This is a genomic window from Siphonobacter sp. BAB-5405 (genome assembly GCF_002872335.1).
Taxonomy (GTDB): Bacteria; Bacteroidota; Bacteroidia; order Cytophagales; family Spirosomataceae; genus Siphonobacter.
The window spans coordinates 115,344-173,014 of the sequence record NZ_NJAG01000003.1 but is presented as its reverse complement, the minus strand read 5'-3'; the positions used below and the strand labels follow the sequence as shown (position 1 = coordinate 173,014).

At 49.3% G+C, this 57,671-nt stretch carries 43 protein-coding genes (2 of these 43 cut by a window edge); 27 read left to right on the top strand and 16 right to left on the bottom strand.

What is annotated here, in order from left to right:
- On the top strand, positions 1–337 hold the 3' end of the coding sequence (locus BWI97_RS03370) for an acyl-CoA reductase (RefSeq protein WP_102200034.1). The gene continues 683 nt to the left of window position 1, outside the view; the window shows 337 of its 1,020 coding nt (coding positions 684–1,020); the start codon falls outside the window, past its left edge; its stop codon occupies positions 335–337.
- Between the two features lie 67 nt (positions 338–404).
- Here BWI97_RS03370 and BWI97_RS03365 read toward each other — a convergent pair whose 3' ends face one another.
- A complete protein-coding gene (locus BWI97_RS03365) occupies positions 405–2,966 on the bottom strand; it encodes a DUF5686 and carboxypeptidase regulatory-like domain-containing protein (protein ID WP_158242673.1) in 2,562 nt (853 codons plus the stop codon).
- A 286-nt stretch (positions 2,967–3,252) separates the two neighbouring features.
- Entirely contained in the window at positions 3,253–4,065 is an 813-nt protein-coding gene (locus BWI97_RS03360; protein ID WP_255402746.1) for an esterase family protein, read from the bottom strand.
- A 234-nt stretch (positions 4,066–4,299) separates the two neighbouring features.
- Here BWI97_RS03360 and BWI97_RS03355 point away from each other — a divergent pair, with 234 nt between their 5' ends.
- The 6 genes from BWI97_RS03355 (at position 4,300) to BWI97_RS03330 (ending at position 10,678) form a co-directional block, all read left to right on the top strand.
- On the top strand, positions 4,300–5,004 hold the full coding sequence (locus BWI97_RS03355) for an esterase family protein (RefSeq protein WP_102200031.1): 705 nt from the start codon (positions 4,300–4,302) through the stop codon (positions 5,002–5,004).
- Positions 5,005–5,050: 46 nt separating this feature from the next.
- Positions 5,051–6,007: a RimK family alpha-L-glutamate ligase gene (locus BWI97_RS03350; RefSeq protein WP_233207742.1), complete on the top strand. Its 957-nt coding sequence runs from the start codon at positions 5,051–5,053 to the stop codon at positions 6,005–6,007.
- Between the two features lie 200 nt (positions 6,008–6,207).
- The gene (locus BWI97_RS03345; RefSeq protein WP_094809058.1) at positions 6,208–7,308 is read left to right on the top strand and encodes a carboxylate-amine ligase; all 1,101 of its coding nucleotides are present in this window, start codon (positions 6,208–6,210) and stop codon (positions 7,306–7,308) included.
- Positions 7,309–7,415: 107 nt separating this feature from the next.
- Positions 7,416–8,228 carry a type 1 glutamine amidotransferase gene (locus tag BWI97_RS03340; RefSeq protein ID WP_102200030.1) on the top strand — a complete coding sequence of 271 codons (813 nt, stop codon included), beginning with the start codon at positions 7,416–7,418 and terminating at the stop codon, positions 8,226–8,228.
- Positions 8,229–8,257: 29 nt separating this feature from the next.
- On the top strand, positions 8,258–9,451 hold the full coding sequence (locus BWI97_RS03335) for a hypothetical protein (protein WP_094809038.1): 1,194 nt from the start codon (positions 8,258–8,260) through the stop codon (positions 9,449–9,451).
- Positions 9,452–9,475: 24 nt separating this feature from the next.
- Positions 9,476–10,678, top strand: coding sequence for an aspartate aminotransferase family protein (locus tag BWI97_RS03330; RefSeq protein ID WP_102200029.1), 1,203 nt, complete (start codon positions 9,476–9,478; stop codon positions 10,676–10,678).
- A gap of 129 nt (positions 10,679–10,807) precedes the next feature.
- On the opposite strand, the gene trxA is transcribed toward BWI97_RS03330, so the two are convergent.
- Both trxA and BWI97_RS03320 read right to left on the bottom strand, forming a co-directional pair.
- Positions 10,808–11,131, bottom strand: coding sequence for a thioredoxin (trxA, locus tag BWI97_RS03325; RefSeq protein WP_102200028.1), 324 nt, complete (start codon positions 11,129–11,131; stop codon positions 10,808–10,810).
- A gap of 209 nt (positions 11,132–11,340) precedes the next feature.
- The gene (locus tag BWI97_RS03320) at positions 11,341–12,015 is read right to left on the bottom strand and encodes a DUF2461 domain-containing protein (protein WP_199181981.1); all 675 of its coding nucleotides are present in this window, start codon (positions 12,013–12,015) and stop codon (positions 11,341–11,343) included.
- 338 nt (positions 12,016–12,353) lie between these two features.
- On the opposite strand from BWI97_RS03320, the gene trpS reads away from it, so the two are divergent.
- The 6 genes from trpS to BWI97_RS03290 all read left to right on the top strand — a co-directional run bounded on the left by trpS (position 12,354) and on the right by BWI97_RS03290 (position 18,044).
- Positions 12,354–13,322 (top strand): tryptophan--tRNA ligase, encoded by a 969-nt coding sequence (gene trpS, locus BWI97_RS03315; RefSeq protein WP_102200027.1) that lies wholly within the window; start codon positions 12,354–12,356, stop codon positions 13,320–13,322.
- Between the two features lie 93 nt (positions 13,323–13,415).
- Positions 13,416–13,964 (top strand): phosphatase PAP2 family protein, encoded by a 549-nt coding sequence (locus BWI97_RS03310; RefSeq protein ID WP_102200026.1) that lies wholly within the window; start codon positions 13,416–13,418, stop codon positions 13,962–13,964.
- On the top strand, positions 13,961–14,380 hold the full coding sequence (locus BWI97_RS03305; RefSeq protein WP_233207741.1) for a DUF2147 domain-containing protein: 420 nt from the start codon (positions 13,961–13,963) through the stop codon (positions 14,378–14,380). Before BWI97_RS03310 ends, BWI97_RS03305 begins: the two co-directional genes overlap by 4 nt.
- 111 nt (positions 14,381–14,491) lie before the next feature.
- Positions 14,492–15,433, top strand: a complete 942-nt coding sequence (locus BWI97_RS03300) for a ribose-phosphate pyrophosphokinase (protein ID WP_094809042.1) — start codon at positions 14,492–14,494, stop codon at positions 15,431–15,433.
- A 42-nt stretch (positions 15,434–15,475) separates the two neighbouring features.
- Positions 15,476–16,030 (top strand): 50S ribosomal protein L25/general stress protein Ctc, encoded by a 555-nt coding sequence (locus tag BWI97_RS03295; RefSeq protein ID WP_094809043.1) that lies wholly within the window; start codon positions 15,476–15,478, stop codon positions 16,028–16,030.
- A gap of 142 nt (positions 16,031–16,172) precedes the next feature.
- Positions 16,173–18,044 carry a CocE/NonD family hydrolase gene (locus tag BWI97_RS03290; protein WP_102200025.1) on the top strand — a complete coding sequence of 624 codons (1,872 nt, stop codon included), beginning with the start codon at positions 16,173–16,175 and terminating at the stop codon, positions 18,042–18,044.
- A 63-nt stretch (positions 18,045–18,107) separates the two neighbouring features.
- Here the strand turns inward: BWI97_RS03290 and BWI97_RS03285 are convergent, their stop codons facing one another.
- The 3 genes from BWI97_RS03285 to BWI97_RS03275 form a co-directional block, all read right to left on the bottom strand.
- Complete coding sequence (locus BWI97_RS03285; RefSeq protein WP_102200024.1) at positions 18,108–19,688, bottom strand: RagB/SusD family nutrient uptake outer membrane protein; 1,581 nt, start codon at positions 19,686–19,688, stop codon at positions 18,108–18,110.
- An 11-nt stretch (positions 19,689–19,699) separates the two neighbouring features.
- Positions 19,700–23,194, bottom strand: a complete 3,495-nt coding sequence (locus BWI97_RS03280) for a TonB-dependent receptor (protein WP_102200023.1) — start codon at positions 23,192–23,194, stop codon at positions 19,700–19,702.
- 591 nt (positions 23,195–23,785) lie between these two features.
- Complete coding sequence (locus tag BWI97_RS03275; protein WP_141217357.1) at positions 23,786–24,049, bottom strand: hypothetical protein; 264 nt, start codon at positions 24,047–24,049, stop codon at positions 23,786–23,788.
- A gap of 212 nt (positions 24,050–24,261) precedes the next feature.
- Between BWI97_RS03275 and BWI97_RS03270 the strand changes: the two genes are divergently transcribed.
- Positions 24,262–26,745, top strand: a complete 2,484-nt coding sequence (locus BWI97_RS03270; RefSeq protein ID WP_102200022.1) for a PIG-L family deacetylase — start codon at positions 24,262–24,264, stop codon at positions 26,743–26,745.
- A gap of 215 nt (positions 26,746–26,960) precedes the next feature.
- Here the strand turns inward: BWI97_RS03270 and BWI97_RS03265 are convergent, their stop codons facing one another.
- Complete coding sequence (locus tag BWI97_RS03265) at positions 26,961–27,782, bottom strand: universal stress protein (protein ID WP_102200021.1); 822 nt, start codon at positions 27,780–27,782, stop codon at positions 26,961–26,963.
- A 610-nt stretch (positions 27,783–28,392) separates the two neighbouring features.
- Complete coding sequence (locus BWI97_RS03260; RefSeq protein ID WP_094809050.1) at positions 28,393–30,660, bottom strand: aconitate hydratase; 2,268 nt, start codon at positions 30,658–30,660, stop codon at positions 28,393–28,395.
- Positions 30,661–30,941: 281 nt separating this feature from the next.
- Here BWI97_RS03260 and topA point away from each other — a divergent pair, with 281 nt between their 5' ends.
- The 3 genes from topA (at position 30,942) to BWI97_RS03245 (ending at position 36,079) form a co-directional block, all read left to right on the top strand.
- Positions 30,942–33,449, top strand: a complete 2,508-nt coding sequence (gene topA, locus BWI97_RS03255; RefSeq protein WP_094809051.1) for a type I DNA topoisomerase — start codon at positions 30,942–30,944, stop codon at positions 33,447–33,449.
- Positions 33,450–33,663: 214 nt separating this feature from the next.
- A complete protein-coding gene (locus BWI97_RS03250) occupies positions 33,664–34,347 on the top strand; it encodes an NAD-dependent deacylase (protein WP_094809052.1) in 684 nt (227 codons plus the stop codon).
- A gap of 112 nt (positions 34,348–34,459) precedes the next feature.
- Positions 34,460–36,079: a S8 family peptidase gene (locus BWI97_RS03245; protein WP_102200020.1), complete on the top strand. Its 1,620-nt coding sequence runs from the start codon at positions 34,460–34,462 to the stop codon at positions 36,077–36,079.
- A gap of 613 nt (positions 36,080–36,692) precedes the next feature.
- Here the strand turns inward: BWI97_RS03245 and BWI97_RS03240 are convergent.
- From BWI97_RS03240 to BWI97_RS03225, 4 genes are read right to left on the bottom strand one after another with little or no spacing between them, the layout of a single operon-like run.
- Positions 36,693–37,295 (bottom strand): TetR/AcrR family transcriptional regulator, encoded by a 603-nt coding sequence (locus BWI97_RS03240; protein ID WP_094817042.1) that lies wholly within the window; start codon positions 37,293–37,295, stop codon positions 36,693–36,695.
- A 51-nt stretch (positions 37,296–37,346) separates the two neighbouring features.
- Positions 37,347–38,132, bottom strand: coding sequence for an N-acetylmuramoyl-L-alanine amidase-like domain-containing protein (locus tag BWI97_RS03235; RefSeq protein ID WP_158242672.1), 786 nt, complete (start codon positions 38,130–38,132; stop codon positions 37,347–37,349).
- 39 nt (positions 38,133–38,171) lie between these two features.
- On the bottom strand, positions 38,172–39,500 hold the full coding sequence (locus tag BWI97_RS03230; RefSeq protein ID WP_233207740.1) for an MFS transporter: 1,329 nt from the start codon (positions 39,498–39,500) through the stop codon (positions 38,172–38,174).
- Positions 39,501–39,516: 16 nt separating this feature from the next.
- Positions 39,517–41,244, bottom strand: coding sequence for an alpha-amylase family protein (locus tag BWI97_RS03225; RefSeq protein WP_102200018.1), 1,728 nt, complete (start codon positions 41,242–41,244; stop codon positions 39,517–39,519).
- 225 nt (positions 41,245–41,469) lie between these two features.
- Between BWI97_RS03225 and BWI97_RS03220 the strand changes: the two genes are divergently transcribed.
- The 6 genes from BWI97_RS03220 (at position 41,470) to BWI97_RS03195 (ending at position 49,036) form a co-directional block, all read left to right on the top strand.
- A complete protein-coding gene (locus BWI97_RS03220; protein WP_102200017.1) occupies positions 41,470–43,365 on the top strand; it encodes an alpha-amylase family glycosyl hydrolase in 1,896 nt (631 codons plus the stop codon).
- A gap of 19 nt (positions 43,366–43,384) precedes the next feature.
- A complete protein-coding gene (pgmB, locus tag BWI97_RS03215) occupies positions 43,385–44,047 on the top strand; it encodes a beta-phosphoglucomutase (protein ID WP_102200016.1) in 663 nt (220 codons plus the stop codon).
- Between the two features lie 114 nt (positions 44,048–44,161).
- Positions 44,162–46,489 carry a family 65 glycosyl hydrolase domain-containing protein gene (locus tag BWI97_RS03210; RefSeq protein WP_102200015.1) on the top strand — a complete coding sequence of 776 codons (2,328 nt, stop codon included), beginning with the start codon at positions 44,162–44,164 and terminating at the stop codon, positions 46,487–46,489.
- 56 nt (positions 46,490–46,545) lie between these two features.
- On the top strand, positions 46,546–47,022 hold the full coding sequence (locus BWI97_RS03205; RefSeq protein ID WP_102200014.1) for a Dps family protein: 477 nt from the start codon (positions 46,546–46,548) through the stop codon (positions 47,020–47,022).
- Between the two features lie 87 nt (positions 47,023–47,109).
- Positions 47,110–48,162, top strand: coding sequence for an AMP-binding protein (locus BWI97_RS03200; protein WP_102200013.1), 1,053 nt, complete (start codon positions 47,110–47,112; stop codon positions 48,160–48,162).
- A gap of 82 nt (positions 48,163–48,244) precedes the next feature.
- Positions 48,245–49,036 carry a hypothetical protein gene (locus BWI97_RS03195; protein ID WP_102200012.1) on the top strand — a complete coding sequence of 264 codons (792 nt, stop codon included), beginning with the start codon at positions 48,245–48,247 and terminating at the stop codon, positions 49,034–49,036.
- 39 nt (positions 49,037–49,075) lie between these two features.
- Here the strand turns inward: BWI97_RS03195 and BWI97_RS03190 are convergent, their stop codons facing one another.
- Positions 49,076–50,056, bottom strand: coding sequence for a helix-turn-helix transcriptional regulator (locus tag BWI97_RS03190; RefSeq protein WP_102200011.1), 981 nt, complete (start codon positions 50,054–50,056; stop codon positions 49,076–49,078).
- A 194-nt stretch (positions 50,057–50,250) separates the two neighbouring features.
- Between BWI97_RS03190 and BWI97_RS03180 the strand changes: the two genes are divergently transcribed.
- The 4 genes from BWI97_RS03180 to BWI97_RS03170 are packed head-to-tail and all read left to right on the top strand — an operon-like array spanning position 50,251 to position 55,536.
- Positions 50,251–53,085, top strand: coding sequence for a PD40 domain-containing protein (locus BWI97_RS03180; RefSeq protein WP_146010862.1), 2,835 nt, complete (start codon positions 50,251–50,253; stop codon positions 53,083–53,085).
- 36 nt (positions 53,086–53,121) lie between these two features.
- Positions 53,122–54,624, top strand: coding sequence for a S10 family peptidase (locus BWI97_RS03175; protein WP_102200008.1), 1,503 nt, complete (start codon positions 53,122–53,124; stop codon positions 54,622–54,624).
- Between the two features lie 13 nt (positions 54,625–54,637).
- Positions 54,638–54,838, top strand: a complete 201-nt coding sequence (locus tag BWI97_RS27350; protein WP_146010861.1) for a hypothetical protein — start codon at positions 54,638–54,640, stop codon at positions 54,836–54,838.
- A 2-nt stretch (positions 54,839–54,840) separates the two neighbouring features.
- A complete protein-coding gene (locus BWI97_RS03170; protein WP_102200007.1) occupies positions 54,841–55,536 on the top strand; it encodes a hypothetical protein in 696 nt (231 codons plus the stop codon).
- 124 nt (positions 55,537–55,660) lie between these two features.
- Here the strand turns inward: BWI97_RS03170 and BWI97_RS03165 are convergent, their stop codons facing one another.
- The gene (locus tag BWI97_RS03165) at positions 55,661–57,130 is read right to left on the bottom strand and encodes an MBOAT family protein (RefSeq protein ID WP_102200006.1); all 1,470 of its coding nucleotides are present in this window, start codon (positions 57,128–57,130) and stop codon (positions 55,661–55,663) included.
- Positions 57,111–57,671, bottom strand: the 3' portion of a protein-coding gene (locus BWI97_RS28230) for a GDSL-type esterase/lipase family protein (protein WP_233207744.1). Its footprint extends 96 nt past the window's final position; the window shows 561 of its 657 coding nt (coding positions 97–657); its start codon lies off the right edge, out of view — the gene reads right to left on this strand; it ends in the stop codon at positions 57,111–57,113. Before BWI97_RS28230 ends, BWI97_RS03165 begins: the two co-directional genes overlap by 20 nt.

The window sequence follows — 57,671 nt, the reverse complement described above, 5'->3', positions numbered from 1 at the left end:
CTCGCTGGAAACCGTCAGCAACAACCATAAGTACGTTCATAATTACGACTACAATCGTTCCATTTACCTGGTGAACCGCGTGCCCTTCCTTGATAACGGCTTTTTGTCCGTTACCGCAAGTGATACCCTGGTTTCTCCTATTTCAGTCTTGTTTTACGAACGCTACGGTACCCTTGGAGAGGTTGAGGCCAAACTTGCGGAGCAATCGGAGAAGATTCAGTGCGTGGTCGGTACTACGATTCCAGCTAGTATTCCCTTCGGTCAAACCCAATCGCCCGAACTTTGGGATTACGCCGACGGCGTGGATACCCTTCAGTTTTTGATTGAGCTGCCCTAACCTACTCAATCATTACTTCCATCCAGTTCGACGCTTCCGAAAACGGCCTGTTTTCGGAAGCGTTTTTTTATAAGTTGGTTCGCACCCGAAACGCCAGTCCCTTGTACTGCCCATTTTGAAAGGTACCCAGCACTTCCGCTCCAAACACCTTCAGAATGCCCCCAAACCCGTAACCAATTTCTATATGATTGACTTCTTTAGTGTTGAGAAAGTGGACCTGTAGGCTTTCCTTGATGCCGTATAACCGGAGGGGTGTAATTTGCGTGAGCAGAAACTTCCGGAATTCGTACAGCCCATGAGCTTCCAGGTAACGGTTAGCCGTGCTGAATCGGTAAAAAGGAAGATTACGGAAGTTGTTGAGGCCCGGATTCTGAAAGATGATCTCATTTCCGTTGAAATGGCGGTAATCGGTAAAGTACAGCGGTTTATTCAGAAACGCACCCGCCTGCACAGCGTATGAGAAGGAATTTCGCAGAATGCTAAGCTCATCCCGTATCCCCAATTCGATCTGATTAAATGATTGCCCGCCCGTCCAGCCGTGTCGATACGCTCCGGTGAGCTCGGGTGAGCGGTTGGAAAGTGTATACCGTCGTCCATTCATAATGGCTGCTTTGGCCAGAGGTCGGTACGAAAAGTCCATCGTTAGTACAGTGGCCTGATGACGAGGAAAAGCCGTTTGGTTGGCCAACGCTCTATTTTCAGGATCGTTGGAAGTAAAGGCAACATCCGGCCGGTCTACCCAGCCTCGGGAAACGTTATTCGTCAGGGCATTCCGCTCCTGCCAACTCAACGCCGCCGACACGGAGAGCCGGTTCCCCAATTTCTGCGTTCCGGCTAGCGTTAGGTACGACTTTTCGTAAAGCTTCATGTAATTCCGTTCCTGAAAAAGCGTATAAAAGGTATTCAGGGATTCCGGGATGGGGTCCGCCGGATTGAACTGAAACACATTGCGGCCTCCACTGAGTCGTACCGATGTATTTTCAACGGTGTACCCCAGGGAAAGTCCCCCGTTGAGTCGCTGGCGGGCAAACGAATACCGCCCCGCCAACGAAGCATTCCAACTTTTGACCTTCGAGAGCCGTTCCACGTAACTGAGTCTGGTTTTCAGTACGTATCCTTCCACGGCATTGAAAAATTCACCTTTGGTCAGATCAAACACGGGCGACTCAAAGGTTAGTACCCGTGGATACCACTCCAGCTCCTTTCGTTGCCCATACCGATACGTATGGCCGGTGAGTAACTGCATGAATTTAAACCTGGGCAGGTTTCGAATGGAATCTTTCCGAATTTTCACTTCGTTGGCTTTGTACAGGCTATCGGCTCGCTGGTAGCCCTGCGTTTCCAGGTTCGTCAGGGGCACTTGCCGCTCCCCTTCCCAGAAAGTTGAAGGTCGTTTGCGGGCCAGGGTATCAATTTCGAACGACCAGTTCCGCGTGACGGTAACGTCTTCCCCCGCCTTTTTCCGCTCCTTCCGGTCTTCTTTTTCCAGTTGGTTCACCATTTTTCGCAACTGCTTACGAGTCGCCTGCGTGGGTGCGGGTGTGTTGGCTTTACGCAGGGTTGCCGCTATTTCCTTATCAATTTTCTCATCGACTACTTCCGGAATCTGGTGATACCTGGGGTTCAGCTTGACCTGATAATTACGAACCGACGTAATGTAGCGGGTTTCGCCTTTTGCTCCGAGAATATTGATTTTGGCGGTCGTCTCCAGCTGTACGGGCATCCAGACGCCCTCAAAAGGTGAGAATAATTGCCGGATGCCGTACTGCGTCCCGGTTTCGTCCTGAAAGTTAAAGTCCAGACTATGAATACTCCAGCTCCCTTCGATCAGATTCAGCGTACCATCCAATACGTTGAGGCCTTTGCTGCGGGGCGTTACTTTAATTTTGTTGACGACCAATCCCCGATCATTAAAGAAACCCAGGTATTCGAAGCGGTACATTCCAAACGCTTTCGGCGACAGAGGAGAGACGATTTCGCCCAGCATCGGATTATAAAAGCTCAGACGGGCAAAATTGATGGCTGGATTGCTGCCCGGTGGTAAATTCGAGCGAATGGATACTACTTTTTCGGTCACCTGGTTGGGCTGGCGAAAGTTCAGGTCATTGATTGATTCCAGAATATACGTGGTCCCTACCTGCAGGTTGGCTTTCTTGAGGGCATCCTCAAATAGAAAAGGAACTTTCTCAATCCGGAAATTTCCTTTCACGTACGTGCGAGCCGACCAGGTATCTACTTCCAGCTGATGGAAACGAGCCGTAGCGATGGCCTTCCGCATGATCGTATAAGCGGGGTCTTCCTTGCTCTTCCCAATTCGTACTTCGGCTAACTTAATCGCGATTTCCTGCAAAGCTACGTTCAGGTTCTGCCAGTCGGCGGAGACCTCTACTTTTCGGGTTTCGGTCTGGTGATTGAGGTACTGAAACTGTAGTTCGTACGCACCCGGTTTCAGGGCAATTTCGTACTTCCCCTCTCCGTTTGACATGGTTCCCGTCGAAGTACCTTTTACCTGAATGGAAGCATAGGGAAGTATTTCGCCACTTTTACTGGTAATCGTTCCCCGGATACCCTGAGCCCGGGCATGACTGAAAAGAAAGCAGGTAAAAATAAGGAAGAGAAGTTTTTTCACCGGAAAACGGTTTAATGGTCTTTCGTCAATATGCAAAAAACAACGAAAGGGTTGCATGGACTCGGATTCAGGCAGGCACAAAATCCTGGGAAAATGAAAAACCCACTCCCCTCCTGCCCGGTCCTATCACCAACCCTCATTGCCTTACACTTCGCCATCAAAAGTTACTGATTTCCAATGGATTTCAAAACAATACCACTATCAATCAACGTAATTATATCAAAATTAAACGTTACTAAAACGTTATAAAAACCAATAAATTAAAACTGAATGCAATTGCTACGTATCAGAATTGATCGTTGAAAGCCCATTGTAAAAAGGCTGGCATTACGGCTCCCCACGTTTCCGGATTATGCTGTCCGCCCTCTACTTCCAGATAAGTAAAATCCGTTTCCCGTATATATCCCTTCCTTTCCAGTTCATACATTAGATCATACGTATCGTCAATGGCATCAATGATACCATTGTTATTTCGATCGTCCTTTTCATCATCGGTTCCCGCTTCAAACCAGAATTTTAGAGCGGGTTTCCCAATCGTGTTTCGGATCTGAACGTGCATGATCCGGTCATTGGCATCATCGTAGCCTTCGTCATACGCCCGACTTCGCCACCAGAGTGCTCCCGAGAAAACGCCCACCTTCGAGAATACGTCCGCATGATTCCAGCACACATCCAGGGCCGAAAGTCCACCCAGTGAGAAACCCGCATACACCCGGCTTTCCCGCTCTTTGCGTACGCGAAAGTGCTTTTCAACGTACGGCACCAGTTCATGGAGTACAAATTGGGTATGAGCCCCTGCCCGATCACCCCTCCCCTTGTAATCAGGCTGGTGAGCGGTTCCGTATTCCGAAAGCCGTCGTTCATTCGCATGGATACCCACGATTAGCAAACCAGGCACCTGATTTTGCTGGTATAACTTTTCTAGGGTTTCCTGAAGTCGCAACCGTTCAAAATCCTGGCCGTCATTGAGGTACAGGGTGGCGTACGACTGGGTAGACGATTCATAGTCCGGGGGAAGCAAAAACATCAGGGAAACTGGTCGCTCCAGGGAATGGGAAGTTAGCGTTACCGCATGACTCGTGACAGTGAATGAATACAAGGGCGTAGAATTAAAATCAGTCGACGTGCTTTTCTACTGGAAATCAGTATACGGCGGGTAAAAATGGGTAAGTTACGAGTTATTTCAGGACCGAACAAGTGCAGTAAACCAAATTAAATTTTACTCAAATTTGATTTACTTCTTTATTGAAGGCAAAACAAGCTTAAAAACCCATTAATTATTTGGATTCTTTAAAAATCGAAATAATCTTGTAGGCTCTAACTTCATCAGCTAGTGAACGAACAGTACATTAAGTATTACTCGCATTCTCTCCATCGGGATATTGAGTTATTGGTGTTTGGACATTGGGGCTATCCGGTTTTAGTATTTCCGACCAGCCAGCATCGTTACTATGAAGCGAAAGATGTGCAATTGGTAGAATCCGCCCGCTCGCTCATTGAAGCCGGTAAAATCAAGTTATACTGCGTCGATACGATTGATTCGGATTCCTGGTACGCCCGGCATTTACACCCTTCGGACCGGGTCTATCAGGCTAGTTTGTACGACCGTTTTCTGAACGAAGAACTGATTCCCTGGATGCAACACGAAAACCATACGCCTACCGTCGCCGTGAGTGGATGCAGTTTCGGTGGTTTTCATGCGGCCAACGTGGCGTTTCGCCATCCCGAGAAAGTCTCGCATCTCTTTACGATGGGAGCCGCTTTTGACATTCGAAATTTCATGGACGGCTATTACGATGACAACGTCTATTTCAATAATCCACCCGATTATCTGCCCCATTCCCATGACGCAAACCTGTGGCGGATGCAGATTATTTTGGGTACCTGTATCTCCGATTTTTGCCGGCCTTCTACCGAGCATCTTTCGCAAATTCTGAGTACCAAACAAATTCCACACTGGCTCGACGTGCGGTGGCATGGTACCCACGACTGGCCCATCTGGCGGGAAATGTTTCCCGAATACCTCGCAAGAATTTAAACCCTTTAGCATCCGTACTAACGGACCCCAACCACTCCCTTTTCTTATGAAAAAAATCGGTATTCTCCACGGTATGGAAAACACCTTCCCGGCGGCTTTTGTGGAACGAGTTAATCTGATCGCCCCCGAAGGAATTAAGGCTGAGCCCGTCAGCGTTGGGAAAGTAGTACAGGGTGAAGCCAGTGAGTATGCCGTGATTATTGATCGGATTTCACAGGATGTCCCATTTTATCGTTCATACCTGAAAAATGTGGCTCTCACGGGTACTATTGTTATCAATAACCCTTTCTGGTGGAGTGCGGACGAGAAGTTTTTTAATAACGCTCTAGCTACCAAAATTGGCGTTCCGGTGCCGAATACGGTATTGCTGCCCTCGAAAGCACGGCCCGATGATACGCAGGAAACCTCATTCCGAAATCTGGCCATGATGCCCTGGGAGGAGATTTACCAGTACATCGGATTTCCGGCCTTTATGAAACCTCACGCGGGCGGTGGCTGGAAAAATGTCTATAAAGTAGATAATCCGGACCAACTCTTCCAGGCCTATGATGAAACGGGTCAGTTGGTCATGCTCCTGCAGGAAGCCATTGATTTCGAATCGTACTATCGTTGTTATTGCATTGGCGGCAAGCACGTCCGGATTATGCCTTATGAGCCCCGTAACCCGCATCACCTCCGCTACGCCGCCGATTTCCCGGAAAACCCGGCGTTAATGAAAACGATGGAAGACTACGTCCTTCGTCTCAACCGGGCATTGGGTTACGACTTCAATACGGTCGAATTTGCCGTGCGGGATGGTATACCTATTGCCATCGACTTCTGCAATCCGGCTCCCGATGCCGATGTGTATTCGGTAGGAGAAACCAACTTTGAGTGGGTGGTAGAAACGGCCGCAGCTTATGCCATCGAACGGGCACTCACTTATGAAGAAGGCAAACTCAATTTAACCTGGGGCGATTTCACCAAAGCCGGCGTAACGAATCAGCCGCTGACGAGTTTTTAGGGGAGGTTTGAGGAGTTTAAGCGGGTTTAAGGTTTGAAATTAGATTTAAAGTTTGAAGCACATTTGATGGTTTGAAACTGCCTGTGTATGAATCTTTTCAAACCTTAAACGTTCATCAAACCATTTCAAACTTTAACCTCCTCAAACCCACTCAAATTTACCCCAGTCCACCTCTGTATCATTCCAATTCCTCAGCCCTTATGCCCGTCTTTACCCTTGGCATTGAAGAAGAGTTTCAAACCATAGATCCCGAGACCCGCGAACTTCGCTCGCACATGAGCAAGATCGTGGACGGTGGAAAAATTATCCTGCAGGAACGGGTCAAGGCAGAAATGCACCAGGCCGTTGTGGAAGTGGGTACGAACATCTGTACCAACATTCAGGAAGCCCGCGAGGAAGTCACGTACTTACGCCGGGAAATCATGGAGCTGGCCGATAAGCAGAATCTGCGGATCGCTGCGGCTGGTACGCACCCTTTCTCTGATTGGGTTGATCAGCTCATTACGCCCAATCCCCGGTACGACCAGCTTATTAGCGAAATGCGGGATGTTGCCCGTTCCAACCTCATTTTTGGCCTGCACGTGCACGTCGGCATACCGAGCCGCAACGAAGGACTGGAAATCATGAATGCCGTCCGGTATTTTCTTCCGCACGTCTATGCCTTAAGTACCAACTCGCCCTTCTGGTGCGGACGTGACACGGGCTTCAAAAGCTACCGTTCCAAGGTATTTGACAAGTTCCCGCGTACGGGTATTCCCGAGTTTTTCAATACCGCCAACGAGTACGACGAGTACATCAACTTACTAGTCAAGACTAATTGCATCGACGACGGCAAGAAAATCTGGTGGGACATTCGCCTGCATCCGCATTTCGATACGGTTGAGTTTCGCATCTGTGACATTCCCATGCGGGTGGATGAAACCATTTGTTTGGCGGCTCTCATGCAGGCTCTGGTGGTGAAAATTTACAAATTGATGCGGCAGAATCTGAACTTCCGGCTTTACCGCAAGGCTCTCATCAGCGAGAACAAATGGCGGGCTGCCCGGTATGGCATCTCGGGAAAACTGATTGATTTCGGCCGTCAGGAAGAAGTACCCTACGAAACGCTCGCTCAGGAACTAATGGAGTTTGTGGACGATGTACTCGATGAACTCGGCAGTCGTAAGGAAGTGGAATACATCAATACGATTTTGAAGATGGGTACGGGAGCAGACCGGCAGCTGGCCGTCTGGGAACGGACGCAAGACCTTAAAAGTGTAGTGGATTACATCGTCGAAGAAACCCGGCACGGGATTCGATAAAAGGCTGTGTTTTTGCGAACGTATACCGATCTTTACCTTTTATTTTTCAGCTTTTTGAACCACAAAAAGCGATAAGCCATTAACTACGAGTAGATTAACTTGGTTTTATGAAGCAGATACGGTTGGCCATTCTGGATTTATATAATGGTGTTCCTAATGAAGGAATGCGATGTATTCAGCAATTAGTACAGGAATTTTCGGAGGAAATTGGCGGCTGCGTCGTGCAAATTTTTGACGTTCGGCAGCAAGGTGAGTTACCCGCTCTGGCCGATTTTGACATTTTCATCTCGACGGGCGGACCTGGAAATCCACTCGAAACGGGTGATTGGGGTACGGCTTATTTCGATCTGATTGATCAGGTTTTTGAACACAACAAAACGCAGACTGCCAAGAAATTTTTACTGCTTATCTGTCACTCGTTTCAGATGGTGAGTCATCACCTGGGCATTGGCACGGTAACGCGTCGTAAATCGACCAGCTTCGGTACGTTTCCGATTCATAAAACGGCCAATGGCTACGACGAGCCGTACCTGGAATTACTCCCCGATCCCTTCTGGGCGGTGGATTCGCGGGATTACCAAATCATCAATGCCAACTTTTCGCGGATTGATGCCATCGGAGCAAAAGTGCTTTGCCGGGAGAAAATTCGTCCCCACGTGCCGCTGGAACGGGCCATTATGGCGGTCCGGTTTTCACGCGAAGTGTTCGGTACGCAGTTTCACCCCGAAGCCGATGCCGTGGGGATGTTACGCTACTTCCAGCAGCCCGAGAAACAGAAACAGGTCATTGATGAGCACGGCTACGAGAAGTACCAGAACATGGTCGATCACCTCAACGATCCGGATAAAATTCTGCTGACGGAATCGGTTATTATTCCGACGTTTTTGCGGGATGCCTACCATAAACTGGCTGCTAACTAATCCCCTACCGCACTCTTTATCCATTCGCTATGATTTCAACGATTCGTCGGAGTTATAATGCCGCTTTTTCGGAAGAAAAGTACCAGGAATTTCTGGATTCGATTCACCAGGACTGGCCCAATCAACTGGAATTCCGTCTAGCCGAAACGCCCGTATTTGTTCCGGCTTCCTTACGCGAAAAGCTCGTTACGGCCTGCGAATCGTTTATTGATACCATCACCGCTCCGGATTTCAAAGCAAAAACCGAGGCGGCCATTCCACCGGATCAGCGGGTTCCCAATGAAAATGAACATACGCATTTTCTGGCGATTGACTTTGCCGTATGCAAAGATGAAAACGGCGAATTAGTACCCCAACTGATTGAATTACAGGGCTTTCCTTCGCTGTTTGCGTTTCAGGGCTATTTACCGGAGAAGTTTAAAGAGCACTTTTCGATCCCGGATTCGCTGATCTGGAATTTCGGCGGGTACGATTTCGAGGCTTATGTAACGAAGCTTAAAGACCTTATTCTGGACGGCGAAGACCCCGCCCACTGCGTGCTGCTGGAAATCTTTCCGGAAAAACAGAAAACCCGCGTGGATTTTGCCGTTACGGAAAAGCTGCTGGGAATCCGGTCAGTTTGCTTTACCAAGATTCAGAAAGAAGGTCGAACGCTTTACTACGACCGGGATGGGGTCAAAACACCGATTCGCCGGATGTACAACCGACTGATTTTTGATGATCTGTTGCACTACCCAGATATGCCGGTATCGTATCAGCTGACGGACGACGTAGATGTAACCTGGGTGGGGCATCCCAACTGGTTTTTCCGGATTTCGAAATACATTCTTCCCCTGCTGAATTCTCCGTACGTACCTCAGGCACGATACGTGAGCGATTTTCAGGGTCAGTTTCCCGAAAATCTGGATGATTACGTACTCAAACCCCTGTTCAGTTTCGCGGGGATGGGCGTCAATCTACATCCAACGGCCGAATTGCTAGCTGCTCTTCCTGATCCGGAACATTACATTCTCCAGAAAAAAGTGAAGTACGAGCCCGTCATTGAGGCTCCCGACGGTGGGGTGAAGTGTGAAATCCGGATGTTGTATGTTTGGCCCGATCAGGCGAAACGGCCCGAGTTACTCACGAGTTTAAGCCGCCTGAGTCGCGGCGAAATGATTGGCGTTCGCTTCAACCAGAATTTTACCTGGGTAGGCGGAACGGCCTGCTTTTTTGAACCCTAACGCGGGTTTTGTGATTACCTTTTTATGCATCAACGACAGCTTTTCTTAAATCACCTGGCCCAAACGTCGGATTTTCCGCTGGCTTTGGAAATCGAAAAAGCCGAAGGAATCTGGTTATACAGTCCCCACGGAAAGGCGTATATGGATTTGATTTCCGGCATCGGTGTTTCCAACGTCGGTCACCGACATCCGAAAGTGGTTCAGGCCATCAAACATCAGGTGGATCATTACCTGCATACGCTGGTTTATGGCGAATATGTACAGGCTCCGCAAGTCTTACTGGCTCAGGCTCTGGTCGAAACGCTAGCCGCTTACCGTACGCCTTCGGGCTACGCGATTGACAATGTGTACCTGACCAATTCGGGTACGGAAGCCGTAGAAGGAGCCATGAAACTGGCGAAGCGGTTCACCGGTCGTACCGAAATTATTTCCTGTTTTAATGCGTATCACGGTTCTACGCAGGGAGCCCTGAGTCTGGCGGGAGCCGACTTTTTCAAACGTCAGTTCCGCCCTTTACTCCCTGATATCCGGCATATTCACCACGGCGTACTGACTGATCTGGCGAACATTACTTCCCGTACCGCAGCCGTTGTTATTGAAGTTATTTCTGCCGAGTCGGGCATTCGCGTTTCTTCGCAGGAATACCTGCAAACCTTACGCGATCGCTGTACCGAAACGGGTACGCTCCTAATTTTCGACGAGATACAAACGGGTTTCGGTCGTACGGGTTCCTTCTGGGCATTCGAGCAATTTGGTGTTGTACCCGACGTTCTGCTGTCAGCCAAAGGAATGGGCGGCGGTATGCCCATTGGAGCATTCATGGCTCCGCAGCCGCTCATGGCCGTCTTTAAGAATAATCCTATTCTGGGACATATTACTACGTTTGGCGGGCATCCCGTCAGTGCGGCGGCTTCACTGGCTACACTTCGAACCATTCAGGAAGAAAACCTGTGTGCATCCGTAGCGGCTAAAGCCGAACTCTTCAAAAAGTATCTGGTACATCCCCGAATCAAGGAAATCCGGAATCAGGGTTTGATGATGGCCGTGGAATTTGCCGATTTCGGCGAACTGAAAGCCATTATCGATCACGGAATCGAAAACGGAGTAATCACCGACTGGTTTTTATTCTGCGACAACTCCATGCGAATCGCTCCTCCCTTGACGATTACGGAAGACGAAATTCGTCAGGCCTGTGATGTGATTCTGCGGGCGATAGAGGCACTCTAAGCAGATCAATTACTAGATAAACGAATGACCCGAAAGCCTGTAAACTTTCGGGTCATTCGTTTATCTACCAACAAAAAAGGTTTGAGAACCAATCGCTCAAACCTTTTTCAAACGAACTCAAACTTTATATTATAATTGAGCAGCCAGTTTCTGAGCCAGTACGGGTTTGGGTACTGCTCCAACTACTTTATCAACGAGTTCTCCGTTTTTGAAAATCATCAGCGTAGGGATGCTACGGATTCCGAATTTAGAGGGCGTCGTGCTGTTAGCGTCTACGTCCATTTTCGCTACTACGGCTTTGCCTTCGTACTCGCCAGCTAATTCTTCCACTACGGGTCCGATCATTTTGCAAGGTCCGCACCATTCAGCCCAGAAATCTACTAAAACGGGTTTATCAGAATTGATAAGTTGCTCAAAATTAGAGTCGGTCGCCTCAATTGTCTTGTGTGCCATTTCCTTAATATATTAAAAATGCTTAGATGATTCGAAGGTTAAAACGGATTCGCTTCGTGAAAGTTCAACCAATGCCTAGAAACTTGCTCCGCTTGTCGCTTTCGTACAGAGATAGAACAAGGCCATTTAAAAATTAATTCACTAGAAGAGAAGATATTCCTTCGGTTTGTTTCCACTCAAAAATCTTTCTTTCGAATTAATTTCAAGCCTTATTCGTCAGTACTTTCTTCAAAAATAAGATTGAGAAAATCCAGATAGGGCTTTAAGATCAAACAGCTTTCTTCCACCTTCTGGGTAAAAGTAGGAGATAGCACTTCCTGATCGGTAAAGGAATGCGAAAAAAATAACTGCGTCCGACGAAGTAGCTCAATTTCAGGGTGATCTTTTGGATAGCCTTTCGGAGCGGTTTTCAGGGAGGTTCCTTCAGGTTCGCCAAAATGGGCTTTAAAAGCGGGAGCCTCAATAATGCCTTTGATTTCTTGGGGATTGTAATCAATTTCCTGACGAAATTTGGCTAACTGCGAAGGCGTTGATTCCCACATGCCTCCACCCAAAAACGATTTACCGGGGGCTATATGCAGGTAATAATCCATCTTGGACGATTTACGTCCACCTTCACCAAAGCTGGCCGCCAGCCAGGTTTTATAGGGTGATTTATCGGGCGAAAAACGTACGTCGCGGGCAATCCGGTAATTGCAGTCCTGTACGCGGATGCCCGCCAGGTTTTCGAACCGACCAATGCGATAAATCAGATCCTGGACGGTTACTTCAAAATTTGATTTAACTCCCTCCCATTGTTTTTTGTGGTCCTGAAACCACTCACGCGTATTGTTTTGAGCTAATTCTTTTAAAAATTTCAGGGTCGAAGCCGGAATCTGGGGCATAATGAAGGAGTGTTTTGGGATTTGAATGGCCTGGTTTGTTTAAAGTTTGATAACGTTTGAAAAGGGGTTGAGGTTCGTAGAGATAGAAATGACCAGCCTTCTCAGCGAGACGACAAACGGACCTGCTACTATCTTAATAACATAGCTCATGCCTACTATAAGCTTATTCAGATCCTCAAAAAACAAATCCAATTGCCTAGCCCTCTACCCCTGGTCTTTCGAAAAAGAACAAACATCCCGGTACTTATTTTTGATTGCGGATCGTAGATTGCAGTTTTGCAGTAAAATTAGAAAGCTCTTTTTACGGGCAAACGTCACAATCAATCCTTTCATTTCTGATGGCTCGCATCCTTACGGGTATCCAAAGTTCCGGACTTCCTCACCTGGGAAATATTCTGGGTGCTATTCTCCCTTCGATTGAACTCTCGCAGGAACCGGCCAATGAATCTTTCTTTTTCATTGCCGATTTACACTCGCTGACTTCACTGAAAGACGGTGAAGCACGTCGCCAATATACGTACGCCATCGCTGCCGCCTGGCTGGCCTGTGGCTTTGATACGGAGAAAAATGTCTTTTTCCGGCAATCACGAATCCCGGAACATACGGAACTAGCTTGGTATCTGGAGTGCTTCACGCCCTACCCGATGCTGGCCAATGCTCACTCGTTTAAAGACAAATCGGAAAACCTCTCCGACGTAAACTCAGGGCTGTTCGTTTATCCGGTCTTACAGGCCGCTGATATCGTCCTGTACGATGCCGAGCTGGTACCCGTGGGTAAAGACCAGCGACAACACCTGGAAATGTCGCGGGATATTGCCTCTTCGTTCAACCATCGCTACGGGGATATTCTCGTTTTACCCGAAGCCCGGATCAGCGAAAAAGTCATGACGATTCCGGGTACGGACGGTCGGAAGATGTCGAAGTCGTACAACAACTATATCAACATTTTTCTGCCCGAAAAAGAGCTTCGCAAATCCGTCATGAGTATCGTAACGGATTCGACGCCACTCGAAGAACCCAAGAAAACGGAAGGCGATACAACGTTCACCTTGTACTCGCTCCTGGCGACGCCCGAAGAAACCGAACAAATGCGTCAAAATTACGCCGGTGGCAACTACGGATACGGTCACGCCAAGCAGGCTTTGTACGAACTAATTCTGAAACGCTTTGCTACCGAACGGGAGCGTTTCTCCTACTACATGCAAAACCCCGAAGAGCTGGAAAAAGCTCTAAGTATGGGGGAAGAAAAAGCCAAGGTTATTGCCCAGCAAACCATCAAGCGGGTTCGGGAGGTACTGGGTTTTTAAACCCTAGTACTTCCAGGCATCCCTTCTTCGTTCACTTCCCGAAGGCAACGCCGCTTTCGGGAAGTTTGTTTATCCGTCTGATCAACGCCCCTTATGCTTAACCAACTCGATACGGAATTATTTCTGGCCCTTAACGGAGCCCACGCCACCTGGCTCGATCACGCCATGTACTGGATTTCCGATCAGGAGTTCTGGTATCCCTTCTACGCGTTGATTTTAGCCTGGCTTTTCTGGCGGTTCAAAAAGAAAGCCATCGGCGTGGTACTCGCCTGCGTAGCGACCATTGCCCTAGGAGATCAGTTTACCAGCAGCGTACTCAAGCCCTGGGTGGCCCGGCTGCGGCCCTGTCACGAACCTTCCATTGAGCGAATGGTTCACGTCGTGTGGGAATGCGGCGGCCAATACGGGTTTGCCTCCAGCCACGCCGCTAATACGTTTGGTTTTGTAATGGTCCTGACGATCCTGTTTGGCAAAGAACACCCCTGGATTAAATGGCTGTTCCTTTGGGCGGCTCTCGTTTCGTACAGCCGCATATACGTGGGGGCCCACTACCCGCTCGACGTACTGACCGGAGCCGCGGTGGGCATACTTTTTGCTTTTCTGGTTACGTTGATTTACAAAAAACTCTCCGTTCAACGATGAAAATGCTGCTTACAGGCCTTTTGTACTTTTCCGTTCTGCTCTCGGCATGGGCCGCCGATATTGAGGGGGTCTGGTTCAATGAAGAAAAAACCTCAAAAATTCAGATTTACAAGCAGGGTGACCAGTACTTTGGAAAGATTATCTGGATCAAGGAAGTACAGGCTAATCAGCCTAAAAAGGATGTCAATAATCCCGACGAGAAACTACGCAGTCGACCGTTGATGGGAATGGTTATTCTCTCTAATTTCAAATCTGATGGCGAAAAAGTCTGGTCGGGTGGAAAAATCTATGATCCCCGAAACGGAAAAACTTACTCCTGCAAAATCACCAAAGTTTCGGATCGCGAGTTAGCCGTTCGCGGCTACATCGGTACACCCATGTTAGGCCGTACCACAACCTTCACAAAAGCCGAATAATTGGCTTTTCCATCCCTCGACCGGTTGACTAAAAACAAGCTTTTTTTTAAGTCAACCGGTTTTTTCGTTCGTTTTTTTTCTACCTTTGCGGCTCAATTTCCAAGGAGACCGATGGCTTCCAATCCGGTAAAAATTTTCTCAGGCAGTTCCAGTCAATATCTAGCCCAAAAAATTGCCCGTTTCTACGGCAAAGATTTGGGAACCGTCACCGTGCAACGTTTTGCCGACGGTGAAATGTCCCCGAGTTTCGACGAATCCATTCGGGGTTGCGATGTATTTCTCATTCAGAGCACGTTCACACCAGCCGAAAACCTGATGGAACTGTTGCTGATGATCGACGCGGCCCGCCGGGCTTCCGCTCACTACGTAACCGTAGTGATTCCGTACTTCGGCTATTCTCGCCAGGACCGGAAAGACAAGCCACGGGTTTCCATCGGTTCCAAGCTGGTGGCCAACCTGCTGACAGCGGCCGGAGCTGATCGTCTGATTACGATGGATTTACACGCGGGACAAATTCAGGGATTCTTCGATTTTCCGGTGGATCATCTGGAAGGGGCGTCCATTTTCGTTCCGTACATCCGCTCGAAAAATCTGGATAATCTGGTGTTTGCTTCGCCCGACGTGGGAGGCGTAGCCCGGACCCGGAAGTTCGCCAGTTTCTTCCCCGGCTCGAACCTGGTAATCGTGGATAAGTTCCGCAAGAAAGCCAACGAAATTGCTTCCATGCAATTAATTGGCGACGTGACGGACGCCAACGTTATTTTAGTCGATGATTTAATTGATACGGGAGGTACTATTTGCAAGGCAGCTCAACTGTTGCTCGACAAAGGAGCCAAATCCGTACGGGCCATCTGTTCTCACCCGGTGATGAGCGGAAAAGCTCACGACAATATTTACAATTCCGTACTCGAAGAGCTGATCGTTTCGGATACCATTCCTCAGAAACAGGACAACCCCAAAGTAACGGTATTGTCAGTGGCCGAGCTATTTGCCAAAGCCATTGGACGCATTCGTGATCACGAATCAATTAGTTCCCTTTTTATTCATTACTAACACGGTTTCGGGTTCATCCCGGAGCTTTTATTACCAAACACAATGAAAAAACTCGAGATTGTAGGGTTTAAAAGAGCGAATCTCGGCAAGAAAGAATCGAAAGATCTTCGGGCCGAAGGACTTATTCCATCGGTATTATACGGAGGTGGCGAGCAAATTCACTTCTCTGCTCCTACCATTCTGTTCCGTGATCTTTTGTACACGCCCGATGCGTACGAAGTAACGTTGAACATCGAAGGTGAAATTCGCAAAGCCATTCTTCAGGACACGCAATTCCACCCCGTTAACGATGCACTGCTGCACGCTGACTTCCTGGAAATCACGGACAAGCCTATCAAGGTAAACGTTCCTGTGAAATTCGTAGGTAACTCTCCAGGGGTTATCAAAGGGGGTAAACTGGTTCAGAAACTCCGTAAAATTACGCTGCGTGGTCAGGCTGAAAACATCCCTGATTTCGTAGAAGTAAGCATCGAAGGACTTGACTTGGGTAAATCCGTACGGGTTGCCGAAGTAAACGTTGAAAACGTTGAAATCCTGAACGCGAGAAGTCTTCCTATCGCTACGATCGATATCCCTCGTTCACTGCGTGGAAAATAGTCTTTTCAGACTTTCTGCTGAAAAAGCCCGGCTTCGGTCGGGCTTTTTTTATGGCTAAAATTTCAAAATCGGTATTCGCTTTAATCGTACCAAATCCGTGTAACTTCACGTTTTCGTTTCTTCTCTTACAAACCTACCTTTTATGAAACACCTTCGTACCTTACTGGTATGGCTGTTACCCCTGTTGGCTCAGGCTCAGAACGCCGACTCTACCTGGTACCGCAACAACTACACCAAGCTGGAGCAGTACATTCCGATGCGAGATGGGACTCGCCTCTTCACTTCCATTTACCTGCCGAAAGATCAGTCCGAAAAACATCCTATTTTGATGACCCGGACGCCCTACTCCTGTGCCCCCTACGGTGCGGATGTGTATCGGCCTTTTTACGTCAACCATTACAAAGAGTACCTGAAAGAAGGATATATCATGGTGATTCAGGACGTACGGGGTCGCTGGATGAGCGAGGGCGTCTTTGAAGATGTCCGGCCTTTTAATCCCAGCAAAAAAGCTAAAACCGACGTTGACGAAGCCAGTGATACCTACGATACCATCGACTGGCTCGTCAAAAACCTGCCCAACAACAACCAGAAAGTAGGCGTATTTGGTATTTCTTATCCCGGCTTTTACTCGACGATGGCCGCCCTTAGTAATCATCCGGCCCTCAAGGCAGCCAGCCCGCAGGCTCCGGTAACGGATTGGTTCTTAGGTGACGATTTTCACCACAACGGAGCCTTTATGCTCATGGATGCCTTCAACTTTTACGTCGCCCGGGGCTTCGGTTATCCGCATCCTAAACCCACCAGCGTCGGACCGAAAGGCATGACCCTGCCTACGGACGATAGCTACGACTTTTTTCTGCGGACGGGAGCCTTACCGAATTTCACGAAAATGGCTGGCGACAGCGTACGTTTCTGGAGTGAAATGATGCAGCACCCCAATATGGATGCCTGGTGGAAAGCCCGTAACGTTCGCAATTTCGCGGATAAAGTACCCGCGGGCATTGCGACACTGGTCGTCGGAGGCCTGTTCGACGCCGAAGATTGCTTTGGTGCCTGGACCACCTATCAGGCCATCGAGAAGAAAGCCAAAAATGACAATAAGATCATCATGGGTCCCTGGTTCCACGGCCAGTGGGCAGGTCGCGGCAGCGATGGTTCTTCCCTGGGGAACGTGCAGTTTGGTAGTGCTACCAGTACGTATTACGCCGAAAAAGTGGAAGTACCCTTCTTTAATTACTACCTGAAAGGCAAAGGTTCGGTTGCCTCCTTCAAAGAAGCTACGATTTTCTTTACCGGAGAAAACCAATGGCAAACCTTTGATGTATGGCCTCCCAAGGGCATTACCGAAACGCCGCTGTACCTCCAGGCGAACGGCAAACTGAGCTTTAAACAGCCGAACGCTCCCGGTACCTTTACCGAATACGTAAGTGATCCGGCGAAACCCGTTCCCTACGCAGAAGGGGTGAAAAGCTCCCGTACGCGGGAATATATGACGGACGATCAGCGATTTGCCGCCATTCGCCCCGATGTACTGGTATTCAAGACGGATGAACTCACCGAAAATGTTACGCTGGCGGGTACGCTCCTGGCCGACTTACAAGTTGCTCTGAGCAGTACAGATGCTGATTTCGTGGTAAAACTCATCGACGTATTTCCCGACGATTTCCAGTACACCAATAAAGATTCCTACATTATGAATGGCTACCAAATGCTGGTACGCGGTGAAGTGATGCGGGGTCGTTTCCGGAAGAGTTTCGAGAAGCCGGAAGCCTTTGTACCCAATGAAGTAACGCAGGTGAAATACGCCTTGCCCGACGTGGCTCATACCTTCAAAAAAGGCCACCGGATCATGGTACAGATTCAAAGTAGCTGGTTCCCACTGGTGGATCGCAATCCGCAGAAGTTTGTGGACATCTATCAGGCCAAGGATTCTGACTTTCAAAAGGCAAACATCAAAGTATTTCATAACAGTACGGCTGCCAGTCAAATTCTGCTGCCGATCCTGAAGAAATAGTTTCGCGTTAGCACCAAGAAAAAGCCGATGGTTGTAACAACCATCGGCTTTTTCTTGGTGTTTCTACCAACCATCGTTCTGTCGCAAATTGGGATTCGCATCGAGTTGTGATTGCGGAATCGGATAAATTTCAAATTTAGCATTGTACGGAGTCAGTACGCTGTTGATAATCTGCCGGGGCGTGATCGCGTCCATTTCTTCCTTCAGCGTTCCCCAACGGCGGATGTCATAAACGGTATTGAATTCTCCCGTCAATTCCAGCCGTCGTTCCCGGCGAATCGCCTGCCTCAAGGAAGCCACATCACTGGCTCGTACTAAGGTCGCTTTGGCCCGGCTTCGTACGCGGTTCAAGAGCGGCAAAGCCTGAGCAGGTTTCCCCGTTTCGACGTAGGCTTCCGCCAGACCAAGCAGTACGTCCGAGAACCGCAGTTCAATCAAATCCGAGCTGTAGCCCTGGGCGGGCGATCCTTCCGGGCGAGCGACCCGGGCCAGTTTTCCATACGCCACGCCACATTCAAAATTGCTTTGCAGGAAAATTTCACCCGTACGTTTCACCCGGTAATGCCAGGTTTGCGGGTCATAAATGATGCTGTCGCCCGGCTGAGCCCCACCATTCGCCACACCCCGAAATACGTAGCGATCGACCAGCGTAAAGTCCCGCCGGGTATCGGCTTTTTCGTAAAGTTTGTAGAAATCGTAGGTATAGCCAAAACCCGTTTGTTCATCCCCATTCACTAATCCTCGCGGAAAAAGATTAAATGGAAAGATGTTCCCGTTCGGATTCGAGGAATTGATGAAATAACCGAAGGATAGAACCAGCTCCTTGTTGCGTTCATTCTCGAGTGAGAACACGTCCCGAAAATCGTCCATGAGCCCGAAGTTGTACTTCGCTTCGTTTTCCGCTCCTACTACCTCCTGTAATTTCTCGGCAGCCCGCTGGTAGTATTCCGTTTTGTTCAGGGGGCGGCCCGCCATCTGTAAATAGACTTTACCCAGCATGGCCTTGGCCGTACCCGCCGAAACGCGGCCCAGGTTTTCACCCGTCCACTGATCGGGCAGGTTGTTCTCTGCGAACGTCAGATCCTCGACAATAGCCGCGTAAATTTCCTCCGTGGTTGCCTTCGGAGCATAAATCAGGTCCCGGTCGTTGAGTGAAATAATCTGTCGTAATAGCAGGGGAACGCTGCCGAAATCCCGCACCAGATTGAAGTACGCATAGCCGCGTAAGAAGCGGGCCTCGGCGATGTAGGGCGTTGCCAGGGTGTCGTTAGTTACTGCCCGACGGGCATTATCAATCACGATGTTAGCCCGGTACACTACCTTGTACATGCGGCTCCACACGGCATCAAAAGCACCCGCCGAAGGTAAATGCCCATAGCGATAGAAAGGGTCGCCACCGGGACCGAGAATGCCGCCCGTGGTGTAGCGTTGTCCGGCTTCACTCAGAATAAAGCGACTCCAGACGTCTGCATAGTTGGCCGAAGTCCAGATTTGATACACGCCGAGCGTTGCCTTACTCAAGCCCTCTTCATCGCTGAATACCTGATCTTCGGAAAGCGATGAAAAGGGTGCTTCCTTCAGATTATCCCGACAGGCCACCAGCCCGAAGGTGAGCAGGCTTAAAGCAAAGATTATTGATTTCATAGGTTGGCTCATTAAAAATTACAGGACAATCCAATCGTAAAAGACTTTTGGGCCGGATAGGCTCCGTAATCAATGCCCTGCTGTAAGAGTGATTGGTTGAAGGAACTTACTTCGGGATCGAAACCCGTGTACTTGGTCAGCGTGAACAAGTTGGTACCCGTTACGAATAACCGAGGGTTTTTGACCGGTCCGATTTTCGGAAAACCGTACGAAATCGTTAGCATCTTCAGCCGAACAAAACTGCCATCTTCCAGAATTGCCGAATTGATGTCGCTCGAACTGATGCCGCGTTGGGTACTCGGATATCGGACGTTGTTATGGGGCCTATCGGCAGTCCAGCGGTTGTAGTACCAGTCTTCGGTTTGGTTGAAGATGACCCCCTGGTAATCCAGCAGACCATTATTCAGGTAAAAACGCGTCAGGTTCAATACATCATTTCCAACCGAACCCGTGAAGAAGGCGGTTACACTCAGGTTCTTCCAGGTGAAATCATTTGTCCAGCCGAAAATAAAATCCGGGTTGGACTTTCCGATTACCTGCCGATCGTTGGCGTCGATCTTACCATCATTATTCAAGTCCTGATACTTCCACGTTCCCGGAATCTGATCACTGAGAATGGCGTAAGGATACTGGGGAGTACCTTCGTTCGTAAAGTCCGAGGGCTGAGCCAGTCCAATAACTCGTAACCCGTAAAACTGTCCCACCTGCTGTCCCGGTATCAGAATACCCGAAGTACCGCCCAGCAGGTTTCCACTGATGTTGACGTAATCGGGCGTCTTGCGTTCCCCTAAATCCAGCAGTGTGTTGATGTTTCGGGAGACGTTCAGCCGGGAAGACCATACCAGGTTTTTCTTCTGGATGATATTCGCCTGTACACTGACTTCCACGCCCCGGTTTTCCATCGAACCGTAATTGTCAAGGATAGTACTCACGCCCGACTGCGAGGGCAGCGTACGTGGCTGCAAAAGACCCAGCGTACGCTTGTTGTAGAAATCAAAGCTAAATACAAAGCGGTCGTTGGCGGAGTTGAAATCTAAACCTGCATTAAGTTGCCGGGTGCGTTCCCAGGAAAGGTTGGGGTTACCGATCGTGGTGGAGTACAAGCTCGTTCCAATGGCTCCCTCCTGCCCATACTGATAGAAACCGCTGTAAAACTGCGTGAGCGAGGAATAAGGCCCAATGGCCTGACTTCCCGTTTCGCCGTAAGAAACCCGGAATTTGGCATTCGACACGAATTTTACGTTTTTCATGAAGCCTTCTTCGTTCAGATTCCAGGCCAGAGCTACTGCCGGAAAGAGGCCGTATTTCTTGTTCTGGGCGAAAGGAGAAGCTCCATCCAGCCGCAGGGAAGTATTCAGCACGTACTTGCTTTTGAAGGAATAATTGACCCGCACAAAAGCCGATTGCAGCGTTCGGGTTTCCTTGAATGAGCCGATACTCTGATTCTGGGCACTGCCAATGTTATCCACGCCAAACGCCGGAATGGCGTAACCGCTGGAAATGGTATTGAGCTGTTCGAAAATCTGGCTGTTGTATTCCCCCCCCAGCGTTGTATTGAGGTAGTGTTTTTCGGCGAAGGTTTTTTCGTACAGAAAATAGGCGTTTACGTTGTAGCTATAGGTATTGGCCAGCCCGCTGCTCCCGCTTCCTTTCGAGGCGTATCCTTCCGCGGTAGTCGGGGGTAGAAAGACCTGCCGCCGGGTGAGGTTCTGGTTCGTTCCTAAGCTGACGACGAATTGTAAGCCTTTAGCGATTGTAAACCAGTTTTCCAGATTGATGACGGAGTAGTCATTTTGCGAAACGTCCGTCTTAAACGTTAACTCATTATAGGGATTTGCAAAGTAGTAGCCCGAATATCCGGGAATGCCCGAGCTGTTAAAACCCAGGTAATTCAGCTCAATAGTTGGCGGGGCTTTCAAGCCATCCAGCAGACCACCGGAATTAGGCCAGGCCCGTCCGGACGTGATCGCCCGGTTGGACTTTTGTCGTACAAACGACAACTGCCCCCGAAGGGTATACCAGTCATTCACATCTGTATTGATGTTCGCCCGTAAGCTGGCCCGGTTATTATCAGAATTGATAATGGTACCGCGTTCGAACAGGTAGTTGCCGGAAATGTAATACGATGACTTGGCACTACCGCCGGAAACGCCCAGCGTAATGTCCTGCCGGAAGCTGGGCTGCGTAATGGCTTTCACCCAGTCAGTATTGGTCAAAGGTGCATTCAGATCTTTAAAGGGTGCTTCCCGGTTTGTCAGAGCGTAGGATTCATTCATGATCTCCGCGTATTGCCGACTGTTCATCATACGAATGGGATTCGAAATCTGTCCGAACGAGGTACGGTTGACCAGCTCTACCCGTCCTTCCCCGCGTTTACCCGTTTTCGTAGTGATAAGGATCACTCCATTCGCTCCCCGGGAACCGTAAATGGCCGTAGCCGCGGCATCTTTCAACACTTCCATGCTTTCGATGTCGTTTGGATTGATGCCGTAAAGTCCATTCTGGGCATAGGCTCCGGTAAAGTTGGCCGAAGCTTCGCGGTACGGCGGCATCGGAAAGCCGTCAATCACGTACAATGGTTCGTTGTTTCCGCTCAACGAGTTATTGCCCCGAATCCGTACGACGGTTGCCGCTCCGGGTTCGCCGGAAGTTTCCGTTACCTGTACGCCCGTAACCCGCCCCTGCAAAGCCTGATCGACGGTATTGACAACGGCCGTTTTGATCTCCGTAGCGGCGACCCGGGAAGTAGCCGTAGCCAGATCTCTTTTGCTTTGCGTACCATACCCTACGACAACGACTTCGTTGAGGGCCTTTACGTCCGGCACCAATCGTACATTGAGTACAGGGCGTCGATTCACGGGTTGTTCCTGAGGTTTGTACCCGGTGAAGCTAAAGACCAGGATGGCCTGATCATTGGGTACTTTTAACTGGTACGAACCATCGGTATTGGTAATCGTTTGGATTTTTGTGTTTTTAACCGTGATTCCTACGCCGGGCAGGCCACCCGATTTTTCGTCCGTAACCCGGCCTTTTACGAAGCGTCCGCCGGTCAAACTATCCGCTGCAACCTGGGCATTTGGCGGCGTTACAGGTAGTGAATCTGCCGCTACGGGTTTCGTTGTATGGGCTGGCTTAGGTACATTAGCCGGTTTAGGAATTGTGTCTGTAGGAATGACTAAACGATCGGATTGGGTGACGCGGCGGGGTGTTTTGACCGAATCAGGCCGAACCGCTGGTTTCGGAACTGTGTTGGATGGAATCACCAGACTATCCTGTTGAATTACCCGGCGGGGCGTAGGCGTTGAGTCGGGTCGAACGCGTGGTTTGGTAATCGTATCGGCTTTGGGTACTGGGAGAACCAGCGTATCCGGCTTTGCCAGTGAATCCGGTTTCGTTTGCTGAGCCTGTACCTCATCGGTCAGGATTATACCGAGTAAAAGGCTGGCACAAACGATGAAAGAACCGGTTTTGGGCCGGACTTTTTCAAGGGGTTGAAGAGGTTCCATAGAACGAGTATCAGAGCAAATAGATGCACTACCATTTTTCTTAATACGTATCCTAAACACTCAGTAAATGTCAGATAGCGTCGGCAAGATTCGCAGGTAATTTGTATTATAAATAGTCTTTTAAAGCTCAGGACTGGCGTGGATATTGAAGCCTGCGTAAAATCGAGTGAACTTGTTAAAAAAAATTATTCCACTTCGCTAACTCCTGAACTTACAGGCCTACTTGTAGAAAAGAACGCTACAAAAATTACTTACGATTATTTACGTGTATTGGGTTTTATGTTTGCTTAATTCCCTTATCTAAAATCAAGCAATTCTTTCCAGTACTCAGTCAATGAAGACGTTATTACTCGCTGGATCAATGCCCATGGGTACCTTTAATATCGATATATTTATTTAACAAGTTTCTTTCTGTCAGATTATGAAACGACCAATAAGCCACGAAAAAAGCAGCCTTTGGGGCTGCTTTTTCTTTATACAAATAGCTTGGATACGCCGTAAATTAGTTTAGAGGTTAAGTGTGACACCGTTACATTTGTTACTTATTGTCTCTAGTTTCTGAACCAGGTTTTGTTCTTTTATGAATTGAATTTAGCGTACTTTTTTCAAAGCCATGGCTACGTGCTGCTGAACGCCACTTTGATGATGAATGATTTTAGCGGCATTATTTCGTTCAAACCGATGTTCGCTAATGAAGTAATGCAAACCTACTAACAAACCCAAGGCTACTCCTACGGCTGCGATCATTCGTCCGGCCTGTGCAGGCTGTACAATGAGTAGATTCGCACGGAGCGTTTTTCGCTCCATCCACCCTAAGGCTATCAAGCTCAATAAAACAATCGTTAACACAAGCATAGACGTAAGAGTTTTGGTGAAAAGGGTGTAAAACAAATGTATGACAATCCTTCTGCTAACCAAACGCCTCTCCCATTTATTTATGATTTTTACAACAAAGTTTTAAGTTTTTTTAATGAAACGTACGCTACTCCATGGGTGATGGAGTACATCTGGTCAGACTTTGGTACTTTTAAAGTATTGAATCACGTTCTGCTAACCTTAAATTTCTGATGAGGTCACGGTTTATTCTCTTCGCCCTGTTTTACTTATCGTATACGTTTGGCTTCACTCAAGTACCTAAACCTCTCCCGCCCGGCGAGATTCTTCTCAATCTTAAACGCCTGAATGTACTGGGATCGGCCATGTACATTGCAGCTCACCCCGACGATGAGAATACTGTCATGCTGGCCTGGCTCGCCAAAGAGCGACTGGTGCGTACGGGCTACCTGTCCTTGACCCGGGGCGATGGCGGTCAAAACCTCATTGGTGCGGAGCAAAGCGAACTGATGGGTCTGATTCGTACCTACGAATTATTAGCCGCCCGCTCCATTGACGGCCCTGAGCAGTACTTCACCCGAGCTAACGATTTTGGTTTTTCAAAAAATACGGAGGAGACTTTAGAGGTGTGGGGTAAAGATGCAGTACTGGCCGACATTGTCTGGCGAATCCGAAATTTTTGCCCGGATGTACTGATCTGCCGTTTCCCACCGGATTCCCGGGCGGGCCACGGAAACCACTCGGCCTCAGCGGCCCTGGCTGAAGAAGCTTTTCATTTAGCGGGAGACGCCAGCAAATTTCCGGAGCAACTGAAGTACGTAAAACCCTGGCAACCCAAGCGAATCGTCTGGAATACGTTTGCCTTTGGCGTAAACCCGGCCCAGCGGCCAGCGGAAGGCAGTTGGATTTCGGTCGAAATTGGCGGTTACAATCCCCTACTGGCGACCTCCTATTCCGAACTTGCCGCCGAAAGTCGTTCCCAGCACAAATCGCAGGGATTTGGTGTACCCAGAACCCGGGGCGTGAAGATTGAATACCTGGTACATAAAGCGGGTGAGAAGGCTACAAAAGATGTTTTCGACGGTGTAGAAACCAGTTGGAGCCGGATTAAGGGAGGTACTGCCGTACAGGCGGTGATCAATAAAGCCATCGAGCAATTCCGCCCCGATCAGCCCGCCGCTAGTATTCCCTTGCTGGTACAAGCGTATCGCCTCGTGGATAAACTGGACGATGCCTACTGGAAAGAACAGAAGAAAAAAGAGCTCTCCCAACTCCTCGTCGCCTGTGCCGGACTCTGGTACGAAAGTAACCCTTCCGAGTACGCCGTGGCCGGTGGCGAACCCGTACAGCTAACGACTACGTTCATCAAACGTTCCGAGGCTCCGGTAACGCTTCAGTCCATTCGCTGGACCAGTTTTAACAAGGATACTACGCTGAATGTGTCGATCCCTAACAACGAATTGCAACGTCTGATTTTTCAGACCACTATCCCGCAGGACCAGACCATTACCCAGCCCTACTGGCTCATGCAGCCGAAAATGGGCAAAGGCATGTATCGCGTGGATGACCAGGCTCTGAACGGTCTGCCCGAGAAGCCTTCCGACTTTCAGGCTCTTTTTTCCGTAACCATTGGTGGACTGCCGCTGACACTGACAACCCCCGTTCGTTACAAATACACGGATGCAGTTCGCGGCGAATTGTACCGTCCCTTTGAAGTACGCCCCAGCGTAACGGCTACGCCAGCTGAAAAAGTATTGGTTTTTGCGGACGGTCAACCGAAGACGTATACCGTGATGTTAAAAGCGTCGCAGGCGGGTGCATCTGGGAATGTGAGCCTGGAATTGCCCGCAGGATGGAAGTCGGAGCCGGCTCGGATTCCCTTTCAGTTTACTTCGAAATTTCAGGAACAAACCGTTTCCTTTCAACTGATTCCACCAGCTCAGGCTTCCGAAGCCAGCGTTCAGGTAAAAGTTCAGACGGCCAATCAAACCAGTAATCGCGGCCTGTACGAAATTGGATACGAACACATTCCGGCTCTTACGGTATTTCCCGTGGCGGAAAGTAAACTGGTCCGGCTGGAAATAAAGAACAAGGCTAAGCTGATTGGGTACATTCCCGGAGCCGGAGATGAAATTCCGGCGGCCCTGCGTCAGATGGGTTGTACGGTGGTGAATCTGGGCGAAAAAGAATTAACCGGCTCGCTGGCGGCTTACGACGCGATTGTCGTGGGCGTACGGGCGTACAACGTTAACGATCGGATGAGCTATTACCAGCCCCTTCTGATGGACTACGTGAAAAACGGCGGCACAATGGTGGTGCAGTATCAGGTCAATTCCGGCATTCAGCCGCTGAGTAAGGGAATGGGTCCCTACCCCTTTCACTTGTCGCGGGATCGGGTAACGGTGGAAGAAGCCCCCATGCGATTCCTGAAACCCGAACATCCGATTTTGAATACGCCTAATAAAATTACCAATCAGGACTTCAACGGCTGGATTCAGGAACGCGGCCTGTACTTCTCCGATGAGTGGGATCCGCAGTACCAAACCATTTTCAGTAGTAACGATCCTAATGAAAAGCCGCTGGACGGTGGTATGCTGGCTACTGCTTACGGAAAAGGCTGGTACGTTTTTACGGGTTACGCATTCTTCCGGCAATTGCCCGCGGGTGTACCGGGAGCCTATCGGCTCTTTGCCAACCTGATTTCGTTAGGAAAGTGAGCTGGAGCGTTTCAGTTGGGTTGAGATGGGTTGAGGTTTGAATTGGTTTAAGGTGTAACGGGTTGAATGATTCTTGCGTTTCAGTCGCACGATCATTCAACCCGTTTTTTACTAGATGATCTTCATTTAAGCCGCCTGACAGCATAATGACTGCCGATCAAACCTTTTTAAACTTCAAACTACCATCAAACTTCAAACCAATGCAACGCAACCCCTCATCGTTCATGCTGTACCACCGTCAGTACGGGAATGGCTGAATGATTCACTACCTTTTCGGCAATGCTACCGTGAAACCAATAGCTCAACCCTTTGCGACCATGGGTATAGAGGGCAATCAGGTCCGCCTGGATTTCGCGGCCGTACCGGACAATCCCGGCTTCTTCACTTACCGCGTCAATGATCGTGTATTCGTATTTTTCAATTCCCAGCTTTTCCGCTAACAGAGCCATTTCTTCTTCCAAATCTTCGAACGTACGATCCAGAAAACCGGTATTGACCGTCAGGAAATGAAGCTTAGCTTTCTCGACTCCGGGAAATGTTAGAAACTGTCGAATGGACTCTATATTCGTAAAATCCGTTGGGAACAGTATAGTTTTGAGCTCAAGCGGGTCTCCATTTTTCACAATCAGAACCGGGCATTTCGCCTGTCGGACTACCCGTTCGGCGTTTGATCCCGTCGTTTGTTCCTTCCAGCCCGAAGCTCCTTCGGACGCCATTACGATCAAATCTACTGAACTGGCAGCAATGGTTTCGCCAATCGTCCCTTTCTGCCGATCGACCAAAGCCGATACCGGTACTTTATGATATTTAGGCTGATCCAATAGACAGCGAAGCCGATTCTCCACCCCTTCGATCCGTTCTTCAAAAGCATCGTCAGTATCTTTCATGAACAAGCTTTCCTGTAAAACGGACTCCGGGTATTTAAGTACCCCCAGTAACCGAACAGAAGCCTGCATCGGTTGAGCCAGCTCAACGGCTAAGTCCAGTGCTTTCAGAGATAATGAGCTAAAATCAGTGGGAACGAGTATGCTTTTCATTGCTTTGCGTCTTAAATGGATACCCAAAACAACGACAGAATGGTCTCTCTAAGAATGTCAGGTGTAAGGTGATCTGGTGATAAAAATCAGTTTTCCTGATTGGTTATTTATTGTTGTATAGAAATTCCTGCATGGCATAATTGAACCCTTCGAAGTTAGGTGTTCGGTTGAAGAAGGGGCTGCGAGTTTTTACATTACGCTAGACATTCGTGACTGGTGCAGGTTACCAAACCTGTATCTACCATCCAGTTTTCCCCGCATTGCATACGGGGCTAGTCAGATTGAACCCCTTCGGGGTTGGGTATTCAATTCAAAAAGGGGCTACACGCTTTTACATTGTACTTACCATTTTAAAGCTTCAATCTTGATCTTCCCGTTTCCATTTTTTTATAAAATACGGTAACCTGAGCGGGACGCGTTGTCCGTAGCATCCGCTACGGACTTTCTCGTTAGTAGGCTGTGCCTACCGGGCTGGTCGCAACCGTATGGCATCTGGTGCAAGTTTCCTCTAGTAGCCGTCCAAAGCCAAACCCCATCCGCCCGTTTATAAACAAAAAAATACCCCGACTCGTAAGCCAGGGTATTTCTTTAACTATATCGGACAGAAAGCTTACGCTCCTACGCCGCGACGGATGATGTTCAGGGCACCACCTGCTTTGAACCACTCGATTTGAGCAGCATTGTAGGTATGATTTACCGGGAACGCTTCCGTTGAACCATCCGCGTGATTGAGTACAATCGTCAGTTGTTTTTCGGGAGCAAACTCCGTCAAGCCAACGATGTCGATTGTATCGTCTTCGCGAATCTTGTCGTAATCTGAACCGTCAGCGAAGGTCAGGGCTAACATGCCTTGTTTCTTCAGGTTCGTTTCGTGGATACGGGCGAATGATTTCACCAGAATCGCACGAACACCCAGGTGACGAGGCTCCATAGCTGCGTGCTCGCGAGAAGAACCTTCACCGTAGTTTTCATCCCCTACAACGATCGTTCCTACGCCTGCTGCTTTGTAACCGCGTTGTACACCGGGTACCGTTCCGTACTCGCCCGTCAGCTGGCTCTTCACTTCATTCGCTTTTTCGTTGAAGAAGTTGGTCGCACCGATGAGCAGGTTGTTGGAAATGTTATCCAGGTGACCACGGTATTTCAACCAGGGACCCGCCATAGAGATGTGGTCCGTTGTACACTTACCTTTCGCTTTGATGAGCAGCTTCAGGCCCGTGATGTCCGTACCTTCCCAAGGCGTAAACGGCTCGAGCAGTTGCAGACGATCAGAAGTGGGTGATACAATCACTTCCACCGTTGAACCATCTTCCGCCGGAGCCTGGTAGCCCGCATCTTCCACGGCGTAGCCACGGGGCGGCATTTCCAGACCTTGTGGCTCATCCAGTTTCACGGCCTGACCTTCTTCGTTGATCAGCGTATCCGTCATCGGGTTGAACGTCAGGTCACCCGCGATGGCGAAAGCCGTTACGATTTCCGGAGAAGCTACGAACGCGTGCGTATTGGGATTGCCGTCGTTACGAGCTTTGAAGTTCCGGTTGAAAGAGGTAATGATGGAGTTCTTTTTGGTAGGATCGTTCGTGTGACGAGCCCACTGACCGATACAGGGACCGCAGGCATTCGCCATCACAACGGCACCCATCGTATCGAAGATGCTGATGTATCCGTCACGCTCGATGGTGTAACGAACCAGTTCTGAACCCGGCGTAATCGTGTATTCTGCCCGGGGTTTCAGTTTTTTATCAACGGCCTGTTGAGCTACGGAAGCCGCACGGGTAATATCTTCGTAGGAAGAGTTCGTACAAGATCCGATCAGGCCTACTTCCAGTTCTGCGGGCCAGTTGTTTTCCTGTACCGCCTGAGCGAACTTCGAAAGCGGCCAGGCCAAATCCGGCGTGAAGGGACCGTTGATGTGGGGTTCCAGCGTCGACAGATCCAGTTCGATGAGTTGATCGTAGTATTTCGCGGGATCAGCGTATACTTCGTCATCTGAACGCAGGTATTCCGCTACACTGTCAGCCAGATCAGCTACATCGGCCCGGCTCGTACCTCGCAGGTATTCGGCCATGCGTACGTCGTAAGCAAAGATGGACGTCGTTGCTCCGATTTCAGCACCCATGTTACAAATGGTTGCTTTACCGGTTGCAGACATACTTTCAGCTCCTTCGCCAAAGTATTCCACGATCGCACCCGTACCACCTTTTACCGTCAACTGACCGGCTACCCACAGAATCACGTCTTTGGCAGAAGCCCAGCCGCTGAGTTTACCCGTCAGTTTTACACCAATCAGTTTAGGTTGTTTCAATTCCCAGGCCAGACCCGCCATAACGTCGCAGGCATCGGCACCACCTACCCCGATGGCGATCATGCCCAGACCACCCGCGTTAGGCGTGTGTGAATCCGTACCGATCATCATACCGCCGGGGAACGCGTAGTTTTCCAATACTACCTGGTGAATGATACCCGCTCCGGGTCTCCAGAAACCAACTCCGTATTTATTGGAAACCGAAGAAAGGAAATCAAATACTTCCTTCGATTGTTGTACTGCATTGTTAAGGTCTTCGGTAGCTCCTACTTTAGCCTGAATCAAGTGGTCACAGTGTACCGTTGAAGGTACGGCTACCTGCGGACGACCCGCCTGCATGAATTGAAGCAGAGCCATCTGAGCCGTTGCATCCTGCATTGCCACGCGGTCGGGTGCAAAATCAACGTAATCTTTTCCCCGTGAGTACGCTCTTTCCAGAGGATTTTCCCAAAGGTGAGAATATAGAATTTTCTCGGAGAGGGTCAGGGGTCGACCGAGTACTTGCCGAGCGGCGGCCACTCGTTCGGGCATCCGGGCGTACACGGTCTGAATCATCTCAATGTCAAAAGCCATCGTTGTATCTAATCGTTTAAATAAATGAAGGAACAGGTTTCGCCCTCAAAAATACAAAACATGCGGGGTCATATTTCGATAAAATCTGAAAATCCTGCTTAACTATTATACATAGCTACTGCATTTGACAATCCCGCCGTTTCTATTGGCATGTAGTTTTATATCATTTTAACAAGCAAATCTGCCAATAAGTTTAGGCTTGAAAGGCACGAATTGCAGTGGTTTCGGAATTTTGTCCTTTACTTTGGCAGACACTTCCCATACCCCTACTACCACTAACTATGGCTAAAAAGAACCTCGTCATTGTGGAGTCACCGGCGAAGGCAAAGACCATTGAAGGTTATTTAGGAGCTGATTTTCAGGTTAAATCCAGCTACGGACACGTCCGGGATTTGCCCGATAAAGGCCTCGCTATTGACATCAAAAATGGTTTTTTACCGACGTACGAAGTTTCTCCCGAAAAGATAAAAGTGGTCAACGAACTGCGGCAACTGGCAAAATCTTCGCAAGAAGTTTGGTTAGCAACCGACGATGACCGCGAAGGAGAGGCCATTTCCTGGCACCTCAAAGAGACCCTCGGCTTACCTGATACGACTAAACGTATCGTTTTCCGGGAAATCACCAAGACGGCCATTCAGAAAGCCATCCAAAGCCCGCGTACCATCAATCAGGATCTGGTGAACGCTCAACAGGCTCGCCGGGTACTGGATCGTTTGATTGGCTTTGAACTTTCGCCCGTCTTGTGGGAAAAGGTAAAACGCGGTCTTTCGGCGGGTCGTGTACAATCCGTTGCGGTGCGTTTGGTGGTTGAACGCGAACGTAGTATCGACCAGCACCAGAGCAAATCGAGCTTTAAGGTAGTTGCTCAGTTTCTGCTCGACGGTAATAAGGTACTACAAGCCGAATTGCCGAAAAATTTCGAAACGGAAGCTCAGGCCCGGGCTTTCCTGGAAAAGTGTAAAGGTGCTACCTTCAGCATCCGGAACCTGGAGACTAAACCAGCCAAGAAGTCTCCCGCTCCGCCCTTTACTACCTCGACCCTCCAGCAGGAAGCCAGCCGCAAACTGGGTTTCGCCGTAGCAGCAACCATGCAATACGCTCAGAAACTGTACGAAGCCGGTAAGATCAGCTACATGCGTACGGATTCAACGAACTTGAGCGAAGAAGCCTTAGCCAAGTCGAAAGCTTCGATCATCGAGCAGTTTGGTGAGAAATACTCGCAACAGCGTCGGTACAAAACCAAGAATGATTCGGCTCAGGAAGCTCACGAAGCCATTCGGCCTACGGACTTTTCCGTACCTTCAGCGGGCGAAACCCGTCAGGAACAGCGTTTGTATGAATTGATCTGGAAACGTGGTATCGCCTCGCAAATGGCCGATGCCCAATTAGAGCGTACCACAGCAACTATTGGCATTTCTACTACTTCAGAAGAACTCATCGCCCAGGGTGAGGTCATTAAGTTTGATGGTTTCCTGAAAGTGTATCTGGAATCCAAAGATGATGAAGACGAAGAAAGCAAAGGGATGTTGCCCCCGCTTTCCATCGGTCAGATTCTGAATCTGGATGTGCTGAAAGCGACCGAGCGGTTTAGTCGTCCTCCTGCCCGTTTTACGGAAGCCAGTCTGGTAAAGGAGCTGGAAGAACGCGGTATTGGACGTCCTTCCACTTATGCCCCGACGATCTCAACGATCATCAAGCGGGAGTACGTCGTCAAGGAAGACCGACCCGGTAAAGAGCGGAACTTCAAGGAGTTGACGTTGAAAAATGACGAACTCACGGAGAAGACGGGCAAGGAAACCTATGGTACGGAAAAAGCGAAACTCTTTCCGACCACCATCGGCATGATCGTTAATGACTTTCTGGTAGATAATTTCGATAACGTCGTCGATTTCAAGTTCACGGCGGATATGGAAGAAGAGTTCGATAAAATTGCGGAAGGCCAGATCGAATGGCAACGCATGATCGACAACTTCTACAAGAATTTTCACCTGACGATTGAGCAAAGTTCCTCTGCCGAACGTAGTTCCGTGAAATCGGCCCGCGAACTGGGTATCGACCCCAAAACCGGCCGTATGGTTTCGGTTCGCTTAGGCAAATATGGTCCGTTCGCTCAGTTAGGTGATTCCAAAGAAGAGCAAAAGCCGCAGTACGCTCCCCTTCCCAAGGATAAATTACTGGAAAGCATTACGCTGGAAGAAGCCATTGAGCTTTTTAAACTGCCGCGTACCGTTGGTGAACTGGAAGGCAAGGAGCTGCTGGTGAACATCGGCAAGTTGGGTCCGTACATCAAGTTCGATGAGAAGTATTACAATCTGAGCGAAGGCGATGATCCGTATACGATTGACGAAGAACGAGCCATTCAGGTGATTCAGGAAAAACGGGCAGCCGAAGCTTCCGACGCCATTGGTGAGTTCGAAGGTCAACCCATTTCGAAGGGTAAAGGCCGCTTTGGTCCGTATGTGAAGCACGATGGTAAGTTCTATTCCCTACCCCGGGGCATGAATCTGGATACGATTACGCTGGCCGAAGCGATTCAGATTATCCAGAATAAACGAACCGCCGAAGCCAATAAAATTATCAAGGAGTTTCCGGAAAATACGACCGTCAAAGTACTCAACGGCCAGTATGGTCCATACATCCAGATTGGCAAGCGGAACGTGAAAATTCCCAAGGGAACCGAGCCCGCTTCTCTGACGCTGGAACAATGCCTCGAGTTAGGAGGCGAAAGCCCGGCAGCCGCTACGGAAGAAAAGAAAACGACTCGTAAGAAAGCGGCACCTAAAAAATAAGCTGCCTCTACTTACCGTTACTGAAAACCAATACTGCCAGCCCTACGCTGGCAGTATTGGTTTCAGGGGTTTGAATGGGTTTAAGGTTTGAAGTTGTTTGAAAGTTTGAAAAAGTTCACTGGACAGTACATTTTGGATCATCAAAGGTCTTTCGAACTCAAACCCATTCAAACCTTAAACTCGCTCAAACCCAATCAAACCCTCTTCATTTTCTATGAAAAAAGTAGTCGTATTAAGCGGAGCCGGAATTTCCGCTGAAAGTGGCATTAAAACGTTTCGGGATTCAGATGGTCTCTGGGAAAATTACCGGATCGAAGACGTAGCTACGCCAGAGGCCTGGCGAAGAGATCAGGCTCTGGTGCTTGACTTCTATAACCAACGCCGCAAACAGGCCCTGACTGCCGAACCGAACGCAGCTCATCACATTCTAGCCGAACTGGAGAAAAATTTCGAAGTTCAGATCATTACGCAAAACGTAGATAATCTCCACGAACGGGCGGGCAGTACACACGTCTTACACTTACACGGGGAGTTATTCAAAGCCCGCTCGACGAAAAATCCGGCCTTGATTTATGAACTGGAGGATTGGGCTCTCAATGTAGGCGATCACTGCGAACTGGGCAGCCAGTTGCGACCGCATATTGTCTGGTTTGGTGAAGAAGTTCCGGCCATTCAGGAGGCGATTCCGTACTGCGAAGAAGCAGATGTATTCATCGTGGTTGGCACCTCTTTACAGGTATATCCGGCGGCAGGTCTGGTTGATTTTGTTCGGCCCAATACGCCCATTTACGTAGTCGATCCGAATCTACCTTCCGTCTCGCGTCGGAAGAATGTAACGTATATTCCTGAGAAAGCCAGTCTGGGTTTGCAAATGATTCAAAATCAATTGCAGCCTTAAAATACCCGAATGTCCGGAATCTAGGCCTTTTAACAATAATTAGTAGGCTTTGCTGGACTTTTCTTCCTATTTATGAGTTATTATAGGTGAAATTTCATTAACACGATTTGATATGCGTAAATGGTTCATTCCGGTAGCACTGCTTGCTGCCCATTTAGCAACCGCTCAGAATCAGGCTCCTGTTACGGAACCGGTAAAGACGAAAGCCCCAACCAACTGGTTTAATCTTGACTATTCAGCCGATAAAATCCGCGGCGTAAGTTCAGAGAAAGCCTACGAATTAGTTAAAAAACGTAAATCATCGCCCGTGATCGTAGGGGTGATCGATTCCGGAATTGATATCAACCATGAAGATCTGAAATCGAAAATCTGGACCAACCCCAAGGAAATTGCGGGTAATGGTAAGGACGACGACAACAACGGCTATGTGGATGACGTACACGGCTGGAGCTTCCTCGGCAATAAAGACGGACAGAACGTCGATAAGGAAGGACTGGAACTGACCCGGGAATACGGTAAGTACAAGAAACTTTTCGACGGAAAAGCGGAAGCCGATATTGCTGCCGATCAGAAAGACGCCTTCACGTACTATCAGGAATTAAAAATTGCCTACAACGAGAAAGCTCAGGAGTCTAAAATGATGCTTCCGTTGATTGAAAACCTGCTGAAGTCTTATACGGAAGCTGGTGCAACGCTGAAGGAGTACCTGAAGAAGGATACCGTTACGGCGGAAGATGTAGCTAAAATCGATAAAACGACCGCCGATGGCAAACTGAAGCGGGCGATTGCCGCCTACGAACGCGGTTTCCAGATGGGTTATAACGAGAAAGAGTTGCAGGAAGCTTACGATCACTACAAGACGGAAGCTGAAGTACAACTTAATCCGGATTACAACGCCCGTCAGACTATCATCGGTGATAATCCGGAAGATACCAAAGATCATAACTACGGCAATAACGACGTGATTGGCCCTGACGCTCGTCACGGTACGCACGTAGCGGGTATCATCGGTGCCGACCGTAATAATGATCTGGGCATGAAGGGCGTCGCTGATAACGTAAAAATCCTGGTCGTACGGGCCGTACCGGACGGCGATGAGCGTGACAAAGACGTGGCTAATGCCATTCGTTATGCCGTCGACAACGGAGCACAGATTATCAACATGTCGTTCGGTAAAGCGTATTCACCCCAGAAAGAAGCGGTTGATGAAGCCGTGAAATACGCAGAATCGAAGAATGTACTGCTGGTTCACGCCGCTGGTAACGAATCGCAGAACACGGATGTAGAGCCTAACTTCCCGAACCGTAAACTCAAATCGGGTACTGAGCCTAACAACTGGATTGAAGTAGGTGCGTTGAGCTGGGAACCCAACAAAGTAGCCAACTTCTCGAACTACGGTAAAAAAGGCGTGGATTTGTTCTCCCCCGGCGTGGCTCTGTACTCTACCGTACCCGGTTCAAAATACGAAGAGCTGGACGGTACGTCGATGGCCGCTCCGGTAGTAGCGGGTGTAGCGGCTCTGGTGAAATCTTATTTTCCCAAAATTACGGCCGCCCAGTTACGGCAATTGCTGATTGAATCAACCGTGAAGTTTCCGGAACAACAGGTAAATCAGCCCGGTGGCGAAGGTCAGGTTGCTTTTGGCGAACTTTCTAATTCAGGCGGTGAAGTAAACGCTTATAATGCCGTAAAATTGGCCCTGGAATGGGAAAAAGCGGGTAAGATTAAATAGTGTACTGTTTTTAGTTTACCGTTTTCAATTAACTGTGACAACCGGGAAGTTTGGAGGTCTTCTGATGAGGAAGAAATCTGGACTTCCGGTTTTATTTTTGTTACATACTTAATTCGAGAGAGCCCACTGGTGCGATAATCAGGCAGGTAAGAACCTGCCTTTTTCGTTTATTTATTGCCATAACTGGGCAGTTGGAAACTACCACATGGTAGGTACAGGTTTAGAAACCGGCACTAGTACAGCACATCTTAGGCATTATAACCCTGAAGGGGTTCAATAACATTAAGCTCCGTATACAATGTAGCGGAATCAAATCGGTAAGCTAACCATGGGTTGCACCCATGGCTAAACAAATGAAACCCCTCCGGGGTTACACGGCCCCCTTTTTCATCCAGGCTTGCATACCGACTCGCCAACCCTGAAGGGTTCAATTTCAATAGCCCCGTATGCAATGCGGGGAACTGGCCCACCCAGTAGGCACAGCCTACAAATTAAAAATCCGTAGCAAATGCTACGGACAACCCGTCTCGCTATCTTTACCGGGTTTATTCTACCAAAACCCAAAACCCAAAACCCAAAACCCAAAACCCAAAACCCAAAACCCAACCCGTCCTCACCCCCGCTTCAAACCCTCCCAAACCGTATTTACGGCCGTGTTCAGCAACATAACATCCAGCGTCAGATCACCCGAAAGTTTCATTTTTACCACGGCGGTGATGTTGCCGTAGACCATCCAGGCCATCAAGCGGGAGGAAATGTCTTTCAATTGTCCCGTGTGAATCCCTTTTCGTAAAAACTCCCAGAGTGGCTGATAAAAGTTGAACATTTCCTCTTTGGAGAGCTTGTTCATAATGGGCGAATTGGCGTAATGCTCAATAAACAGAAACTGATCGGGATGACTTACATAGTAGTCGTACAAACCCAGAAATACACTTCTGAACCGATCACGGTACGGTTTAGTCGTATCATCACTTTCCTGAATCACCAGAGCGATTTTATCCCGGTACAGCAGAAAAAGTTCATCAATCAGTTGCTCCTTGCTTTCGAAGTAATGATAAATCGTTCCGGCGGCTACGTTGGCGTGCTGAGCGACCATACTCATGGGTGTGGCATGGAACCCATTCTTTGATATCAAATCCAGCGTAGCCTCCAGAATCGCCGTGCGTTTATCCAGAGGTCTGTCCGATTTTTTAGGGGTATCAAGCCGTTTCGCCATGCCTCGTAGCCTTTGTTAAGTAATCAATGGATTTGAGTTCGTATTCGTGATTTATTGCAGACGAGCCACAATGATCCCCGTCTGATCCCGGTGTCGGTTCAAATACGCCGCCAACGGTTCCGCCGAAATCACCACTTTTTTCTGATCCGTTGAGGCGTGCAGCAAATACACCTTCCCCCCTTTTTGATACGCAAATCCTTCGTGTGAAACATCCAGCCCAGCTTTAGCAGAAGTAATCCCAATGATATCACCTGTACGCAGGTTCGATTCGATGGCAGGTAGTTTATCCTTCGGAATGTAGTACTTCTGAACCTGATTCAGGGCCTGTTCCAGCGTTTGTACTTGGTCGAAGTTCTGCGAGTCAGCCAGTTGAGCATATAAATTCCGGTGTTTCGTCATGAAGTCAATGGGTTTATTGTAGGGTACGCCACCCCACTCCTCTGCCATCAAGCGAGCATCGCCATAGCGAACCAGTTGCTGTAAAAACGATGAAAAATAGTGCTGCCGACTTCCATACCCCTGCACCTTCCCCTGATCGTAGCGATACCGGGCTAACTGGTGCTTAAAGTAATCCACGGTCAGCGTATCGGACTCAATGGTTTGGGTAAGAGCCAATACATTCTCGACAAACGTCGTGCAGTCCAGTTCCCGCAGGTTTATTACCAGTTGTTCATCGCCGGGCTGTTCGAGGGTACGGGCCACGTACGGCGTATTAAGAAAACTCAGGGCTACGGTACCCACCGTTTCTCCCGGCGTCTGACCCTTTGGGATTTGAAGCTTTTGCTGAATTAGCTCCGGTTCACCTATAACGCAGGCCAGCCATAAGCCAAGCCACATACTTATCTTTATCATGAACTGAATACGTAGAATCGTTCGTTAAGCCTTCTCTTCATCATCGACACGCAGGGTCATTAACCCCGCGATAATCAATAAAATTCCCCCGAAGACGATAACCTGAATCGGAGCCCAACCTACCAGCTTGATGAGATAGGATAATCCCAGGCTCGCCAGAAACTGAGGGAATACAATAAAGAAGTTAAATACGCCCATAAAGTAACCCATTCGTTCGGCAGGCAGGCTACCGGATAATAAAGCGTAGGGTATGGTCAGAATACTCGTCCAGGCAATACCGACGCCGGTCATGGAAAGTAGCAGCCACTGTGGATCTTGTATGAAATAGATCGAAATGAGTCCAAACCCTCCGATTACCAGACTTAGCAAATGGGTCATTCGCCGTCCGATTCGGGCGGCAATGGTTGGAACCAGTAAGGAGAAAAGAGCCGAGACACCATTGTACACGGCAAATGCCGTCCCCACAAAATTCGCTCCTTCATTGTACCGTTCGGAATGTGTATCGCTGGTTCCGTAAATGTGTTCCGTTACAGCATTGGTCGTATAAATCCACATGCAAAACAGCCCAAACCAGGTGAAAAACTGTACAACGGCCAGTTGACGCATGACCTTAGGCATTTGAAACAGGCCCGAAAAGGTTTCCCTGAATTCATCCCCCAGGCGACGATGTTGTCCTTCCTGACGGAAGGCTTCCAGATTTTCGGGTGGATATTCTTTCGTCGTGAGTACGGTATAGGAAACACAGGAAATAAAGGCGGCGGCTCCCAGGTAATACGACCACCGAACTGAGTTTGGAATTTCACCCGGATCTGCCGTATTCGCCACGCCAAGGTACGTAAATATAGCGGGCAGTGCCGACGCTATTACCGCTCCCACGCCAATGAAAAAGCTTTGCATGGCGAACCCAGACGTACGTTGTTCACTGGGCAACAGGTCGCCCACAAAGGCCCGGAACGGTTCCATCGAGATATTAATGGATGCATCCAGAATCCAGAGCATACTGCCCGCCATCCAAAGGCTGGAGGAATTAGGCATGAAAATCAGAGCCAGCGTAGCAAATACGGCTCCAAAGAAAAAAAACGGTCGCCGCCGCCCCCACTTGGGGTGCCAGGTTCGGTCACTGAAGTAGCCAATGATGGGCTGTACCAACATGCCCGTCAGCGGAGCCGCAATCCATAACAAAGGGATTTCTTCGGCGTCTGCTCCGAGGGTGGAAAAAATGCGACTCGTATTGGCGTTTTGCAGAGCAAAGCCAAATTGAATGCCCATAAACCCGAAGCTCATGTTCCAGATTTGCCAGAACGATAACCGGGGTTTTGAAAAAATGGAAGCAGAAGCAGGGGAACCGGGCATTCGCGTAGGGGATGGATTACGTTTGGGGAGTGATTTCGAAAATCAACGCACTATTGGCCGGAATTTGGACGGCAATTCCATCGGTGGCCTGGAAGCTTCCTTTTACTTTCTTGTTCAGGAAAATTTCCCTGTACGCATACGATGCCTGCGGTGAAAGGCCCGCCATATTCCAGAACAATTCGGGGATTCGTACCTGCGTTTGATACGTCTGCGTTCGACTGAAATTCGTTACGATCAGTAAGATCTGATTTTCGGTGTACCGTAGGTAACTATACAGTTTCGATTCGTCGTAGCCCGCGGATTGGCCGCCCCCATTCACGTACTGTACATCAAAGAAATTGCCGTATTGAATGGCTTCCGACTTGCGACAGAGTTTGTTGACAGTCAGGTAAAAATCGTACAGCTTTTTCTCTTCGGGCGACAATAGTCCGCCGTCGAATTTCCCATCATTCATCCACTTCTGCCACTGCGGCACCCGCCACCAGTCGAACAACGTAGTTCGGCCATCGTTCGTCTGGAACCCTTCGGCTTCGGCAGCGGGCTCGCCTACTTCCTGCCCGAAATAGTACATCACCGGACCGCGTCCCTGCGTGGCACTCACCACCCAGGCGGGAATGGCATACTCGGCTTTTCCGGCAAAAAATTCACTGGCAATCCGTTGCTCGTCGTGATTTTCCAGGAAACGTAACATGTGTTTCTCAATATCCCCGGACTCGTGTTGCCACACCCGCGTAATGCCCGAAGCGTGTCCCCGATCTTCCATCAGCTCTCGCAGGGTATCGTACATCCCTACTTTGTCGTACAGGTAATCAAACTGACCTACGTGGATGTAGTTATGGTACCGTAGCGGGTTATAGATTTCAGCGATAAAAATGACATCTCCTTTGGCTTTAATCTGGGGGATACACCAGGCCCAGAATTCGACCGGTACCATCTCGGCCATGTCGCAGCGGAAGCCATCTACGCCTTTCGCTACCCAGTACAGCAGAATGTCCCGCATTTTCAGCCAGGTATCCGGAATGGGGTCAAAGTGACAGGAACGACCATTCTGGTAATCAACGCCGTAATTAAGCTTACTCGTTTCGTACCAGTCGTTGATACTGGGTTGAGCCTGAAATACATCATTTCCCGTGGCCCGGGCCGGATACTCGAAGTACGGGTGCGGGGACTCGATGGGCAGGTGAACGCCTTCCGGAATGGCAAATTCTTCGTTCGGCAGATAATAGAAATTATTGGCCGGCGAAAAAGCCTGCGTATTCACGTCCGTTTCGCCAAAATCAAGCACCCCGGCGGGTTTGGCATCAGAGTGATACTGACGAGCCACGTGATTCGGTACAAAATCAATAATCAGCTTCAGCTTCTGTGCGTGCACCCGCTTCACCATCGCTTCAAACTCTTCCATCCGCCGCGAAGGGTTCTGAGCCAGAAAGGGGTTTACGTCATAGTAATCTTTGATGGCGTATGGCGAGCCGGCCCGACCTTTCACCACGGCCGGATGATCTTTGGGAATACCGAGAGCCGAAAAATCTTCCATGGTGGCGTGTTCCAGCACACCCATCGTCCAGACGTGGGTCATACCGAAATTCTTCAAATTTTTCAGAGCGGTATCACTAACATCACTAAACGTGCCGGTACCATTTTCACTCAACGAGCCCCAGGGCTTTACTTGTGAGTGTTTATTACCGAACAAACGAATGGTCAATTCATAAATGAGCAGCTTGTCATTTTGCTTTTCTACAGACATGGTTGTTTTCTTGGGAAGTTATGAAATGACACTACCGCATTTTCACCGGAAGTGTTTCAAAAATCAGGGTTCTGAATCACACTTTCGAATTCTTTTCCCGACTATTTTTTCTTTACTATTACCCTTAACTATAATTAAGTATCCAAATCAATCAATTTTATCGCAACAAATTAATATTTCCGTAAATTTTACGTTCGTTTGCTACTCACTTTAATTATTCGCCCCATGTTTTTGCGGATCAGTTTTTTCTGTTTTCTGCTCCTTGAGACGCTACCCCTCTTTGCCCAAGGTCTTAAGATCCAGCGTATTAACCCCACCAACTGGTACGTTGGAATGAGAAAGCAACAGGTACAGCTACTGGTATACGGGCCGAATATCAAAGGTGCGAAAGTGAAGGTTAATTACCCCAGCGTGTTTGTCGATCGGGTCCATCAGGTGGAAAGCCCGAATTATGTATTCGTGGACCTGACCATCGGGGCGGATACTAAACCCGGCACCCTCCAACTTCAGTTTTCGAAAGTATTTCCATTAACGGAAAGACGAAACAACAGTACAATTGTCAACGGTGGCCGGGAAATGATTGTCACAGTCCCCTATGAATTGAAGGCTCGTACCGCCCGCCCCCAGACTGTCGATTCGCGGGACTTTGTGTATCTGCTGCTTCCTGATCGCTTTGCCAATGGCGATCCTTCCAATGATCGTTTTGCGGATATGGCCGATACGCAACTGGACCGTACTAATCCGTTTCTGCGACACGGTGGCGATCTGGCGGGTATTATGAAACACCTCGATTACTTCAAAGAACTGGGCGTGACCACGTTGTGGCTTAATCCCGTCATCGAAAACGATCAGCCAACCACCAATGAAGGTGGGGCCATGCGTTCTTCGTACCACGGTTACGGCTTTACGGATCATTACAGCGTTGACAAACGCCTGGGCGGGAACGAAGCGTACCTGAAACTCGTAGCGGCGGCTCACGCCAAAGGGTTGAAAATCATGCAGGATGCGGTCTATAATCACGTGGGGAAAAATCACTGGCTGGTTCGGGATTTACCCGCCAAAGACTGGCTGAACCAGTGGCCGCAGTACCAGAACACGACCTATAAAGACCAGCCCATCGTAGACCCCTACGCTTCGGAGTATGACCGCAAAGTGAGTCAGGATGGCTGGTTCGTCCCTTTCCTGCCCGATCTGAATCATAAAAATTCGTACGTAGCAAATTTTCTGATTCAGCATGCCCTCTGGACGGTCGAGTATTTCGGCATCGATGCCTGGCGGGTCGATACGTATTTCTACAACGATCTGAACTTCATGAATACGCTCAACCAGCGGCTACTGGAAGAGCATCCCAACCTGTACATCTGTGGTGAAAACTGGGTAAACAGTGTCACAAATCAGGCGTACTTCGTGAAGAATAAACTCAATGTTCCGTGGAAGAGTAACCTGCCCGGAGCCATTGATTTTCAGCTTTATAACGCCAGCAATGATGCCCTGAATCAGAACATCAACCGCTGGTACGAAACGCTGGGGCAGGATCTCCTCTATGATGATGCGTTCCGCAATCTGATTTTTCTCGACAATCATGATCTGGATCGCTTTTATTCGGTGATTGGGGAAAATTTGGACAAGTACAAAATGGGCATAACTTTTTTGCTTACGACCCGCGGTATACCCCAACTTTATTACGGAACGGAACTTCTCATGAAGAATTTTAAAAATCCATCGGATGCTGAAGTTCGTAAGGATTTTCCGGGAGGTTTCGCGAATGACCCTACCAACAAGTTTACCGCCTCTGGCCGGACCGCCACCGAAAATGAAGCCTTTACCTATGTACGTACGCTGGCTAGTTTCCGCAAAACCTCTACAGCTTTACAAACGGGAAAATTGACTCAATTTTTACCACAGGATGGAATCTATGCGTATTTTCGGCACGATTCTAAGGGTACTGTGATGATACTCATGAACGCCAATACAACTGAAAAAAAGCTGGATACGGAACGCTTTCGCGAACGTATGCACGGTTTTTCTTCGGCTAAAAACGTACTAACGGGGGCCCAGGTATCGAATCTACAGCAGATTCAGATTCCCGCTCGTTCTTCCCTTGTACTGGAGCTTCAATAACTGGAAACCAAAACTTTAGATTGCCTTGAAAGCTTGCCTGTTTGATCTTGACGGAGTAATTGTTGATACGGCTGTTTATCATTTTAAAGCCTGGCGACGACTCGCCAATGAACTGGGTTTTGACTTCACGGAACACCAGAACGAACAGTTGAAGGGTGTTTCCCGCATGGAGTCGCTGGAATTGATTCTGCAATGGGGTGGCGTTACGTTATCCGATGAAGAAAAACAGCAATGGGCTGCTCGCAAAAACGAATGGTATCTGGCCTACGTCAATCAAATGACGCCACAGGAAGTTCTTCCCGGCGTTCGTGACTTTCTTGATTCCTTACGAAAAGCGGGGATTGGCATTGCGTTGGGTTCCGCCAGCAAAAACGCCCGGCTGATTCTGGAGCGAATTGACATGCTCGACGCCTTTGATGCCATCATCGATGGTACACATACTACCAAAAGCAAACCTGATCCGGAAGTTTTCTTACTCGGAGCCCAGGCTTTACACCAGAGTCCAGCCGATTGTGTCGTCTTTGAAGATGCCGTGGCCGGCATTGAAGCCGCCCACCGGGGAGGAATGAAAGCCGTCGGCGTCGGATCTCCGGAAGTACTCACGGAAGCAGACGTGGTCATTACGGCCTTCACGGAAACCAGTTGGACCAAGCTCAGCGACGAACTGCTGGGTTGGCAATAAACCCCTTTTGAAAAGAACTCACGTACGCTCAGACCTCTCCTGACTGGGCGTACTTCACATATCGATTAGTAATCCCTCCTACTGGAAACAACTAATCGCTGAACTTAAACTCGGATGAAAAATTATTTGAAACACGATGAATGGTGCATCATCGAAGAAGGCTTCCATGCGGACTGGAATGAAATCACCGAATCGGTTATGTCCCTGGGCAATGGCCGGATGGGTCAGCGGGGCAATTTTGAAGAGGGCTACTCCGGCAAAACCCTGCCGGGTAACTACGTAGCTGGCGTCTACTTCCCGGACAAAACCCGGGTTGGCTGGTGGAAAAACGGCTACCCCAATTACTTTGCGAAAGTCATAAATGCCGCCAACTGGATTGGTATCCAGATTGAGCTGGAGGACGAAAAACTGGATCTGGCGAACTGCCACGTGCACGAATTCCGTCGGACCCTGAACATGAAAGAAGGCTGGCTGAGCCGTTCGTTTGTGGCGATGCTGCCTTCCGGCAAACAGGTGGGCGTCACGGCGAAACGGTTTTGTTCGCTCACCCACGATGAAGGCGGGGTCATTCGCTACTGCATTAAACCCCTGAATTTTGATGGCAAACTCACCATCATGCCCTACATTGACGGAACGATTTCCAACCGCGACTCCAATTACGACCAGAAATTCTGGCAGGAGATTCACCGGGAAACGGGTTTTGCGGAAGGCTACCTCCACCTGACTACGGTACCGAATGAGTACGGGGTACCACAATTCGAAGTCGTTACGGGTCAGAAATTTTCTTTGTACAAAGACGGAGCTTCGTTTCCGTTTCAGGCCTTGCCCGTCAAGCAGGAAGGTTTCGTTAGCAGTCGCATTCAGTTGGACGTCATTGCTGGTGAAGAAATCGCTCTGATCAAATACGCCTGCAACCTGAGTGACCAGAATCACGCCCGTGAAGACCTGCTCGCCCACGCCAAGACGTACCTGGCGACTATGGCCGAAAAAGGATACGAACAACTCTTGCGGGAACAAATCGAAGCCTGGGCCCAGAAATGGCAGCAGATGGATATTGTCATTGAAGGAGACGTCGCGGCTCAGCAAGCCATTCGGTTTAATCTGTTTCAGCTCAGTCAGACCTATACGGGAGAAGACGATCGCCTTAACATTGGTCCCAAAGGATTTACGGGAGAAAAATACGGCGGCGTGACCTATTGGGATACGGAAGCGTACTGCATTCCCTTCTATCTCTCCACGGCAGAACCCAAAGTAGCCCGTAACCTGCTCATTTACCGTTGGAAACAACTGGGCAAAGCCATTGAAAACGCTGAGAAGCTGGGTTTCACGGGAGGAGCGGCCCTTTATCCAATGGTGACGATGAACGGCGAGGAATGCCACAACGAGTGGGAAATTACCTTCGAGGAAATCCACCGTAACGGAGCCATTGCCTACGCCATCTACGATTACATTCGGTATACCGGCGATACGGCTTACCTGGGTGAATACGGCTTTGAGGTACTCCTGGGCATTGCCCGTTTCTGGTCGCAGCGGATTACGTGGTCAGACGAGCGTCAACAATTTGTCATGCTCGGCGTAACCGGACCGAATGAGTACGAAAACAATGTGAACAATAACTGGTACACGAACTACATCGCTCGCTGGTGCCTGCAATATACGCTGGAGGTAGCCGATCAGTTGAAGACTGCGGAGGCCGAGCGTTACGCCACTTTGAGTCAGCAACTGCAGCTCAACGAAGAAGCGGAGTTTGGTCGCTTCCAGGCTATTATTGACCAGCTTTACTTACCCGAGTCGAAAGAATTAGGAGTTTTCCTGCAACAGGATAGTTACCTGGATAAAGAACAAATTCTCGTAACCGACCTGCGTCCCGAAGATCGTCCACTGAACCAGAAATGGTCCTGGGATCGGATTTTGCGTTCCCCTTTCATCAAGCAGGCGGACGTATTACAGGGCCTGTACTTCTTCGAAGATCAATTTGAGGAAGCGACGATTCGGCAGAACTACGATTACTACGAACCCCGTACCGTCCATGAATCATCCCTGTCGCCCTGCGTACATGCCATTTTGGCGTCCCGGCTGGGAATGGATGACAAAGCCTACGAAATGTATCTGCGAACGAGTCGTCTGGATTTGGATGATTATAACAATGATACTGAAGATGGACTGCACATCACTTCCATGGCAGGTACCTGGATGTCAGTGGTTAAAGGCTTTGGGGGCCTGCGGGTGAACGACGGACAGCTTCACTTATCCCCCCGCTGCCCGGAGCAATGGCAGAGCTATTCGTTTACCATTCGTTTCCGGGACAATATTCTCAATGTACACGTCCGTCCGGATGGCACAGTAATTGAGAACATGGCGGGTGACGAGCTTACGGTATGGGTTCAGGGCGAAAGCCGCAGCATTCCTGCGGCAGTAGTCGAAGCCCCCGAGGAAGAGTAATTTTCTTTGTGTCCGTAACGCTGTTTTACTTTTTGTCAACCGAACGATACGATAGCATGAGTACTTTAAATGCCATTGGTTTAGATACCGATAAATCCGCTGCATTAGCCCAGAAGCTAAACGAACTGCTGGCTAATTACTCCATTTTTTACCAAAATACCCGTGGGTATCACTGGAATATCAAGGGCGAAAAATTCTTTGAATTACACGTAAAATTCGAAGAGCTGTACAACGATTTATTACTAAAAATTGACGAAGTAGCCGAGCGGATCTTAACGCTAGGGTATACGCCGAACCACAACTATTCGGAATATGCCCATCAGTCGCAAATTCTGGAAAGTGCCAAAGTTTCCAACGGCACTACGGCGGTAGAAGGCATTCTGAATTCCTTTAAGGTAATTATGCCCCTGCAACGCGAAATTCTGGCGGTAGCGGGTGAAATTAATGACGAAGGAACTAGTGCCCTGATGAGCGATTACATTCGTTCGCAGGAAAAAATGGTCTGGATGTACTCGGCCTTTTTGAATAACTAAGGACAGGTTGGTCTACTTACCTTGCGGAGAGCCGTTGTCTGACAACGGCTCTCCGTTTTTCTCAGGCAACCGGTTAATTTTACACGCATGCTAGTAATCGATGCCGCTCTTCCTTTACCCGAGCCTCAGACGGAGTACGAAGCTCAGGCCATAAACTTTTGCCAGCAGTGGCTTTCGGGTCAATCGCATTTCCAGTTGCAAACGTCCGGTTCGACGGGTACGCCCAAAATTATTACGCTAACCCGAGACCAGATGCAGGCTTCCGCCCGTCTTACGGCTGAAACCTTTCAGTTGCAGCCCGGCGATCAGGCCCTTTGCTGTTTGAATGTCAACTACATTGCGGGAGTAATGATGCTGGTTCGCACGCTGGAATGCGGATTACGCACTTTTGTGATGGAACCCAGCTCCGACCCATTACCCAAGGATGTCTCGCTCGATTTCGCGGCGTTTGTACCCCTGCAACTGCAACATTTGCTGGAACAAGCGAGTGAATCTTTGCCGCAGCTCAATCAAATGAAGGCCCTTATCATTGGTGGGGCGGCCGTTTCGCAGAGCTTACACGCAGCCTTACAGGTAATACAGGCTCCCGTATATGCTACGTATGGCATGACCGAGACGGTTTCGCACATTGCCGTTCGCTGCCTGAATGGTCCCGAGCAGTCGGATTACTTTCAGGCCTTACCGGGAGTAGCTCTAGGGCTTGACGAACGCGATTGCCTGCACATTACTGCCGCTGCTTCTAATTTCGAACGAATTCAGACCAATGATGTCGTAGAAATGCAGGACGGCGGACGTTTTCGTATGCTGGGCCGGGCGGATCATATCATCAACTCTGGAGGGATTAAAATTCAACTGGAAGAAGTAGAGCGTTGGGTTGAACCGATTGTACAGGCCTATTATCCCGGAAAACGTTTTTTTGCCTGGGGTTTTCCCGATGAACGGCTGGGGCAGGCACTGACGCTCGTCATCGAAGCGGAGTCGCTCGCTCCCGAACAAAATCAGGAACTGCTCCGGCAACTTAAAAATCAGCTTCCCGCGTATAAGTCTCCACGGTCTCTACGTACGGTACATGCTTTCCAGCATACCCCCACGGAAAAAGTTGATAAACGAGCTACTGTACAAGGGCTACCCACTGAATAATTGCTAAGATCTGCCCGAAAACTGCCTCTAAACGCCGAAAACTAAAAACTATTCACTATTTTTCACGCACAGAATTGTGCTTATGGAAACTCTTCTTCGATCCATCGAGATCAACTATCAAACGGCAGAGCTTATCCCTGCTCCCTATTCCCATAAATATTTCATCCGCTGTACGGTCAATCGGGCGGACGAATTACACGTGGTTTTTCGCATTGAATACACCGATCGGGACGATCTGACGGAAGAGGAAATTCTGGGCGAAGGATTCACGGGTAACGATGATTTCGAATGGGAAGGTACCCTCCTGCCCGTTTGGACGGAAGAACTTCGTTCGCTGGTTGCTAAAACCGACTTTTACAAGACCAGTCGTCCGGCCCAGGAAGGTGAAAATCAGTTCTGGCTTAATGTTGAATACAAGGATCAGGAACCTCTCCTGGGCAAACCCCGGAACCGGGAGCCCTGGGAATACCTGTCGCAGGAACTCATTCAGGCCATCTACGAAACGGCCCGTCTGGAAGCTCCGCTGAAACTGATTTATCTGAAAAAACTGAAGGACAAGTCCGTTCAACTGGAAATGAACGTCTTCTTCTCCAAACGTACGGTGAAGATGAATATGCAGGTGGACAACATTGAAAAGTCGAATGAACTTCGCTGGGATACGTTGAATCCGGTGCTACGGCTCATCTACGCGGGTGAGTTTCTGGCCGAAAAAGCTACGCCCAAGAAGCCCGATCATCCGGGTAACTTTATCAATGTCGGCGATGGCCTTTGGTACGAATTTGGCAAATCTCTGGTTAATCCGAGCGGTAACAATCGGTTCCTGAACGACATTGAACGTACGTTGGACGAACTTTCGCAGTTACCTACAGAATAAACAAAAAAGCGGATGGTTGCCATCCGCTTTTTTTAGGTTTCAGGCTTTCGCCCGATCAAGTTCTTCTTTTAGTTCTTCTACCAACGCTTTCATACGATCAAGCGATACGGGTGGTTCGGGTAGCTTGGTACTATAAAAGCCGCGAACGGCCCAGACCTCCACAATATCTTTCAGGGAAAGTTCGATCGTCTGAATACCTGAATTATCCGAACTTAACAAGAGCGTACCTTTGATTTTCAGTTGATTATAGACCCGTCGGTACAGTAAACCCTGCATTCGGGATACGATCAGATAATGTTTAGAGTCTTCGAGCGAATACCAGTCCGTTACCTGCTCGGCAATCAGAATGGAACCGGGGATGGAAAAATCATCGCCTACTTCAAAAGCCCGGATGACACCCGCTTTCGTTTGCGGTCCCTGAAACGGCGGTAACTGCTGAATGTACTCCCCCTGTCGCGATTTCATGACGTACTCATTCATACGCCCCTGATTGACCAGCCGAATACCCGGGTCTACCGGAGTTGGGGCTGTCGTAACGGGAGCCTGAACCACGGAGGGAGCCGTAATCGTTGTCCGATTGAACGCTTCCGATGCTTTGGATAATTCTACGGGCGTATCGGACAGAAAATCCAAGCGATTGAGTTTACGAAGCGTTACTCGCTGAGCCACCAGATTGACCTGCGATTTTTCCCGAAAATACGTATCCACCACTTTTTGAATGGGCTGCGGTGGACGGGCCGTTTCAGGACGGTAAACGGGAGGCGGAGGTGTCGCGGAGGCGGGACCTAAATTCAGGCTGGGCGTATCACGAATCCGGCGTAAATCAACCGTCAGCAACTGATCGAGCGTCACGCCAAACAATTGCGAAAGTTTGATGAGCGTCTCGCGGGGCGGGTTGGCTCTCGCTTCTTCGTACGCACCAATGTTTGGCCTTTTGGTACCCAGGCGACGAGCTAACTGCTCCTGTGTCAGATCGTTACGGTTCCGCAGATACCGAATATTCTCGCTAATGATGCTCATACCGCCTCCTAAATTGACAAAATTTTTAGCAAAACTATTTAAAATAGAAAGCGAGTCAAGTTTTTTGATTCTTCGTTTCCTCAGATTCACCCCGTTTTTCCTCAAAAAAAACCAATACGCTCAAATGCCCCTGCTAAAAATTTCAAAGTTTGTGCTTAGCTTACACCCTTCATTTTTTCCCTAGATTCGTAGGAATGAATCGTTTTCTTTTCTGTGTATGGTGCTGTTTGACTGGCTATCAGGCACTTGCTCAATTAGGTAACACCAGCCAGAATCCTGCCTCCATTCGCTGGTTTCAGTACCGGACGCCCCACTTCCAGATCATTTATCCGGAAGGTCTTGATTCAGTTAGTAATCGACTGGCAAATACCATGGAAACGGTTTATGAGCCCGTATCCAAGACCCTCGGCCGGAAACCCCGTCGTATTCCTCTGGTGCTGCAAGCCCAAACTACGGTTTCCAATGGATTTGTAACCCTGACGCCCCGTCATACGGAGTTCTACATCACGCCGCCGCAGGACGCCAACTTTCTGGGCAATAATCGCTGGCTTGACCTGCTGGCCGTGCACGAATACCGGCACGTCGTTCAGAATGAGAAAGCGATGACTGGACTTAGCAAGGGATTGTTCTATCTGTTTGGCTACAATGCTACTAATTTTCTAAAAACCGGCATCCCGGACTGGTTTGCGGAAGGAGACGCCGTGTGCACGGAAACGGCACTCTCCCCCGGCGGACGCGGGCGAATCCCGGAGTTTAATCTCCTGCTCCGTACCCAGTTACTAAGCCGAAATAAGCCGTTCAGCTACCCTAAAATCGTTGCGGGTTCGTACCGGGATAACCTTCCCGATTGGTACGTACTGGGCTATCACCTGACGAATTACGCCCGTAGAAAGCTGGGGCCTGAGGTCTGGAATACGGTTCTTGACCGGTACTACCGTTTCCCCTTCTACCCCTTTTCTTTTTCGGACAAACTGCGGAAGATTTCAGGCTTGCGGACGGAAGATTTGTATCAGGAGGCGGCAGCTGATTTCACCCAACAGTGGGCTGCTCAGCAAGCCGTAGCGTCGCCCGCCCCACAGGTTTCTACCAAACCCATTCGAGTGTATACGGATTACGAGTACCCGCAACTATTGCCCGATGGCCGGATCGTTGCGTTGAAGTCGGGATTAGCGAATATTCCCGCCTTTGTACTGCTGGACGGGCAAAACGAAACCAAGCTGTACGAAACGGGTTTTCTCCAAAATTCCGCCACCCTTTCGCTGGGCCAGACTACGCTGGTTTGGGCGGAACAACACTTTGATCCCCGCTGGGGCATGCGGGATTATACCGTACTTAAGACGCTTGACCTGCGTACGGGAACGATGCGGCAGGTCACCCGAAAAAGTCGCTATTTTGCTCCGACGATTTCGCCCGATGGGCGTACCATTCTTACCGTTTCGATTGATACGGAAGGGAAAAGTCAACTGGTGCTGGTACAGGCGTCGGACGGTCAGGTTCTTCGGACTTTTCCGAATCCTCAACAGTCTTTGTACCAGCAGCCCCGGTTTGCGGCGGATGGTCGCCGGGCCATTATGGTACGACAAGTGGGTTCTCAGAAAACGCTCACGATACTGAATCTGGAGACCGGGCAATTGCAGGACGTCTTTCCACTCCAAACACAGAATCTTTCTCAACCGCTGTTGTACGATAACTGGGTGCTTTACAATGCTCCGTACACGGGTACCGACCAGATTTACGCATTTCATCAAACTAGCCAAAAGCATTACGCCATCACGCAGCGGCCTTTTGGAGCGTACCACGCCGCTCTTTCGCCCGATGGTCGTACCCTGGCTTTTCAGGATTTTACAGAACAGGGTCACCGGATTGCCCGACTGCCCTTTAACCCGGCTGAATGGACTGAACTCACGGAAATCCCGACCGCCCCTACCCGCTCGTTTGGTCCGCTGGTACAACAGGAAAACAATCCTGCGTTACTGGCTTCCGTACCCAATCAGTCGCACGTTCGTAAGCCCTATTCCAGGGCTCATTTATTTAACATTTACGGCTGGGGACCGGTGCTGACTTCGTCCGATACGGACTTATCCGTGGGCATCCAATCGCAGAATCTGCTTTCTACGGCCTTTACCTCGGCCGGGTACACCTACAACGCCAACGAACGACAGGGCCGCTGGGAAGGCAACTTCAGCTACTACGGCTGGTATCCGGTCATCGATGTGAGTGTAGCGAGTGCCGGACGTCAGACGGTTTTTTCCATTGACGAGCAACCACCCATCGATAGCCTCCGAAAAGATTACTGGCGACAAAACGAATTTAACGTCGGACTACGCCTGCCCCTGGTCTTGACCCATTCCAAGTATCGGGAAGGCCTTTCGCTCGCGGTACAGGCCAATTTTATTCAGACGCAGGGTTACGATCTTCCCCTACGCAGCCGTACCGAGCCGGGCCGTCATAATTTATCGGCCACCACCGTTTCCCTAAGTTACTCCCGTCTGTTACGGCAAGCCAAGCGGGATGTGCAGCCTCGCTGGGGACAAACGTTTAGTCTCTACGCCCGTAATACGCCTTTCGGAGGTGTACTAAAGGGTAACTTACTGGCGTTACAAACGAGATTGTACTTTCCGGGATTTTTTCCGCATCATTCCATTCGTCTTTTCGGAGGCATACAGTTTCAGGGTTCCGGCGACTCGTACGTATTTGGCAGCCCAATGTTTTACCCCCGGGGATATGCATACGCCAGTGCTGCGAAACTAACGACGGGTACGCTTCAGTACCAGTTGCCACTGGCCTATCCCGACTGGAGTCTGGGTCGCTTGCTGTACGTGCAACGAATCAAACTGAATGCCTTTGCGGATTTGGGCTATGCCGTCACGGGTGACCGAACCCGTACTTACCAGTCCACGGGTGTTGATGTTACGTTCGATTTCAACGTCCTGCGTTTACGGCAGGCTTTCGAACTGGGCTTCCGGGGCCTCTGGACCCGCGGCGGTACGTTTCAATCTCAATTTTTAGTTATTAATATTGGATTTTAAACCCTTACCATTCGTTTCATTCTTCTCTATTCCCGTATGAAAATCCGATCGCTCTACCTGTTTTCCGCTCTGCTGCTGAGTAGTACGCTGAACGCTCAGCCTTCCCAGGAAAAACCCGTCCCCTTTGTGGCTCCGCCCAGCCCCGTTGAAACCAAAGGGCAAGTGACCATTCAGGGCAAAACCATTTCGTACACGGCCCGTACCGGCTACCTTACGCTGAAAGACGAAAGTGGTAAAGCCAAAGCTAACATTTTCTTCATCGCGTATACCCGGGATGGGGTGTCGGATTTGACGAAACGTCCCATTACGTATACCTTTAACGGTGGACCGGGTTCGGCTTCGCTCTGGCTGCATTTGGGATGCATTGGGCCCCGCCGGATTCCCATGACCGACAAAGGAGAATCGCTGGCTCCGCCCTATGCCCTGGTCAACAATGAATATAGCTGGCTCGACAAAACGGATCTGGTTTTTATCGACCCCGTCAATACGGGATATAGTCGGGCCGCAGCCGGTGAGAATGAGAAACAGTTTCTCGGGTACAATGAAGACATTCAGTCGGTGGGTGAATTTATTCGCCTGTACACCACGCAGTACGGCCGCTGGGGATCGCCTAAATTTCTGGCGGGCGAAAGTTACGGCACTACCCGGGCGGCGGGTCTTTCGGGCTATTTGCAGGATCGTTATAACCTGTACATCAACGGCATATCGCTCATCTCATCCATCCTGAATTTCCAGACGGCCCGTTTTGACCGGGGCAATGACTTGCCTTTCGCTCTGTTTTTACCTACGTACACGGCGATTGCCTGGTATCACAAGAAACTGGCTCCGGAGTACCAGGCCGATCTCAAGAAAACGCTTCAGGCAGCCCGCGAATTTGCCGCGGGCGAGTACACTACGGCTCTGATGAAAGGTGATTTACTGACGGAAACCGAAGAAAAAGCCTTGGTTGAAAAGCTGTCGAAGTTTACGGGCCTTTCCCAAACCTATCTGCGGCAAACGCGTTTACGCGTTGAAATTGGCCGTTTTGTGAAAGAATTACTCCGTTCGGAAGGCAAGACGGCGGGTCGGCTGGATGGCCGCATGACCGGTACGGATTTCGACGATGCGGGCGATGGCTACGAGTTCGATCCCAGTCTTGATGCTACGATTTCCGGTCCGTACTCCACGGCTTTGAATCACTACGTTCGGCAGGAACTCAAGTACGAAAATGACCTGCCTTACCTGGCCCTGACGGGGCGTGTACAACCCTGGAATTACAATAATGTCCAGAATAGCTACCTCAACGTGAGTGAAACCTTACGGCAGGCCATGAGCAAGAATCCCTTTCTGAAAGTGTGGGTGGGTGCGGGTTACTACGATCTGGCGACGCCATTTTTTGCTGCCGAGTACACCTTTCACCACATGGGACTTAAACCGGAACAGCGGAAAAACGTATCCTTTACCTACTATGAATCCGGGCACATGATGTACATCCATAAGCCGTCGCTGATCCAGTTGAAAAAAGATGCCGACACCTTTTACGATCAGGCTCTGAAATAACCGGATGAATTTCATGAAACGTATAGTTGCCAGCCTGTTCGGGCTGGCAACTTTCGTTTCATGGGCCTCCCATCGCCTGAATTCACATTTTTTAACAGCTAAAAAGGCCCTTTTTATCGCAAAAGCGGCCTATGGCTATTGGCAAATCCATTTCTATCGCCCTAATTGCTCCCATCAAAGTAATGTTTGTACCCGTAAATTTTTGACACTTTAGCCATGAAACGTTATCTGGTTGCCTTCGCTATGCTGTTGTTCAGCACTTACTCTTTTGCTCAATTCGGTTCCAACCGCAATCGGCGTAACGACCGTGAAGCCGTTACTTTTTTTTCGAACTCCAACTACCGGGGTCAATCCGTACAGCAATATTCCGGTGATTTCCGGACCATCAATTTTTCCATTGGTTCCATTCGCGTACCCAATGGCTACGTAGTCGAAGCGTTTTCGGAACCTAATTTCCGGGGCCAATCGGTGAAGTTCAGTGGTAACGTAGCCCAGTCGGGTAACCAGATTCGTTCGTTACGCATCGTGCAGGACCGGAACTACAACGGTCGCCCCGATTATTCCGATAACCGTCCAGGCCGTGGCCGTCCGGATTACAATGATCGGCCGGGCTATAACAACAATCGGCCCGGGTACAACGACAATGGCTCCGTCGTTCTCTTCGCGGATGACGACTATCAGGGAGGTTCGGTGACCCTGAATACGGGTCGTTATCGTTCGTCAGCCCTGGGTCAGATGAGCAAAAAAGCTTCTTCGATTCAGGTTCCGGCGGGTTACAGCATTCAGGTATTTGAAAACGATAGCTTCACGGGCAATTCCTACACCCTGACGAGCAGTAATAACCGCTTACGGAACATTGGCTGGAATGACCGCATTGGTTCCATGATCATTACTCGCGGCGGTCGTCGCTAGAGTATAACTCGTTTAGTACACACAAAAAGAAAGGCAGTCACGAAGACTGCCTTTCTTTTTGTAGGGTTCAAAATCGGTAATGGTCGGAAAGAAACTTTCGATCCTTACCAATTAACTGCAATACCTAGAACTGGAAATAAATAAAGGGCTGCACTTCTGCTGACTGTACCTGCGTCATCAACAGAATAACCGCCAGTAGCCAGGCCAGTTTACCCACGAGTGGCAGACGCGTAATCCAGTTTTCGGCCTGTAGTTCCAGTGACCGGGGCATAAAATGCAGGGTGTACCCCAACAACATCACCAGCAAGACGTTTTGATACCCTTCAACAAACTGGACAATCAGCGTTGGGTCAAACTGAGTAGCAATCTGATGCAACAGCTGCTGAGCAATTTCCATGGAATCGGCCCGGAAGAAAATCCAGCAAAAACAGACAAAATGAAAGGTCAGTAGCTGAGCCAGCCAGCGGTACATCGGGTACGCTCCGGGAGAAAAAAACGAACGAATGAACCGATGAATGACCAGGGCCCCGCCGTGTAATCCCCCCCACAGCATAAATCGCCAGGCGGCCCCGTGCCAGAGTCCACCCAGTACCATCGTCATGAAAAGGTTGAAATACGTACGGAATATTCCTTTCCGGTTTCCGCCCATCGAAATGTACAGGTAATCGCGGAGCCAGCTGGACAATGAAATATGCCAGCGACGCCAGAATTCGGTAATGTTCCGGGATTGGTAGGGGGAGTCGAAATTGACCGGATACTCGAAGCCCAGCAACAAAGCAATGCCAATCGCCATATCGGAATAGCCCGAAAAATCGCAGTAAATCTGCAAGGCGTAGCCATACACGCCAAAGAGATTTTCCAGTCCCGAGTACAGGGTAGGGTTATCAAAAATCCGATCGACGAAGTTGATACTGATGTAATCGGAGATGATCACCTTTTTAAACAATCCGCTGCCAATCAGGAAGACCGCCCGTCCAAACTGTTCCGGCGTTACGACCGTGGGTCGGTAGAGTTGCGGAATGAAATCTTTGGCCCGTACGATTGGTCCTGCTACCAGCTGCGGAAAAAACGAAACGAAAAAGGCGTAATCCAGGATACTCTTGACGGGTTTGATTTCGCCCCGGTAAATATCGATGGTATAACTCAGGGACTGAAACGTATAAAATGAAACCCCTACCGGAAGAAAGATCGGCAGCGGATTATACGGTTGATGGGAAAACTCAGTCCAGGCCTGATAGAAAAAGTTGGTATACTTGAAATACGCCAGCAGACCCAGATTGAGGATCAGGTTGAGCACCATCCAGAGCCGTTTGAATATCTTCTGATCAGCATCGTAGATAAACCAGCCCAGTACGTAATCCACCACGGTCGCGAGTACCAGTAACAAAAAATACCAGCCCGAAGATTTGTAATAGAAATACAGCGAAAACAAGGTCACAAAAATCACCTTGCCCCGGTGGTTCGGCTGTAGTAGTACGTAGATCGACGAGAATCCCAGGAACAACCACAAAAACAGGCCACTGTTAAATAGAATCGGAGCCTCGGGCTGATACTGAAGCAGTTCCGTTAGTTTACTAAAGTCGATGGGTGGCATAATCGTTGAAGGCTTGCATTAAAGCCTGATACAGTAAATTTCCCTGCAATTCGTAGCCTTTGCGGTTGTAATGAACACCGTCGCTCGTAATCAGATGATTTTTTTTCCAGAACGCGGCTGGTCCCGTAATTCCATACAGATCCCAGCACGGCAGGTGATGTTCGCTGGCGTAGTTCAGGATGGTCTGGCGTACTTCCGCCATTTTCGGATTGGCGTGCGTGCGACGCTTGTACGAATCAGCGGGCGTGGTCAGTAAAATCGTAGCCTGCGGATTCGACTTTCGCAGGGCCTGTACCAACGCATCGATGTTCGCGTAAAACTCCGTCATGGTCAGAGCTGCACTATGGGCCTCGTTGGTACCCAGCGAAACCAGAATAAGCTGCGGATCGAGTCCTTGGGTTTGTTCGGCAAAATACTGGGCATCGCGGTAGTGGGAGAACTGAGCCCCGTTTACCCCTACCGAGTGATACAGCACGCCAGGCTGACCATTTTCCAGACTGAACCCAAACAACGTCGCATGGTTTTGTCCGGCTTTTGTCTG

Excerpts from the sequence above, each read along its gene's own strand:
- BWI97_RS03350 (WP_233207742.1), top strand. The coding sequence starts at position 5,051 with ATGAAAAAAATCGGTATTCTCCACGGTATGGAAAACACCTTCCCGGCG.
- BWI97_RS03345 (WP_094809058.1), top strand. The coding sequence starts at position 6,208 with ATGCCCGTCTTTACCCTTGGCATTGAAGAAGAGTTTCAAACCATAGAT.
- BWI97_RS03340 (WP_102200030.1), top strand. The coding sequence starts at position 7,416 with ATGAAGCAGATACGGTTGGCCATTCTGGATTTATATAATGGTGTTCCT.
- BWI97_RS03335 (WP_094809038.1), top strand. The coding sequence starts at position 8,258 with ATGATTTCAACGATTCGTCGGAGTTATAATGCCGCTTTTTCGGAAGAA.
- BWI97_RS03330 (WP_102200029.1), top strand. The coding sequence starts at position 9,476 with ATGCATCAACGACAGCTTTTCTTAAATCACCTGGCCCAAACGTCGGAT.
- trxA (WP_102200028.1), bottom strand. The coding sequence starts at position 11,131 with ATGGCACACAAGACAATTGAGGCGACCGACTCTAATTTTGAGCAACTT.
- BWI97_RS03320 (WP_199181981.1), bottom strand. The coding sequence starts at position 12,015 with ATGCCCCAGATTCCGGCTTCGACCCTGAAATTTTTAAAAGAATTAGCT.
- trpS (WP_102200027.1), top strand. The coding sequence starts at position 12,354 with ATGGCTCGCATCCTTACGGGTATCCAAAGTTCCGGACTTCCTCACCTG.
- BWI97_RS03310 (WP_102200026.1), top strand. The coding sequence starts at position 13,416 with ATGCTTAACCAACTCGATACGGAATTATTTCTGGCCCTTAACGGAGCC.
- BWI97_RS03305 (WP_233207741.1), top strand. The coding sequence starts at position 13,961 with ATGAAAATGCTGCTTACAGGCCTTTTGTACTTTTCCGTTCTGCTCTCG.
- BWI97_RS03300 (WP_094809042.1), top strand. The coding sequence starts at position 14,492 with ATGGCTTCCAATCCGGTAAAAATTTTCTCAGGCAGTTCCAGTCAATAT.
- BWI97_RS03295 (WP_094809043.1), top strand. The coding sequence starts at position 15,476 with ATGAAAAAACTCGAGATTGTAGGGTTTAAAAGAGCGAATCTCGGCAAG.
- BWI97_RS03290 (WP_102200025.1), top strand. The coding sequence starts at position 16,173 with ATGAAACACCTTCGTACCTTACTGGTATGGCTGTTACCCCTGTTGGCT.
- BWI97_RS03285 (WP_102200024.1), bottom strand. The coding sequence starts at position 19,688 with ATGAAATCAATAATCTTTGCTTTAAGCCTGCTCACCTTCGGGCTGGTG.
- BWI97_RS03280 (WP_102200023.1), bottom strand. The coding sequence starts at position 23,194 with ATGGAACCTCTTCAACCCCTTGAAAAAGTCCGGCCCAAAACCGGTTCT.
- BWI97_RS03275 (WP_141217357.1), bottom strand. The coding sequence starts at position 24,049 with ATGCTTGTGTTAACGATTGTTTTATTGAGCTTGATAGCCTTAGGGTGG.
- BWI97_RS03270 (WP_102200022.1), top strand. The coding sequence starts at position 24,262 with ATGAGGTCACGGTTTATTCTCTTCGCCCTGTTTTACTTATCGTATACG.
- BWI97_RS03265 (WP_102200021.1), bottom strand. The coding sequence starts at position 27,782 with ATGAAAAGCATACTCGTTCCCACTGATTTTAGCTCATTATCTCTGAAA.
- BWI97_RS03260 (WP_094809050.1), bottom strand. The coding sequence starts at position 30,660 with ATGGCTTTTGACATTGAGATGATTCAGACCGTGTACGCCCGGATGCCC.
- topA (WP_094809051.1), top strand. The coding sequence starts at position 30,942 with ATGGCTAAAAAGAACCTCGTCATTGTGGAGTCACCGGCGAAGGCAAAG.
- BWI97_RS03250 (WP_094809052.1), top strand. The coding sequence starts at position 33,664 with ATGAAAAAAGTAGTCGTATTAAGCGGAGCCGGAATTTCCGCTGAAAGT.
- BWI97_RS03245 (WP_102200020.1), top strand. The coding sequence starts at position 34,460 with ATGCGTAAATGGTTCATTCCGGTAGCACTGCTTGCTGCCCATTTAGCA.
- BWI97_RS03240 (WP_094817042.1), bottom strand. The coding sequence starts at position 37,295 with ATGGCGAAACGGCTTGATACCCCTAAAAAATCGGACAGACCTCTGGAT.
- BWI97_RS03235 (WP_158242672.1), bottom strand. The coding sequence starts at position 38,132 with ATGTGGCTTGGCTTATGGCTGGCCTGCGTTATAGGTGAACCGGAGCTA.
- BWI97_RS03230 (WP_233207740.1), bottom strand. The coding sequence starts at position 39,500 with ATGCCCGGTTCCCCTGCTTCTGCTTCCATTTTTTCAAAACCCCGGTTA.
- BWI97_RS03225 (WP_102200018.1), bottom strand. The coding sequence starts at position 41,244 with ATGTCTGTAGAAAAGCAAAATGACAAGCTGCTCATTTATGAATTGACC.
- BWI97_RS03220 (WP_102200017.1), top strand. The coding sequence starts at position 41,470 with ATGTTTTTGCGGATCAGTTTTTTCTGTTTTCTGCTCCTTGAGACGCTA.
- BWI97_RS03210 (WP_102200015.1), top strand. The coding sequence starts at position 44,162 with ATGAAAAATTATTTGAAACACGATGAATGGTGCATCATCGAAGAAGGC.
- BWI97_RS03205 (WP_102200014.1), top strand. The coding sequence starts at position 46,546 with ATGAGTACTTTAAATGCCATTGGTTTAGATACCGATAAATCCGCTGCA.
- BWI97_RS03200 (WP_102200013.1), top strand. The coding sequence starts at position 47,110 with ATGCTAGTAATCGATGCCGCTCTTCCTTTACCCGAGCCTCAGACGGAG.
- BWI97_RS03195 (WP_102200012.1), top strand. The coding sequence starts at position 48,245 with ATGGAAACTCTTCTTCGATCCATCGAGATCAACTATCAAACGGCAGAG.
- BWI97_RS03190 (WP_102200011.1), bottom strand. The coding sequence starts at position 50,056 with ATGAGCATCATTAGCGAGAATATTCGGTATCTGCGGAACCGTAACGAT.
- BWI97_RS03180 (WP_146010862.1), top strand. The coding sequence starts at position 50,251 with ATGAATCGTTTTCTTTTCTGTGTATGGTGCTGTTTGACTGGCTATCAG.
- BWI97_RS03175 (WP_102200008.1), top strand. The coding sequence starts at position 53,122 with ATGAAAATCCGATCGCTCTACCTGTTTTCCGCTCTGCTGCTGAGTAGT.
- BWI97_RS27350 (WP_146010861.1), top strand. The coding sequence starts at position 54,638 with ATGAAACGTATAGTTGCCAGCCTGTTCGGGCTGGCAACTTTCGTTTCA.
- BWI97_RS03170 (WP_102200007.1), top strand. The coding sequence starts at position 54,841 with ATGAAACGTTATCTGGTTGCCTTCGCTATGCTGTTGTTCAGCACTTAC.
- BWI97_RS03165 (WP_102200006.1), bottom strand. The coding sequence starts at position 57,130 with ATGCCACCCATCGACTTTAGTAAACTAACGGAACTGCTTCAGTATCAG.